Source organism: Cryobacterium sp. M23, from assembly GCF_002929655.1.
GTDB lineage: Bacteria > Actinomycetota > Actinomycetes > Actinomycetales > Microbacteriaceae > Cryobacterium > Cryobacterium sandaracinum.
This window is the reverse complement of the sequence record NZ_PJJV01000052.1, coordinates 1-45,462: the sequence shown is the minus strand read 5'-3', so window position 1 is coordinate 45,462 and position 45,462 is coordinate 1. Positions and strand designations below refer to the sequence as shown.

At 68.2% G+C, this 45,462-nt stretch carries 34 protein-coding genes; 17 read left to right on the top strand and 17 right to left on the bottom strand.

The window, feature by feature from the left end; translation table 11 throughout:
- Positions 1 to 494: 494 nt before the first annotated feature.
- Positions 495 to 2,174 carry an MFS transporter gene (locus tag CXY82_RS03295; RefSeq protein ID WP_233199187.1) on the bottom strand — a complete coding sequence of 560 codons (1,680 nt, stop codon included), beginning with the start codon at positions 2,172 to 2,174 and terminating at the stop codon, positions 495 to 497.
- Entirely contained in the window at positions 2,171 to 2,977 is an 807-nt protein-coding gene (locus tag CXY82_RS03290; RefSeq protein WP_104169669.1) for a tryptophan-rich sensory protein, read from the bottom strand. The genes CXY82_RS03295 and CXY82_RS03290 overlap by 4 nt, the downstream gene beginning before the upstream one ends.
- Before the next feature lie 85 nt (positions 2,978 to 3,062).
- Between CXY82_RS03290 and CXY82_RS03285 the strand changes: the two genes are divergently transcribed.
- On the top strand, positions 3,063 to 3,449 hold the full coding sequence (locus CXY82_RS03285) for a VOC family protein (protein ID WP_104169668.1): 387 nt from the start codon (positions 3,063 to 3,065) through the stop codon (positions 3,447 to 3,449).
- A 25-nt stretch (positions 3,450 to 3,474) separates the two neighbouring features.
- On the opposite strand, the gene CXY82_RS03280 is transcribed toward CXY82_RS03285, so the two are convergent.
- Positions 3,475 to 4,173 (bottom strand): HAD-IA family hydrolase, encoded by a 699-nt coding sequence (locus tag CXY82_RS03280; protein WP_104169667.1) that lies wholly within the window; start codon positions 4,171 to 4,173, stop codon positions 3,475 to 3,477.
- 68 nt (positions 4,174 to 4,241) lie between these two features.
- Here CXY82_RS03280 and CXY82_RS03275 point away from each other — a divergent pair, with 68 nt between their 5' ends.
- Positions 4,242 to 6,410, top strand: a complete 2,169-nt coding sequence (locus tag CXY82_RS03275; RefSeq protein WP_104169666.1) for a S9 family peptidase — start codon at positions 4,242 to 4,244, stop codon at positions 6,408 to 6,410.
- 92 nt (positions 6,411 to 6,502) lie between these two features.
- On the top strand, positions 6,503 to 9,715 hold the full coding sequence (locus tag CXY82_RS03270) for a DEAD/DEAH box helicase (RefSeq protein ID WP_104169665.1): 3,213 nt from the start codon (positions 6,503 to 6,505) through the stop codon (positions 9,713 to 9,715).
- On the opposite strand, the gene CXY82_RS03265 is transcribed toward CXY82_RS03270, so the two are convergent.
- Complete coding sequence (locus tag CXY82_RS03265) at positions 9,712 to 10,236, bottom strand: flavodoxin domain-containing protein (protein WP_104169664.1); 525 nt, start codon at positions 10,234 to 10,236, stop codon at positions 9,712 to 9,714. The two genes, CXY82_RS03270 and CXY82_RS03265, sit on opposite strands and share 4 nt — an antisense overlap.
- Before the next feature lie 149 nt (positions 10,237 to 10,385).
- On the opposite strand from CXY82_RS03265, the gene CXY82_RS03260 reads away from it, so the two are divergent.
- The 3 genes from CXY82_RS03260 to CXY82_RS03250 all read left to right on the top strand — a co-directional run bounded on the left by CXY82_RS03260 (position 10,386) and on the right by CXY82_RS03250 (position 15,485).
- A complete protein-coding gene (locus CXY82_RS03260; RefSeq protein WP_146069041.1) occupies positions 10,386 to 12,689 on the top strand; it encodes a bifunctional diguanylate cyclase/phosphodiesterase in 2,304 nt (767 codons plus the stop codon).
- A 43-nt stretch (positions 12,690 to 12,732) separates the two neighbouring features.
- Positions 12,733 to 14,994, top strand: coding sequence for a bifunctional diguanylate cyclase/phosphodiesterase (locus tag CXY82_RS03255; RefSeq protein ID WP_104169662.1), 2,262 nt, complete (start codon positions 12,733 to 12,735; stop codon positions 14,992 to 14,994).
- Between the two features lie 95 nt (positions 14,995 to 15,089).
- Positions 15,090 to 15,485 carry a hypothetical protein gene (locus tag CXY82_RS03250; RefSeq protein WP_104169661.1) on the top strand — a complete coding sequence of 132 codons (396 nt, stop codon included), beginning with the start codon at positions 15,090 to 15,092 and terminating at the stop codon, positions 15,483 to 15,485.
- A 122-nt stretch (positions 15,486 to 15,607) separates the two neighbouring features.
- Here the strand turns inward: CXY82_RS03250 and CXY82_RS03245 are convergent, their stop codons facing one another.
- Positions 15,608 to 15,850, bottom strand: a complete 243-nt coding sequence (locus tag CXY82_RS03245; RefSeq protein ID WP_146069040.1) for a hypothetical protein — start codon at positions 15,848 to 15,850, stop codon at positions 15,608 to 15,610.
- A 130-nt stretch (positions 15,851 to 15,980) separates the two neighbouring features.
- Between CXY82_RS03245 and CXY82_RS03240 the strand changes: the two genes are divergently transcribed.
- Together CXY82_RS03240 and CXY82_RS03235 are read left to right on the top strand one after the other, a co-directional pair.
- Complete coding sequence (locus CXY82_RS03240) at positions 15,981 to 18,824, top strand: cation-translocating P-type ATPase (RefSeq protein ID WP_104169659.1); 2,844 nt, start codon at positions 15,981 to 15,983, stop codon at positions 18,822 to 18,824.
- 63 nt (positions 18,825 to 18,887) lie between these two features.
- A complete protein-coding gene (locus CXY82_RS03235) occupies positions 18,888 to 19,388 on the top strand; it encodes a DUF6328 family protein (protein ID WP_104169658.1) in 501 nt (166 codons plus the stop codon).
- 66 nt (positions 19,389 to 19,454) lie between these two features.
- On the opposite strand, the gene CXY82_RS03230 is transcribed toward CXY82_RS03235, so the two are convergent.
- Positions 19,455 to 20,108, bottom strand: coding sequence for a thermonuclease family protein (locus tag CXY82_RS03230; RefSeq protein ID WP_104169657.1), 654 nt, complete (start codon positions 20,106 to 20,108; stop codon positions 19,455 to 19,457).
- A 228-nt stretch (positions 20,109 to 20,336) separates the two neighbouring features.
- A complete protein-coding gene (locus CXY82_RS03225) occupies positions 20,337 to 21,284 on the bottom strand; it encodes a DarT ssDNA thymidine ADP-ribosyltransferase family protein (RefSeq protein ID WP_158252118.1) in 948 nt (315 codons plus the stop codon).
- A 187-nt stretch (positions 21,285 to 21,471) separates the two neighbouring features.
- Between CXY82_RS03225 and CXY82_RS03220 the strand changes: the two genes are divergently transcribed.
- On the top strand, positions 21,472 to 23,754 hold the full coding sequence (locus CXY82_RS03220; RefSeq protein WP_104169655.1) for an FdhF/YdeP family oxidoreductase: 2,283 nt from the start codon (positions 21,472 to 21,474) through the stop codon (positions 23,752 to 23,754).
- A gap of 138 nt (positions 23,755 to 23,892) precedes the next feature.
- On the opposite strand, the gene CXY82_RS03215 is transcribed toward CXY82_RS03220, so the two are convergent.
- Positions 23,893 to 24,312, bottom strand: coding sequence for a hypothetical protein (locus CXY82_RS03215; RefSeq protein ID WP_199180868.1), 420 nt, complete (start codon positions 24,310 to 24,312; stop codon positions 23,893 to 23,895).
- Between the two features lie 650 nt (positions 24,313 to 24,962).
- Between CXY82_RS03215 and CXY82_RS03210 the strand changes: the two genes are divergently transcribed.
- Positions 24,963 to 26,057, top strand: coding sequence for an S-(hydroxymethyl)mycothiol dehydrogenase (locus CXY82_RS03210; RefSeq protein WP_104169654.1), 1,095 nt, complete (start codon positions 24,963 to 24,965; stop codon positions 26,055 to 26,057).
- Positions 26,057 to 26,686 (top strand): MBL fold metallo-hydrolase, encoded by a 630-nt coding sequence (locus CXY82_RS03205; RefSeq protein ID WP_104169653.1) that lies wholly within the window; start codon positions 26,057 to 26,059, stop codon positions 26,684 to 26,686. The genes CXY82_RS03210 and CXY82_RS03205 overlap by 1 nt, the downstream gene beginning before the upstream one ends.
- A gap of 464 nt (positions 26,687 to 27,150) precedes the next feature.
- On the opposite strand, the gene CXY82_RS03200 is transcribed toward CXY82_RS03205, so the two are convergent.
- Positions 27,151 to 32,004 carry an NAD-glutamate dehydrogenase gene (locus CXY82_RS03200; protein ID WP_104169652.1) on the bottom strand — a complete coding sequence of 1,618 codons (4,854 nt, stop codon included), beginning with the start codon at positions 32,002 to 32,004 and terminating at the stop codon, positions 27,151 to 27,153.
- A 176-nt stretch (positions 32,005 to 32,180) separates the two neighbouring features.
- On the opposite strand from CXY82_RS03200, the gene CXY82_RS03195 reads away from it, so the two are divergent.
- The gene (locus CXY82_RS03195; RefSeq protein ID WP_104169651.1) at positions 32,181 to 33,161 is read left to right on the top strand and encodes an NAD(P)H-quinone oxidoreductase; all 981 of its coding nucleotides are present in this window, start codon (positions 32,181 to 32,183) and stop codon (positions 33,159 to 33,161) included.
- A gap of 536 nt (positions 33,162 to 33,697) precedes the next feature.
- The gene (locus CXY82_RS03190) at positions 33,698 to 33,898 is read left to right on the top strand and encodes a hypothetical protein (protein WP_104169650.1); all 201 of its coding nucleotides are present in this window, start codon (positions 33,698 to 33,700) and stop codon (positions 33,896 to 33,898) included.
- Between the two features lie 43 nt (positions 33,899 to 33,941).
- Here the strand turns inward: CXY82_RS03190 and CXY82_RS03185 are convergent, their stop codons facing one another.
- Complete coding sequence (locus CXY82_RS03185) at positions 33,942 to 34,688, bottom strand: endonuclease/exonuclease/phosphatase family protein (protein WP_104169649.1); 747 nt, start codon at positions 34,686 to 34,688, stop codon at positions 33,942 to 33,944.
- A gap of 118 nt (positions 34,689 to 34,806) precedes the next feature.
- Between CXY82_RS03185 and CXY82_RS03180 the strand changes: the two genes are divergently transcribed.
- Both CXY82_RS03180 and heR read left to right on the top strand, forming a co-directional pair.
- Complete coding sequence (locus CXY82_RS03180; protein ID WP_233193960.1) at positions 34,807 to 35,397, top strand: MOSC domain-containing protein; 591 nt, start codon at positions 34,807 to 34,809, stop codon at positions 35,395 to 35,397.
- Positions 35,398 to 35,463: 66 nt separating this feature from the next.
- Positions 35,464 to 36,264, top strand: coding sequence for a heliorhodopsin HeR (heR, locus tag CXY82_RS03175; protein ID WP_104169648.1), 801 nt, complete (start codon positions 35,464 to 35,466; stop codon positions 36,262 to 36,264).
- A 329-nt stretch (positions 36,265 to 36,593) separates the two neighbouring features.
- Here heR and CXY82_RS03165 read toward each other — a convergent pair whose 3' ends face one another.
- Entirely contained in the window at positions 36,594 to 37,460 is an 867-nt protein-coding gene (locus CXY82_RS03165) for an alpha/beta fold hydrolase (RefSeq protein ID WP_158252117.1), read from the bottom strand.
- Between the two features lie 441 nt (positions 37,461 to 37,901).
- Between CXY82_RS03165 and CXY82_RS03160 the strand changes: the two genes are divergently transcribed.
- Complete coding sequence (locus CXY82_RS03160) at positions 37,902 to 38,912, top strand: diacylglycerol kinase family protein (protein WP_104169645.1); 1,011 nt, start codon at positions 37,902 to 37,904, stop codon at positions 38,910 to 38,912.
- A gap of 156 nt (positions 38,913 to 39,068) precedes the next feature.
- Here the strand turns inward: CXY82_RS03160 and CXY82_RS17515 are convergent, their stop codons facing one another.
- From CXY82_RS17515 to CXY82_RS03145, 3 genes are all read right to left on the bottom strand, one after another.
- Complete coding sequence (locus CXY82_RS17515; RefSeq protein ID WP_199180867.1) at positions 39,069 to 41,051, bottom strand: DUF2207 domain-containing protein; 1,983 nt, start codon at positions 41,049 to 41,051, stop codon at positions 39,069 to 39,071.
- A 215-nt stretch (positions 41,052 to 41,266) separates the two neighbouring features.
- A complete protein-coding gene (locus tag CXY82_RS03150; protein WP_233199186.1) occupies positions 41,267 to 42,208 on the bottom strand; it encodes a hypothetical protein in 942 nt (313 codons plus the stop codon).
- 353 nt (positions 42,209 to 42,561) lie between these two features.
- Positions 42,562 to 42,792 (bottom strand): hypothetical protein, encoded by a 231-nt coding sequence (locus tag CXY82_RS03145; RefSeq protein WP_104169643.1) that lies wholly within the window; start codon positions 42,790 to 42,792, stop codon positions 42,562 to 42,564.
- Between the two features lie 291 nt (positions 42,793 to 43,083).
- On the opposite strand from CXY82_RS03145, the gene CXY82_RS03140 reads away from it, so the two are divergent.
- Positions 43,084 to 44,469, top strand: a complete 1,386-nt coding sequence (locus CXY82_RS03140) for an LLM class flavin-dependent oxidoreductase (protein WP_104169642.1) — start codon at positions 43,084 to 43,086, stop codon at positions 44,467 to 44,469.
- A gap of 22 nt (positions 44,470 to 44,491) precedes the next feature.
- Here the strand turns inward: CXY82_RS03140 and CXY82_RS16970 are convergent, their stop codons facing one another.
- From CXY82_RS16970 to CXY82_RS17820, 3 genes are all read right to left on the bottom strand, one after another.
- Entirely contained in the window at positions 44,492 to 44,683 is a 192-nt protein-coding gene (locus tag CXY82_RS16970; protein WP_146069038.1) for a hypothetical protein, read from the bottom strand.
- 174 nt (positions 44,684 to 44,857) lie between these two features.
- A complete protein-coding gene (locus CXY82_RS03135) occupies positions 44,858 to 45,271 on the bottom strand; it encodes a DUF2256 and DUF3253 domain-containing protein (protein ID WP_104169641.1) in 414 nt (137 codons plus the stop codon).
- The coding region (locus tag CXY82_RS17820) for a hypothetical protein (protein WP_233199184.1) at positions 45,237 to 45,462 on the bottom strand (226 nt) is incomplete at its 5' end. The genes CXY82_RS17820 and CXY82_RS03135, both read right to left, overlap by 35 nt.

Below are 45,462 nucleotides of genomic sequence, written 5' to 3'. Positions count from 1 at the left end.
GAACTCGCGGATCTCCTCCGTTGTGAACCCCGGGCTTATCGACATTGCCTTGCCTCCTACTGCTTGTGAAGTGACTCACAATCAGCTTGACGCAGAGGGTTGTGGGCAAAATCTCCGTCGAATTCATTCGGGCTGCGCGGTGGAGCACGGGGTGGCGGGTGGGGGGACGCACGGGTGACGCACGGGGTCGCGCACGGGGTCGCGGGTGGATGCAGAGCGCACCCGTGCGGCTGCAGATCCGGCGGGTGTTGTGGCCAACTCAGGAGATCCGTCCGGCCGGGACGGACATCCGCACCGGTTCCGCACTGGTCCGTGGGAGCCGGGCAATGCGGGCGACGGATGTCCTGAGTTGGCCACACGCGCAGGCTCGGCCGGGCCTGACCCGCGACGGGTGTCCTGCGTTGGCCACACGCGCAGGCTCGGCCGGGCCTGACCCGCGGCGGAGCCCGGGATCCCCACACCCGCGAAACCCCCTGGCCGTCAGGTACACGCAGCTAGACGGGCTCCCCCGCGGTCTCGGCCGCCGGGATGCTCTGGCCGGGGACGGCATCCTCGCGGCGCGACTCCGCGTGTGGCGCGGTGCCGGACAGCCGCAGCGTCGCCAGGAAGCCGAGCACGAGGAACCCGGCTGCGGCGTACGCCGAGTAGCGGGTGCCGTCGCTGAACGCCTCGCGGGCGGCATCCGCCAGCTCGGGGCTCCGCTCTTCGAACGACGGGATCACCGAGCCCGCACTGTCGACGACCGCGTCGACGATCTGACTCCGGGTCTCGGCAGTCAGCCCGGGCACCTCGGCCAGCTTCGCATCGAGCGACGTACCGACCGCAGTGAACAGCACGGTGCCCAGCACCGCGATGCCGAGCGCCGAGCCGATCTGCCGGGCGGTGCTGGACGTGCCGGAGCCCTGGCCGCTCTGCGCCACCGGCACATCCTTGAGCACGACGCCGGTGAGCTGGGCGGTGGCCAGCCCCACGCCGATGCCGTAGACGAACAGGAACGGCACCACGACGAGCCAGGTGGACTCGGCCGTGATGATCAGGCCGAGGCCGGCGACGCCGATGATCTCGGCGACGATCCCGAACCGCACGATCGTCTCGGGTGAGATCTTGTTGCCGAACGCCCCGGACACCCCGCTGGCCACGAATGAGCCCAGCGCGAGGGCGAGCAGCACGAATCCGGTCTGCAGGGCGTCGTAGCCGAGCACATTCTGCAGCCAGAGCGGCAGTGACAGGATGATGCCGAACTCACCGAGGGAGACGATCATGGCCGCGATGTTGCCGTTGCGGAACGACGGGATCGAGAACAGGGAGAAGGCGAGCAGGGTGGTCTTGCCGGCCCGCTGGCGGTAGAGCCCCCAGTAGATGAAGGCCACGCCGGACACGACGGTGATCAGGAACACGAATGGAATGATCGACAGCGAGTACGGCCAGGTCCAGTCTCCCGCAACCGGCGCTTTGTCGGTGAGCCACCAGCCGTAGGTGCGTCCCTCGATCAGCCCGAAGACGAGCGACGCGCTGGTGATCACCGAGAGCACGGCGCCGACGACGTCGATGCGGCGCGGCTCGCCGGCATCCTTCGATTCGAGCACGAAGACGAGTACGCCGATGACGATGACGATGCCCAGTGGCACGTTGATGCCGAATGCCCAGCGCCAGGAGAAGGAGGTGGTGAGCCAGCCGCCGAGCAGGGGGCCGACGGCCACCATGCCGCCGATGGTCGAGCCCCAGATCGCGAACGCAATGCCTCGGTCACGGCCGCGGAACGTGGCGTTGATGATCGAGAGCGTGGTGGGCAGCACCATCGCACCGCCGACGCCCTGGATCAGCCGACCCAGGATCAGGAGTTCGCCCGTCTGCGCGAGCGCCGCGAAGACGGATGATGTGGCGAAGACGATTACGCCGAGAATCAGGATGCGCCGTCGACCGAACCGGTCGGCAAGCGTTCCGAACACCAGCAGCAGGGCCGCGAAGACCAGGGTGTAGCTCTCCTGCACCCACTGCACCTGGGTCGAGGTGATCGCCAGGTCGTCGACGATCGAGGGGATGGCCACGTTGATGATTGTGGAATCGACGATGATCAGGGCGACGGCGACGCTGATGAAGACGAGACCGGCCCAGCGCCGGCGCGCCGAGGTGACGCCCGCCGGGGTGACGGGCAGGGTGGCCGGATCGCTCACGCGGTGACCGATCGGGACGTGGCGGACCTGGAGGTGCGCACGCGCACGGTGATGGTGACGATCAGGATGGCGGCCACGGCGACGATCGCCGCGATCGCCGTGGGAGTGGAGAGCAGGGTGCCGGCCAGCCGGGCCACGGCCACCCAGGCCAGGCCCCAGCACAGAGACGCGGCCGGGGCGAGACGGCCGTGGCCGTAGATCGCGAGGAACACGCCGACCAGCCCGGCGACGGCGATGACCAGCACCGCCCACAGGTCCGCGCTGAGGCCGAAGCCTTCGAAGCCGGAGGCGACGAGCACCGCGGTGACGTTGGCGGCGGTGGCGATGGCCACCCAGCCGAGGTACAGGCCCACGGTGCCGTCGGCGACGATCGTCTCAATCAGGTTTTTGGGCCGGGTGCGGAGCGTGAGCTGGAACGCCCGGATCAGCACGACCAGCAGAAGCACGATCACGGGCACACTGAGCCAGAGCAGGTCGAACTGGATGCTCAGGATCCAGGCGGCGTTCAGCACGAGCGACGCGGCGATCGGGTAGCCCAGGGCGCGTTGGCGGTCATCCGATTTCTGCGCCGGCAGGAGCTGCCACAGGGCGTAGGCGATGAGGCCGAGGTAGATCGCGGTCCAGATGCCGAAGGCCGGCCCGTCGGGGGCGATCGGGGTGGCGTCGGCGGCGAGCGCACCGCCTGACGCGTTCTGGATCGGGGTTCCGCCGGCGGCGCCGGACCCGATGAACGATCCGACGACGGCCAGGATCGCGCTCGCCAGCACCACCGTTTGACGCAGTGGATCGCTGCTCTTATTCATCTCGGTCTCCCAACGATCAGCCAGCTTAATAGTCGACGGTTTCATCCTGACCTCTTCCGCCCCCTGGAGTATGCGAAACTGCCGCATGCGCATCAACGGAGTGCACCACATCGCCATTATCGCCAGCGACTACGACGTGTCCAAGGCCTTCTACCTCGACGTTCTCGGCTGCACGCTCGAAGCGGAATACTTCCGGGCCGCGCGCCGGTCGTGGATGGGCAAGCTTGCCCTGAACGGCCACTACCTGATCGAACTGTTCTCTTTTCCCGACACCCCGCCCCGGAAGAGCGGCCCGGAAGCGCTCGGACTGCGCCACCTCGCGTTCGAGGTCGACGACGTACCGGCCGCGCGCGACGAGCTGATCGGCAAGCACGTCGAGGTTGAGGAACTGAGGGTGGACCCGAACACCGGCAAAGCGATGTTCTTCTTCCGCGACCCCGACGGGCTGCCGCTGGAAATCTACGAGCGCTGAGTCCGGACGCTATTGCTCCGGGCTGCTACTGCTCGGTCACCAGGTGGAAGACCACTCCGTCATCCTGCACGGACACGCGCAGACGGTCGAGACCGGAGACCACCAGGTCGGCCTCCAGGTCGGCGGCCCGATGGGTGCCGACGACGCCGATCGTGGCGCAGCCGGCGGCGCGGGCGGCGGCAAGGCCGGCTGGGGCATCCTCGACCACGACGCAGCGGGCCGGGTCGACGCCGAGGCGTTCGGCCGCCAGCAGGAACGGCTCGGGGAACGGCTTGCCGCGGCTGGTGTCGTCGATGGTCACCACCGTGAGCGGTGCGGGGAAGCCGGCGGCGTCCAGGCGCACCAGGCACAGCTGCCGGGCACAGGACGTGACGATCGCCCGGCGGGCCTCGGGGATGCTCGCCATGAGTTCCGCCGCGCCGGCCAGGATCCTGACGCCATCCGTGTCGGCCAGTTCGAACTCGGTCAGCCGGGTGACGGATGTCTCGACCAGCTCCTCCGCCACCAGAGTCGCGATCATCTGACGCGCCGGCACCCCGTGCTCGGGGCCGGTGAACGACGGGCCGAGGCCGGCCTCGGCACCCCAGCGCAGCCAGGACCGGGTGACCGCCTGAGTGGAGTCGACCAGGGTGCCGTCCATGTCGAAGAGCACCGCCTGGAAGACCTGCCCCTGCAGGGCCTCCTCCCGGGAGGTTTCGAGCGGGGCGATTCCGGGTTGCGTCATTGTGGTTCCATTCGTCTCTGGGCTGGTACCCCTCAAGTCTGCGCCCTCACGGAACTACGCTATGACTCATGACCACTCCTCCCCGCGCGGTGCAGAAGCCGCAGCAGCGCAGTTTCCATGACGACGTGTTCACCGACAACTACGAGTGGCTGCGCGACAAGGACAGCCCCGAGGTGATCGCGCACCTCGACGCCGAGAACACCTTCACGGATGCCCGCACCGCCCACCTGGCCCTGCTGCAGGAGCAGGTCTTCGAGGAGATCAGGGGCCGCACCCAGGAGACCGACCTCAGCGTTCCGGTGCGACAGGGCCACTGGTGGTACTACACCCGCACGGTGGAGGGGAAGGAATACGGCATCCACTGCCGTGCGCCGATCTCCGCGCCGGACGACTGGACCCCGCCGGTGCTTCCCGAGCCGATCCCCGAACACACCAGCGGGCAGGCGAGCGGGACCGCCGGTCTCCCGGGCGAGCAGATCGTGCTCGACGACAACGCCGAGGCGGCCGGCCACGAATTCTACTCGCTCGGCAGCACCGACGTGAGCGGCGACGAGAACCGGCTGCTCTACGCCGTAGACACCGAGGGCGACGAGCGGTACACCCTGCGCGTGCGCGACATCGCGACCGGCGAGAACCTCGCGGACGAGATCCCGAACACCGGCGAGGGGGCACTGTTCGACCCGAGCGGCCGCTACATCTTCTATACGACCGTGGACGACGCCTGGCGGCCCGACACCGTGTGGCGACACGAGGTGGGAACCGCGGCCGCCGCCGACGTGTCGGTCTTCCACGAACCCGACGAGCGCTTCTGGGTGGGCATCGGCCTCACCCGCAGCCGCAGGTTCCTGCTGATCGAGGCCGGCTCGAGCGTGACCACCGAGACCCGGCTGCTCGACGCCGCCGACCCGACCGGCGAGTTCGCCCTGGTCTGGCCGCGGCTGGACGGCGTCGAGTACGACGTGGAGCACGCCGTGCTGGGCGGCGAGGACCGCCTGCTGATCGTGCACAACCACCACGCGGTCAACTTCGAGCTGGTCAGTGTCTCCGTCGCCGACCCGCGGGGTGAGAAACGGATTCTACTGCCCCACGATACGGCCGTGCGCCTCGAGAGCGTCGACGCATTCCGCGACTTCGTGGTGGCCGAATACCGGCGGGACGGACTCACCCGCGTTGCCGTGAGCGCCGAGGCAGCCGACGAGGAACTCGATTTCGTCGAGCTCGGCTTCGAGGAACCGCTGTATTCCGTGGGCACGTCGGCCAATCCCGAGTGGGACACGCCGACCATCCGTCTCGGTTACACCAGCTTCGTCACGCCGTCGACGGTCTACGACCACGTGGTCGCCACCGGCGAGCGCCGGCTGCGGAAGCAGCAGCCCGTGCTCGGCCGCTACGACCCGACCCTGTTCGAGCAGCGCCGCGAGTGGGCTACCGCCGCCGACGGCACGCGCATCCCGATCTCCCTCGTCTACCGGCGTGACCTCGTCGCTCCGGGAACTCCCGCCCCGACCCTGCTCTACGGCTACGGCTCCTACGAGATCAGCATCGACCCGTCGTTCAGCATCGCCCGGCTCAGCCTGCTCGACCGCGGCATGATCTTCGCGATCGCCCACGTGCGCGGCGGCGGCGAGCTGGGTCGACTCTGGTACGAGAACGGCAAGAAGCTGCACAAGCGCAACAGCTTCACGGACTTCATCGACAGCGCCCGGCACCTGATCGACCAGGGCTACACCAGTCCCGACCGGCTCGTCGCCGAGGGCCGCAGCGCCGGCGGCCTGCTGATGGGCGCCGTGGCGAACCTGGCCCCGGAACTGTTCGCGGGCATCCTCGCCGGGGTGCCGTTCGTGGACGCGCTGACGTCGATCCTGGACCCGTCGCTGCCGCTGACCGTGATCGAGTGGGACGAGTGGGGCGACCCGCTGCACGACCCTGAGGTGTACGCCTATATGCGCGGCTACTCCCCCGTGGAGAACGTGCGCGACACGCACTACCCGCGGATACTCGCCGTGACCAGTCTCAACGACACCCGAGTGCTCTACGTCGAGCCGGCCAAGTGGGTGGCCCGGCTGCGCGAGGTGGGAGCGGATGTTCTGCTGAAGACCGAGATGTCGGCCGGCCATGGTGGGGTGTCCGGCCGGTACAGCCGGTGGCGTGAGACGGCGTTCGACTTCGCCTGGATCATCGATGCCGCCAGGGCGCATCCGTCGAGGGAAGCGGCGGTCACCGCGGTAGTTGTGTGAGCCTCAGCAGTTTTCCGGCAAATTCTCCGTCGAATTGGTTCAACCGCGGTCACTGCGCTCCGACCGCGCTGCCCACATGAGAGCATGGAGCCATGTCTGACGCCGGGTCTCCCCCGGCGCGGGCGGACTGGAAGCGGATCGCGGGACCCGTGCCCGGCGAACCGGGTGGGACCACCGATCCGCCCGTTCCGATGGGTCTCCAATTCGAGCTGCGCGAGCAGACGCCCCGCACGGACGACCGCTGGCGTGGTGCGACGGCCCGGCCGGTCACGAACGTGCGCCCCGGGCAGGGCGAGATCCGGCTCGGGGTGCGCCCGGTCATCCGAAGCGCCCGTGGCAACTGGGTACGCACGGACGTGGCGTGGAACCAACTGGGCTTTTACCGCTCCCGCCTCAACCTCAACCGCGAGCACCACCGCTGGATGAGCCAGATCCTGGCCCTGCACCGGGCCGTGCGCGGCGTCTACACCAGCCAGGAGACGGACTGGATCTACCTCGATGACTTCGTCAGCCCGCTGCTCTGGACCCTCTTCGACGAGGCCGAGACCCTGGGGCTGCGTCTCGTGGGCAGCACGAAGGATGCCACGGTCAGCGTGGGCCGCGCGGCCCACGTGAGCCTCGACGCAAGCCGGAACGCCGCCGGCGCGTTCAGCAGCACAGGCGCCGCCGGCGCGTTCAGCAGCACAGGCGCCGCCGGCGCGTTCAGCAGCACAGGCGCCGCCGGCACCCAGGGTCTGCTCCTGACCACCCGGCTCCTGTTTGACGGCACCCCGCATCCCCCCGAGCGTTCCGGGGCGATCGGCGGCCACGGGATCTACGGCTATGCCCTCGGGCCGCGCCCGGTATTCACCCTGGCCCCGACCGTCGACGGTCCGCTCACCGCCGAGCAGCGCCGGCTGCTCGGTGCGCCCGGCACGGTTCTCGTGCCTGCCGACGAGACGGCCGAGTTCCTGAGCGACTTCTATCCGGCGCTGCGGCGCACCCTGCCGGTGATCAGCACGGATGGCTCCGTGCGCTTCCCCCAGGCCGACCCACCTCTGCTCGTGCTCACCGCCTGGTTCCGGCCGAGGCAGGCGCTGGAGCTGGCCTGGCATTGGGAGTACCGCGAGGGTTCCCTGCTGAAGAAGCTGCCCATGCTGTCGTCCACGTTCACATCCACATCCACGCCCACGTCTCCCTCGAACGGAAGCCGCGACGAGCCCACCGAACGGGTCATCCACGAGCGGGCCAGGCGTCTCCTCGAGGAGGCCGGCCACCCCGACGCAGGCCCGGCCGCGACATCCGTCACCCTGCGCGGCATCGATGCGGCCGAGGTGGCCGAACGTGCGCTCCCGCGGCTGGAAACGCTGCCCGGCGTGCGCGTGGACATCCGCGGCACCCGGCCCGACTACCGCGAACTGACCGAGACTCCTGAGCTAACAATCAGCACGGTCGAGACGGACCAGCGGGACTGGTTCGACCTGGGCGTGATCGTCACGATCAATGGTCGGAGCGTGCCGTTCAGCCCGCTGTTTAAAGCTTTGGCGAAGGGGCAGGCGAAGCTCCTGCTGGTCGACAACAGCTACCTGTCGCTGCGGCAGCCGGCTTTCGAGCGCCTGCACGAACTGATCACCGAGGCCCGCGCCCTGCAGGAATGGGACACCGGCCTGCGCATCAGCCGCTACCAGGCTGCCCTCTGGAGCGACTTCGAGGACCTCGCCGACGACACCGAGCAGGCCGTGGCGTGGCGGGCGGCCGTGTCCGGGCTGATCGGCTTGTCCAAGGGCGCCGACGACGCCGAGCACGCCCCGCCCACCCCGCTGCCGGCCGCCGTGCACGCCACCCTGCGCCCATACCAGGCGCAGGGCTTCACCTGGCTGACCTTCCTCTGGCAGCACCAGCTGGGCGGAATCCTCGCCGACGACATGGGCCTCGGCAAGACCCTGCAGACGCTCGCACTCCTGGCGCACGCGACCGCGCAGCCGGCCGGGCAGGCCCACCCAGCCGGGCACGCCCACCCGGCCGGGCACGCCCACCCGGCCGGGCACGCCCACCCGGCCGACCCGGCCCAGCGGCGGCCGTTCCTGGTCGTCGCCCCGACATCCGTCGTCGCCACCTGGCGCTCCGAGGCCGCCCGCTTCACGCCCGGCCTCGACGTTCGGGTGATCACAGCCACCGAGGCGGCCGGTGGCATCCCGCTGACGGATGCCGCGGCCGGCGCCGACGTCGTCCTCACCTCCTACACGCTGTTCCGTCTCGACTTCGAGGCCTACCAGGCGCACGGCTGGGCCGGGCTGATCCTGGACGAGGCACAATTCGTGAAGAATCGTGCCACCCGGGTGCACCTGTGCGCCCGCGACCTGACGACGCCGTTCAAGCTCGCGCTCACGGGCACGCCGATGGAGAACAGCCTGCTCGAGCTGCATGCCCTGTTCGCGATCGTGGCACCGGGCCTGTTCCCCTCCCTTCGGCGGTTCAGGGAGGAGTATGTGCGCCCGATCGACCGCGGCGACACCCCCGAGGTGCTCACGCGGCTGCGCCGGCGCATCCGCCCACTGTTGCTGCGTCGCACCAAGGCGGTCGTCGCCCCCGAGCTGCCGCCCAAACAGGAGCAGGTGCTTGAGATCGAACTGAACCCCCGGCACCGCGCGCTCTACGACACGTTCCTGCAGCGGGAACGGCAGAAGCTGTTCGGCCTGATCGACGACCTCGACAAAAACCGGTTCATCGTGTTCCGCTCGCTGACCCTGCTGCGGCTGCTCAGCCTGGACCCGTCCCTGGTCGACGAGAAGTACGCCGGAGTGTCGTCCAGCAAACTCGACGCCCTCTTCGAACAGCTGGATGACGTCGTCGCCGAAGGTCACCGCGCGCTCGTCTTCAGCCAGTTCACGTCGTTCCTGAAGAAGGCGGCCGCGCGGCTCGAGGCCCGGGGCATCCCCTACTGCTACCTCGACGGGTCCACCCTGCGCCGCTCCGAGGTGATCGACCGGTTCAAGACCGGCAGTGAGCCAGTGTTCCTGATCAGTCTGAAGGCCGGCGGGTTCGGCCTCACCCTGACCGAGGCGGACTACGTCTTCCTGCTCGACCCGTGGTGGAACCCGGCCACCGAGACGCAGGCCATCGACCGCACCCACCGCATCGGCCAGACGAAGAACGTGATGGTCTACCGAATGGTCGCCACCGGCACCATCGAGGAGAAGGTCATGGCCCTGCAGAAACAGAAGGCCGAGCTCTTCGACCAGGTGCTGGGCGACGCCCCAGCGGATGCGCCGGGGTTCAGTGGAAACCTCACGGCCGACGACATCCGCAGCCTGCTGGAGAGTTAGACGGACAGCTCCCGGGCGATCTCCGCCGCCCATTCGTCGATCGCGACCCAGTTGCGGAAGTCGCCCTCGGGCAGCAGCTCGCGCCCACTCGGGATGCGCCGCACAAGTTTGTCCCGGCGGCCGAGCACGGTCGGGTCGAGCGCACCGAAGAACACCCGCATTCCGCGCGGCTGGAGCGACTGGCCGAACTCCTCGAACTGCTTCGGCTCACTCTCCTTGAGCAGATCTCGCCCCTGGGCGTCCTTCCCCGCGGTGCCGAGCGGCCCGCTGCTGAACAGCCACACCGGATGCGCCGTGATCAGTTCCTGGTGGCGCCGCACGAACTCCGTCGCGCCCTTGCGCCACGACCCCATGTAGGCGGAACTGCCGATCACGAAGGCGTCGTACTCGTCCACCTGGTCAACGGATGCGACCGGCCGGGCCACGGCATCCTGCCCGGCCTCCCGCAGTTTGCGAGCGATGCGCTCGGCGATTCCCTCGGTGGCTCCGTACTTGCTCGAAAACCCCACCAGTGTCGTCATGATTGCCTCCAGCTCGTCGGTCGTTCACTCAATCGTAGGGCGGTGCGCCGCCGCGCCCCGTCCACGATTCCCCACCCCCAATCGAGCGGGTCGGTTGGTTCTCCGTCTCCCGCCGCTGCTAATCTGAGATTAGATAACGTGGGGGTTCCGTGCAGTTGGATTCAGGGGCGCCCTACGGCCGCCTAGTTCGAGGTTTCTTTGCCAGGAGCGCCTCCTGGCCCGCCTGGCTGATGGCCGTGTTCCTGGGCAGCTACGTCATCGGCCTGCTGATGCCCGACGACGGATTCCACCTCTTCGTCGACGGCTGGCTGGCGTCCCTCCTGAAGTTGTCCATGGTCGTCGTGTGCTGGGCCGCCGTGATGCGCAAGCGCTCGCGGAGCCGAGTGCGGATCGCGGCCAGCGGTCTGGAGCGATTCCGGCATCCCGAACTCCCGCTCACGGCCGCGGCGGTCACCATCATCGCGATCGTCGATTCCTATTCCCTGTGGATGCTGATCTGGGGCGCCGAGATGTTCCCCCGCGTGAGCGAGGTCGGCTACCTCCTGTTCTTCGCCCTCATGCTGGTCGTGCTGGTCGTGCTGGTGCGCCGCCAGCTGCGCGGCATGGTCTGGTCGGTGGTGCTGGACAGCGCCATCGGTGCACTCGGCGCGGCCTCGGTGCTGGCCGTGCTGCTCGGCCCGATGGCGAACTCAGTCGACGCGGCCGGGGCGAACAAGGCCATCGCCGCCGCCGTCGCCTACCCACTGTTCGACCTGCTGCTGGTTGCCGTCGTCGTCGCACTCACCACCTCGCAGGGCCCGGTTGCCGGCCGCCGCTGGATCCTCCTCGTCTTCGGCCTGCTGATGTTCACGTCCACCGGTCTCGTCTTCGCGTTACTCGAAACCAGGTACGTTCTCGGCACTCCTCTGGACGCCGGCTGGGCCGTGGGTCTGGCCCTGATCGCGGTGTGGGCGGATGCCTCGTCGCGACCCGATCTGGTTCGGAACAACTCCTCCAACGGCGTAGCGGCCCTGGCGCTGCCGGCGGTGTCGACCGCGGCCGGCCTGGGTGTGCTGCTCCTCGCCAGCCAGACGCCGGTTCCCCACATCGCGATCGGGCTGGCGGCGGCGACCCTGGCCCTCGCAGCCGTTCCCCTGGTCTCCCGGCAGGTGGCCCTGCGTCGCCAGTCCAAGACCGACGAGCTGACCGGTCTGCCGAACCGGCGTGCGCTGTACGCCGAGGTCTCGTCGAGACTGGCCGACGACAGGAGCCGGAACCGGGCGCTGCTACTGCTGGACCTGGACCGCTTTAAAGAGGTCAACGACAGCCTCGGGCATGACGCCGGCGACCGGCTGCTCGTGCAGGTCGGCCGTCGTCTGCTGGATGGACTGCGGTCCGGTGACCTGCTCGCGCGGTTGGGCGGCGACGAGTTCGCCATCCTGCTCGAGCACACCGACCAGGTGGAGGCCGAGGCGGTGGCCAACAAACTCCGGGCCACCCTGGCCCAGCCGTTCACCCTGGAAGGCATTTCCCTGCAGACCAGCGCGAGCATCGGAATCGCGCTCTACCCCGACCAGGGCGATGACCTGACCGCACTGCTGCGCAAGGCCGACATGGCGATGTACAAGGCGAAGGCGACCCACAGCGGCCACCACGTCTACCGCAGCGCGGACAACCGCCACGGTGACGCCCGGCTGCGCACCCTGCAGGAGTTGCGCCTCGCCCTGACCGAGGACCAGCTGGTTTTGCACTACCAGCCGAAGATCTGCCTGAAGACCGGGTTCGTCTCCGGCGTCGAGGCCCTCGTGCGCTGGAACCACCCCGAGCGCGGTCTGCTGTTTCCCGACCAGTTCCTGACCTTGGTCGAAGAGGCCGGTCTCATGCACGCGCTGACCCAGGAGGTTCTGCGGAAGGCGTTGGACCAGTCCGTGCTCTGGTCGGCCCAGGCCCGTACCCTGACGGTTGCGGTGAACCTGTCCGCCAGCTCACTGATCGACGCCGATCTGCCCGAACGGGTGGGCACCATGCTGTCGGCCCGCGGTCTTCTGCCCACCGCGCTGATGCTCGAGATCACCGAGGACTTCCTGATGGCCGACCGCGACCGAGCCCGGGACATCCTGACCCGGTTGCGCGCCAGTGGTATCCGGATCTCCGTCGACGACTTCGGCACCGGTTACAGTTCGCTCGCCTATCTTCGTGACCTGCCCATCGACGAGCTCAAGCTGGACCAGTCCTTCATCTTCCCGATGGCCGACGACGCCCGGGCCGCCGCGCTGGTGGCCTCCACGATCGACCTCGCGCACGGCCTCGGCCTGAAAATGGTCGCCGAGGGCGTGGAGAACAGCGTCGCCTACGACGAGTTGGTGCGCTACGGATGCGACTTCGCCCAGGGATACTTCATGTCACGCCCCATCTCCGCCGCGGCACTCGACGAGTGGCTGACCGCAAGGCAGAGCGCGGCGGCCCTGCCATGACCGGCGGCACCGTGAGCGGTTCCGCTTCGGCGCGCTGACGCTCATGCTGGTACTGGTCATCGCCTACACCCTCGGCCTGGCCCTGAAGGGCGACGACTTCAGCCCCCTGGTCGACGGCTGGCTCGCCATGCTCTCGGTGTGGGCACCCGTGCTCGTGGGCTGCGCCGCCGTCTACCGGGTCGGGCGCGGGCAGATCGAGGTGGGCCTCGCCACCGCCGCTCTGACCATGAACGCCCTGGCGGACACCTACTACCTCGTCAGCGCGGATGCCGACGGTGCGTCACCGTTTCCCTCGCCGGCCGACATCGGCTATCTGCTGTTCTACCTGCTCCTGCTCTGGGCGCTGGCGGTGCTCGTGAACCGGCAACTGCGCGGATCGGCCTGGTCCGTCTTCCTGGACACCGCCGTGGGTTCCCTGGGTGCCGCCGCAGTGCTGGCCGTCATCCTCAGCCCCGTCTTCGATTCCGCCGCCGCGGACCCGCTCAGCCTCGGTGCCGTCATCGCGGCCGCCTATCCGGCGCTCGACCTGCTGGTGGTGGCGGCGCTCGCCGGGATCGTGGCGTCGCACGGCTTGGATGCCGGGAAGCGCTGGATGCTCCTCGTCGCCGGCCTGGTGGTCTTCGCCGGCGCCGATACCGTCTTCGCACTGCAGGGTGACCTGTACACGGTGGGCACCCCGCTCGACGCGACCTGGAACATCGGGGTCGTACTGATTGCGCTCTGGGTGGACAGCACCTCCCTCCCGCGCCCGGTTCGGGATCGCAGGGCCGCGGCCACGGCCACAACCGTGTCCGCTCTGGCCGTGCCGATGGTGTCGACGATCCCCGGACTCGGGGTTCTGATCCTCGCCAGCCAGGTCACGGTGTCAAACCTCGCCGTGGCCTTGGCCGGGGCAACCATGGCGCTGGCGGTGGTGCCGCTGGTCGGCCGGCAACGGGTTCTGAACCTACTGGCGCGAACGGACGACCTCACCGGTCTGCGCAACCGCCGCGCATTCAATGCGGACGTGCCCACCCGCCTGGCAGCGGTCGAGGGCCGGACGAGTGCCCTGCTGCTGCTGGACCTTAACCGGTTCAAGGAGGTCAACGACAGCCTCGGTCATGACGTGGGTGACCGGCTGCTGATCCAGGTCGGCATCCGTTTGAACCGGCAGCTGCGTGCCGGAGACCTCCTGGCCCGCCTCGGCGGCGACGAGTTCGCGATCCTGCTCACGGACTCCGCGCGGGAGGATGCCCTGACGGTGGCCGTCAAACTGCGTGCCGCGCTGGCCGAGCCGTTCATTCTGGACGGCATCACGCTGCAGACCAGCGCCAGTGTCGGAATCTCCCTCTATCCCGACCGGGGCAAAGACCTGACGGCGCTGCTCCGCAAGGCCGACATGGCCATGTACGAGGCGAAAACGAGCCGCGGTGGCCACCACGTATACGACAGCGACGACGACAGCCACGGCGAGACCCGGCTGCGCACCCTGGCCGAACTGCGCCTCGCTCTCACCGATGAGCAGCTGGTGCTGCACTATCAGCCCAAGGTCGACCTCGGCAGCGGGGCGGTGCGGGACGTCGAGGCCCTTGTGCGCTGGAACCACCCCGAGCGCGGCCTGCTGCTGCCCGATCAGTTCGTGCCGATCATCGAGGAGGCCGGGCTGATGCACACCCTGACGCAGGTCGTGCTGCGGCAGGCGCTGGACCAGGCCGTGCTCTGGCAGGCGCAGGGGCATCCGCTGACCATCGCCGTGAACCTGTCGGCCAGCTCACTGGTCGACACGGAACTGCCGGACCGGATCGGTGCCATGATCGCCGCCCGCGGTCTGCCCTCGTCGATCCTGGCCCTGGAGATCACCGAGGAATTCCTGCTCAATGACCGGGGCCGGGCCCGAGGCATCCTCACCCGGCTACGAGAGCAGGGCATCCGCATCTCCGTCGACGACTTCGGCACCGGCTACAGTTCGCTCGCCTACCTGCGCGATCTGCCCATCGACGAGCTCAAGCTCGACCGATCCTTCGTCTTCCCGATGGCCGGCGATGCCCGAGCCGCGACCCTGGTTTCCTCGACGATTGCGCTGGCCCACAGTCTGGGGCTGCGCATGGTGGCCGAGGGTGTGGACAGCGGCGGCGCCTACGACCAGCTGGTCGGCTTCGGCTGCGACTTCGCGCAGGGCGTCCACCTGTCGCAGCCGGTTTCCGCCGCCGAGCTGGACACCTGGCTCGCCGACCGACGAGTCGCAGATACCGCGTCGGCGCACGCGCGTGAGCTCGCACCCGCCGTGCCGCCCGGTGACCTTGTCGCGGAGCCGGCCGAGGTGTAGACCCCCCCTGCAAAGCGCGCCCTGTTCCCGTGGGGAGACCACCGGGACGCGGATTGGGGATCATCATGACGCGGCGACGTTCACCACTGCGACGGATGCTGGTGGTCCCTCTTCTCCTGATTACCACCCTGGCTGCGACGGCGTGTGCTCCCTGGGACCCCGATTTCGGCGGTGGCGCCTCGCCATCGGCCACGGGTTCGGCCACAGGTTCGGCCACCGGTTCCGCACCGGCCTCGCCTGCGCCGACGCTGATTTCCCGGGGGGGGGCTTCCCCCGGCACCGCGCCGCCGGAAGTCCTCGGTTACGGCGCGATCACCCGCTACGCTCCGGCGGGAGATTTCGAGGGCTACGTCACCTACGGGATAGGCGTCGGACGACCGATGGACACCGTGCCGCAGACACCCGTGCGCGTCTACGAGGTCGAGAAGATCGAGCAAGGTCAGCATCTCTCTGTGGTGGCCATCCAGATCGACTCCACCCTCTGGCGCTGAGCCGCCAATCCCCCGAAACAAGGACGGCAAGGACGGCAATCAAGCCTGCGCCCTGATTACGGGTTCGCCCGCTTGCTGGGGAGTGCGATCAGGGTCTGGTCCGGATTGACTTCGACTGGTGGTCAAAGCCAGTAGTCCGTTTCGGTTCGGATGATGCTCCATTGCTGGTTGTGCAGGAGCAGGTGGTGTGGGTGGCAGAGCAGCACTCCGTCGACAAGGTCGGTGTAGCCGTTGTCGTTCAGCCAGTCGTTGATGTGGTGGGCTTCGCTCCAGGCGGGATCTGTCGCAGTCGACCCAGCAGCATCCGCCGTCGCGAACCCCCATTGTGGAAGGTACGCCGGGACGGACGGGATGTCGAAAGGCACCGAAAGGCACCGAAAGGCACCGACGGGCACCGACGGGCACCGACGCAGCGCCGGCCGCGGCCCGGTTCTACACTGGGTGGAGCCGCGGGCCAGACCGACCCGGCACTCCCGGAAACGAGGAACCCACCCGATGGACGCGTCTGCTCAATCGGAGAAATCAGCTCAATCGGAAATATCGGACCCGATCGACCGTCTCGCAGTCGATCCCGCCGTTACCGATGCCGCCGAGATCGCCCGCCGGCTCGAGACCGACGCCGCCCGGGGCCTCACCGGCGCCGAAGCCGCGCGTCGCCTCGCGGCCGAGGGCCCGAACAAGCTGCGCAGCGTGCGCCCGGTGCCGTTCTGGCGCCGGATCCTGGCCCAGTTCAACGACCCTCTGATCTACCTGCTGCTGGTCGCCACCGCGGTGTCGCTCGGCGCCTGGCTGATCGAGGGGGCACCCGGCCTGCCCGTGGACGCCATCGTGATCGCCGTGATCTTAGTGCTCAACGCCGTGCTCGGCCTGGTGCAGGAGGCGCGCGCCGACAACGCCGTGGCCGCCCTGTCCACCATGACAGCGGCATCCTCGACCGTCATGCGCGACGGCCTGCTCGCCACCGTGCCCAGCACCGAGCTGGTGCGCGGCGACCTGCTGGTTCTGGGTGAGGGCGACAGCGTGGGGGCGGATGCCCGCCTCACCGAGGCGAGTTCGCTGCGGATCGCGGAGGCCTCCCTCACCGGCGAAAGCGAGGCCGTCACCAAGAACCCGCGCACCCTTCCCGCCGCGGCCGCCCTCGGCGATCGCCTGAACTTGGTCTTCAAGGGCACCGCCGTCAGCCAGGGCGTCGGCCGCTGCATCGTCACCGGAACCGGCATGAACACCGAGGTCGGCGCCATCGCCACGATGCTTGACCGCACCGAGGCGCACCCCACCCCGCTGCAAACCGAGATCGGCCACATCGGCAAGCTGCTCAGCGTCGTCGTGATCGCGATCGCCACGGTCGTGATGCTCACCATCGTGCTCGTGCAGGGCGTGTCCACGCCCGCCGACTTCGTGACCGTGTTCCTGCTCGGGGTATCCCTCGCGGTCGCAGCCGTTCCCGAGGGGCTGCCGGCAATCCTGTCGGTGATCCTCTCCATCGGGATACAACGGATGGCGCGGCAGAACGCCGTTGTCAAGAACCTGAAATCCGTGGAGACCCTGGGCTCCGCATCCGTGATCTGCTGCGATAAGACCGGCACGCTAACCCGCAACGAGATGACGATCCAGCAGTTGCTGACCGCCTCCGGCCGGGTGGACGTGACCGGGGTGGGCTACCGCCCCGAGGGCGAACTGCGCCAGGGCGACGAACCGCTCACAGACCCGGCACTCCGCTTTGAGGCCCAGCTGGTGCTGGGCGTCGGTTCCCTCGCCGGCAACGCCCAGCTGACCGAGCACGACGGCGAGTGGGAGATCCAGGGTGACCCCACGGAGGCCGCGTTCCTGGTGGCCGCGGCCAAACTCGAGGGCACCACCGGGCACATGGCCCGGTTCGAACGTCGGGGTGAGATGCCCTTCACCTCGGAACGCAAGATGATGTCCACCCTGCACCAGGAGACCGGCGACGACAGCCTGCGCATCTTCAGCAAGGGCGCGCCCGACGTGCTCCTCGAGCGCTGCGCCTACGTGCAAGTCGGCGAGACGGTCGTACCTCTGACCGCCGAGCAGCGGCCACGGATGCTTGCCGACATCCAGGCGCTCTCGGCCCAGGCCTTCCGCACCCTGGGTGTCGCCTACCGAGTCGCCGACGAGAACACGGCGCCGCTGGACGAGGCCGACGAGCAGGACCTGATCTACGCCGGGGTGGTCGGCATCATCGACCCGCCCCGCGCCGAGGTGACGTCAGCCGTCCAGGAAGCCCACCGGGCGGGCGTGCGCGTGATCATGATCACGGGCGATCACCCCGCCACGGCCGCGCGGATCGCGAGCGACCTGGGGATCGTCGAACCGGGGTCGACGACGCTGGCGGGAGCAGACCTCGACCACCTCGACGAGCCGGGGCTACGGGAGGCGGTGCGCGGCACATCCGTGTTCGCCCGCGTCTCCCCGCGGCACAAGCTGCGGATCGTCGACGCCCTGCAGGCCAACGGCGACATCGTGGCGATGACCGGCGACGGCGTCAACGACGCCCCGGCCCTGAAGTCCGCCGACATCGGCGTGGCCATGGGCATCACGGGCACCGAGGTGACCAAGGAGGCCGCGAAGATGATCCTGGTCGACGACAACTTCGCCACCATCGTCGCCGCGGTGCGGGCCGGCCGGGTCGTCCTCGACAACATCAAGAAGTTCCTGCGGTACCTGCTGTCCTCGAACATGGGCGAGGTGCTCACCGTGTTCCTCGGCGTGCTCCTCGCCGGGGTGCTGGGCCTGACCGGCGCCGGCAGCGAGACCGTGGTGCTGCCCCTGCTGGTCACCCAGATCCTCTGGATCAACCTGATCACCGACTCCGGCCCGGCCCTGGCGATGGGCGTCGACCCGGAGATCGACGACGTGATGGCCCGCCCCCCGCGCGGGATCAACGACCGTATGATCGACCTGCGCATGTGGGTGGGCATCATGTCGACCGGCCTGGTGATGGCGGTGGTCACCCTCGCCACGATCGACCTGTTCCTGCCCGGCGGGCTGCTGCCGGCGCTGGAACCCGGCACGGACGGCCTCACCGTGGCCCGCACCGCGGGGTTCACCACCCTGGTCTTCGCCCAGCTGTTCAACACACTCAACGCGCGCTCCGAGCTGACCACCGCGTTCCACCGGCTGTTCGTGAACCCGTGGCTGTGGGGGGCGATCCTGCTCGCGATCCTGTTGCAGGTGGCCGTGGTCGAACTCCCGCTCCTGCAGACCGCGTTCGGCACCACCTCGATGGATCCTCTGCACTGGGCCGTCTGCGTGGGCATGGCATCCGTCGTGCTGTGGGTCGAGGAACTGCGCAAGTGGATCCTGAGGGTGCGCGCCTGACCTCTCCCGTATCGTGCTCGACGCGTGCGATCTCGTTTCCGCAAAGCGCATTACGATCGGGGCATGAGCCTGTCAGGACCACCGGAACCCACGGCGACGGAGCCGGCATCCGCGCCCCGCCGCAACGAAACGGATGTCCAGCGCCTCGACCGCAATTGGCTCTCGCTGTTGCAGGAGCTCAGAGTCACCCAGACGGGCACCCAGATCGTGGGTGGTTTTCTGCTCGCCCTCGCCTTCCAACCGCGGTTCACCGAACTCGACCTGTACCAACTGACCGTGTATCTGATTCTTGTCGGCACGGCCACCACCACCACCGTTCTGGCGCTCGGGCCGGTCAGCCTTCACCGGCTGCTCTTCGGGAAGCATGCGATGAAGCAGATCGTGCGGGTCGCCGACGTGCTCGTGCGGGCCACACTGGTCGGTGTCGCCGTGATCCTCGCCGGCACCACCCTGCTGGTCTTCGACGTGGTGCTGGGCCGAACGGCCGGTCAGGTGGCCGGGGCCGCGGTACTACTGGTCATCGTGGCGGTCTGGCTGGTCCTGCCGCGCCGGGCGAAGCGCTGAGGACGACTGGCGGCGGACGACTGGCGGCGGACGACGCGGGGATATCGGTGGGACGGCTCCGCCGCATCAGCAGGCGCCCCACTGGCCCGCCCCTGCCGTCGTTGCGGCGTCCTCGGCCGTACGCAGCAGCGGGTAGTGCGCGTCGTTCGGCGGGATCATCAGCGACTCGGCGGCGCCGCCGGCGACGAGCTCGTAGTTGACGAATCGCCCGTCCCCGGTCCAGAGATAGAACAGGCTACGGCCGTATCGGTCAGTCGGGTCCTGGTCGGCGGTGACCCAGGTGCGGCTGCCATCGGGGAGGAGTGCCCGCAACTGCTCCGCAGCCTGATCGCCGAAGCATTCGGCGCTGTCCCCCACCTCCGGCGTATCGATTCCGAGCAGTCGTACCTTGACGGCATCCGTCGTCGCCACCAGGGCGTTCGGCTGGTCCGTTCGCAGAAAGAGCGTGTCGCCATCATGCACATGCTCCACGGTCATCGGGACGGCTCCGCTCGGTCGTGCGGGGATGCCGCCGACCGCTGTCTCGACGGTGCCGTCCGCGGCGGTCGCCACCGGGCCGGTGCTCTCGCCGGAGCTCTGGCCGGAGCCTTGGCTCACCGAGCTCAGCATGCTCTCGAACTCGGTCGCCAGGAATTCTGACTGCTGGACCCAGGCGAAGCCGAGTACTCCGAGAACGAGAACACCGATCGGCACGCGCGAGCGGCCCTGTCGTCTACCCATTCCCCGAGACTAGGGCAGAGCCAGGCAGGCACACGCCACCCGCCGTGTCTGACGAGTCCGAGGCCCGGGAGCACCTCCGTCCCGAACGAATTCGACGGAGATTTTGCCGGAATCGGCCCCGAAAACTCCGAAAAAGCTGTTTTTCACGAGAATCTCCGTCGAATTGGTTCGACGCCGGACAGGGCAGGCCGGGCACGTGGCGAGAGGGCGCTCCGGACGTCTGACCGGCTAGGGCGCTGCGGTTTCCTCCACGGCGTGGAACCACGGCGGGTACACGACGACCTTGGGCTTGTGCGCCTCGGCGGCGAAAATGCTGCGCACCGCGTCGCGCACCTTGTCGTTGGCGACGCCGACGAGCGTGACCAACTCGAACGGGAACGACTCGGTGACGAGCAGTTCCGCCTCCCGGATCTTCTGTGATTCCTGATCGGCGCGCAGCGAACGCAGCATGCGGTCGGCAGTCTCGGGAGCAGAGCCGAACCTGGTCAGGGCCCCCGCGGCATCCCCGTTGGTCACCGCGACGCTCGCTGCGACGGTTTCCTCGGCGCCGGCCTGGGCGTCGAGGAGCTTCTTGACCGTGCTGACCAGAATGACGAAGTCGTACGTCGGGGAGCGGTGCGCCTCCGACGACAGGCGCGGGTCGTTGGATTCGGTGAGGAGGCTGTCCCACAGGCGCGCATTGGGCGAGAGGAAGAACGGCACGTAGCAGGCGACGCTCGCGCTGTCGTCTCCGGCGACGAGCGCGGCACGCCGAGCCGCGCGCTGAGGTGCCGACGACAGGTCGACGACCGGCCGGGCGGTCCAGGCGTCGCTCGCGTCGGCAAGCAGGCGCCCGCTGTTCAGGATGCCGGCGAGGTTGCGGATGTGGGTGACGTGGTAGATCCGCTGCTCACCGACGTTGTCGTGGGAGGATTTCGTGCTCCTGACGGGCTTCACGGTGCTGGCGGCCTTGGCGGTGGCCGGCTTCGCGGTAGCGGTCTTCGCGCTCAGGGTGGGATTGGGTCCGCCCAGGGTGACGGTGCGCGGTGACGGCGAACTGCGAAGCGACGGTGCGCGGCCCGTCGACTTGCTCCGGCTGGCGCGGGTGGCCACGCCGGGAACGATTTCGGGAGCGGCCTTCGGGAAGCAGCTGGCGCAGAGGCCGCCCTCGAGTCCATGGATGCATTCGTCGCTCAAGCTAGAAAAACCTTTCGTGTGCGTGGCCCCCACACTCTTCAAGTCCGATGCTTGAAGACCACATATCAACGGTACGGTCATTTCTGACCTCGTGGTGACCGATGGCGGGATCCGTTCGGCCCATTTCGGCCTGAGGGTGAGTCGCACATGCCTTGTCGCTCCCGGCGAAGGGTGCTACTACCGACGTATGAGCAGCGTTGACGATATCGACGAGGACAAGATCGAGGTCGGCAAGCCCAGGGAATGGGCGGCGGGGGTGCCAGGCGTCACCCATGCAATGGGGCCGGCCTTCCGGCAGATGGGTGTGCCCCGCAGCCTGAAGGCACTGACTGCGATGAACCAGCGGGACGGCTTCGACTGCATGAGCTGCGCCTGGCCGGATCCCGATCGGCGCAAGACGTTCGAGTTCTGCGAGAACGGCGCCAAGGCGGTGACCTGGGAGGCAACGCCGATCACGATCCCGGCCGAATTCTGGGCCGAGAACCCGATCAGAGAGCTGCTCACGAAGTCGGAGTACTGGCTCGGCATGCAAGGCCGCCTCGTGCAGCCGGTGCACAAGCCGGCCGGGTCCGAGCACTACCGGCCGATCACCTGGGACGACGCGTTCAAGCTGATCGGGGACACCCTCCGCGGACTGGACTCGCCCGACCAGGCGACGTTCTATACGAGCGGTCGCACCTCCAACGAGGCGGCCTTCCTCTACCAGCTGTTCGTGCGCGCGCTCGGCACGAACAACCTGCCGGACTGCTCGAACATGTGCCACGAGTCGACCAGCCACGCGATGGCGGAGACCGTCGGGATCGGCAAAAGCACCGTCACCTACGCCGACTTCGCCCGTGCGGACCTGATCATCATCATGGGGCAGAACCCGGGCAGCAACCATCCGCGGATGCTCACGGCGCTGGAAGAGGCGAAGGAGGCGGGCGCCGCCATCGTCGCCATCAACCCGCTCTTGGAGGCCGGGCTGATGCGCTACAAGAACCCGCAGAAGGTGCGGGGCGTCGTCGGGGCCGGAACCGTGATGGCCGACCAGTACCTGCAGATCCGGCTCGGCGGCGACATGGCCCTCATGCAGGCCCTCTCGCGACGGGTGCTCGACGCCGAGGCCGCCCGGCCCGGAACCGTGCTCGACCATGCGTTCCTGCGCGAGAACTGTGTCGGGCTGGAGGAGTTGCGCGAACACCTCGCCCACCAGGATGACGGTGCGGTCCTGGCGGCCACGGGGTTGCGCGCGGCCGAGATCGACGAGCTGGCCGACCGGTATCTGCGGGCGGACCGGGTCATCATCACCTGGGCGATGGGCATCACCCAGCACAAGAAGGCCGTTCCGACAATCCGGGAGATCATCAATCTGCTCCTGCTGCGCGGCAACATCGGCAAGCCCGGCGCGGGGGCGTCCCCGATCCGCGGGCACAGCAATGTGCAGGGCGACCGCACCATGGGCATCTGGGAGAAGATGCCACCGGCGTTCCTGGACGCCCTGGAACGAGAATTCGGGTTCGACCCGCCCCGCGTGGACGGCCTGGACAGCGTCGACTCCATTCGCGCCATGCGCGACGGCCTGGTCACGGTCTGGATCGCCCTGGGCGGCAACCTGGTCGGCGCGATCTCCGACACCGTCGTCGCCGAGGCCGCAATCCAGAAGACGGTGCTGAGCGTGCAGATCTCCACCAAACTGAACCGGTCCCACGCTGTGGTCGGCGACCAGGCGCTCATCCTGCCGACCCTGGGCCGCACCGAGATCGACCTGCAGGCCACCGGCGCGCAGTTCGTGTCGGTTGAGGACACGGTCTCCGCGGTGCACTCGTCCACCGGCCTGCTCCCACCGGTGTCGGATCAGCTGCTCTCCGAGGTGGCCATCGTGTCGCGCCTCGCCCGGGCCGCCCTCGACGGCACCGCCTCGATCGACTGGGCCGGTTTCGAGAGCGACTACGACAGCATCCGTGACCACATCTCGCACGTCATTCCGGGCTTCGCCGACTTCAACCAGCGCATCCGCCAGCAGGAAGGTTTCTCCCTCCCCCATGCGCCGCGCGACCTGCGCACGTTCCCGACCCCCAGCGGCAAGGCCCTGCTTACGGTCAACGAACTCGAGCCCCTCGAACGGCCGCCGGGGCGTCTGCTCCTGCAGACGCTGCGCTCGCACGACCAGTTCAACACCACGATCTACAGCCCCAACGACCGCTACCGGGGCATCAAGAACGGCCGCCAGGTCATCTTCGTCAACCCGGAGGATGTCGCGGAGCTGGGTTTGATCAGCGGCATGCTCGTCGATGTGCACAGCGAGTTCAGCGACAACGTCGACCGGGTGCTGCGGCGGTTCCGGCTCGTCGCCTACCCGAGCGCCCGCGGCTGCGCCGCCGCCTACTTCCCCGAGGCCAACGTGCTGGTGCCCTTGGATTCCACCGCTGAGGGCAGCAACACCCCCGTCTCCAAGGCGGTGCTGGTGCGGCTGGAACCCTCGCGCTGACCAGATACACGCCCTGACCAGAACGAAAGCGGGGCGCCCGATCCGCTGCGGCCCGGCGGCGGAGGGCCGCACGTCGAAATCGAAGATTGCCGTGGGATGTACACGATAGAGCAGGAGTTTCGGGCTGGTCGTCGAGGCTCACCTCGAGTCCCGAAACGAGGCGGATGTCGACGCGAGGCGGATGGCGACGCCGCGGGGCGCCGACAGGTGCGTGACGCTCACGGTGAGCGCCATCATCACCGCGCGCAGCACGAGCGACTGCCAGGTGAAGATCGTGGCACCGAAGTCGAGCACGCCGCTGACCTTGAGCAGCTCCGGCGGCAGGGAGGCGGCCGTGGCCTGCAGCAGAGCCGCGGACGACGACAGCACGAGCGCCCACACCGCGCCGAGCCCCCTGAAGGCCGCGGCGCCGAGGACCCGGTAGTCCACGCGCAGGTCGCCCCGGCGGGCGATCGCCCGGGCCAGGAGCCCGGCGAAGACCAGGCTGAGCCCCCCCCGTTGAGAAACGACACCGACATTGACAGCAGGACCACGAAGCTCACGGCTGTCGCGGCGCACGTCGGCACCATCGCCAGCCGGCCGATAGTGGTGCGTGCTTGCCTGAACGCAGACCGGGTCCGCAACCCGGCCGACGCAATGTGCCCCGAGCGGGGGTGTCAACCCACCGATCCGGTGCCGGAGCGAGTGCTGCCGCGCCGAGCGCATCCGTTGTCGTACTTGAAAGTTCGTAGTCAGAATTGTCAATTGTCCTAGACATCCGGGTCGCGGTCTGCCTACACTCAAAACTCGCGAATGCCTTTCTCTGGGCTGGGGAACTCGTTTTCAGAATCGAAACTGAACTCCGAATGAACGACGATAACGTGCTCCCCACACCGACCTGCGCTCTCTGCTACGACCCGATGGCGCCGGTCGGCGGCGGCTGGTGGTGCGACCACTGCCAGGAGTTCGCGTAACCGGTCGCGCCTCGGCCGGTCGCGTTCTCGGCCGGTCGCGCTCTCGGCCGGTCACGTGGCTCCGCGCGCGGCATCCGCACCCTGAACCCCTAACGAATTCGACGGAGATTTTGCCTCTACGAGCCTGTTTCGGGCCGAAACGGGTTCTCTCTGACAAAATCTCCGTCGAATTGGTTGGATAGGGCAGGGCAGGAGGTTGGGTAGTGTGGTTGGGTTCCACCACCGCCTGTCCGGGCACCAACCCAGAGGAGTCCCATGTCGATCACCGTTAAAGGCGTCATCGCTCGATCGAAGGGCGCGCCGGTGGAGCTTGTCGACATCGTCATCCCCGACCCTGCACCCGGTGAGGTCGTCGTCGACATCGAGACCTGCGGCGTCTGCCACACCGACGTGCACTACCGTGAGGGCGGCATCAACGACGAGTTCCCATTCCTGCTCGGCCACGAGGCCGCCGGCCGGGTCAGCGTCGTCGGCGAGGGTGTCACCCACGTCGCCGTGGGCGACTTCGTCGTGCTGAACTGGCGCGCCGTCTGCGGCGACTGCCGCGCCTGCAAGCGCGCCGAGCCCTGGTACTGTTTCAACACCTTCAACGCCACCCAGAAAATGACCCTCACCGACGGCACCGAGCTCAGCCCCGCCCTCGGCATCGGCGCCTTCGCCGAAAAGACTCTTGTGCACGAGAAACAGTGCACCAGGGTCAACCCTGCCGCCGACCCCGCGGTCGTCGGACTGCTCGGCTGCGGCATCATGGCCGGCATCGGGGCCGCCATGAACACGGGCAACGTGACCAGGGGCGACTCGGTCGCCGTGATCGGATGTGGCGGCGTGGGCAACGCGGCGGTCGTCGGGGCCCGGCTCGCCGGGGCATCCGTCATCATCGCGATCGACCGCGACGCGAAGAAGCTCGCGACCGCCCAGACGCTGGGCGCCACCCACACCATCGACTCAGCCGGCCTCGACGAGGACGGCGTGGTCGCGGCCGTGCAGGCACTGACCGGCGGGTTCGGCGCGGATGTCGTGATCGACGCCGTAGGGCGTCCCGAAACCTGGCGGCAGGCGTTCTACGCCCGCGACCTGGCTGGCACCGTCGTGCTGGTGGGCGTGCCGACCCCCGAGATGATGCTGGAGATCCCGCTGCTCGACGTGTTCGGCCGGGGCGGTGCTCTGAAGTCGTCCTGGTACGGCGACTGCCTGCCGGAGCGCGACTTCCCGATGCTCACCGACCTCTACCTGCAGGGCCGCCTGCCGCTGGACGGGTTCGTCAGTGAACGAATCGGAATCGGGCATATCGAGGAGGCCTTCGCGAAGATGGCCCGCGGCGACGTGCTGCGCTCCGTGGTCGTGCTCTGATGACGGCGCGGATCGAACACCTCGTCACCTCGGGCAGCTTCAGCCTCGACGGCGGCACCTGGGACGTGGACAACAACGTCTGGATCGTCGGCGACGACGACGAGTGCGTTGTGGTCGACGCGGCCCACGACGTCGACGCCATCCTCGCCGCGGTCGGCGACCGCAAGCTGGTGGGCATCCTCTGCACGCACGCGCACGACGACCACATCGGTGCCGTCGCCGGGGTGCAGGCCGCGCACACCGCGCCGACCTACCTCCACCCCGACGACATGATGCTGTGGGACCGGGTCTACCCGGATGCCCCGCCGAGCCGTCCGCTCGAGAACGGCCAGCGCATCCGGGTGGCCGGTATTGAACTCGAGGTGCTGCACACGCCGGGGCACTCCCCCGGCGCCGTCTGCTTCTATGCGCCCGCGCTCGGCACGGTCTTTAGCGGCGACACTTTGTTCCAAGGCGGACCCGGCGCGACCGGCCGGTCGTTCAGCGACTTCCCCACGATCCTCGCCTCGATCAAAGGCAAGCTGCTGATGCTCCCGGCGAGCACCGTCGTGCTCACCGGCCATGGCGAGTCGACGACAATCGGCGCCGAGGCCGGGCACCTGGATGAATGGATCGCCCGCGGCCACTAGAGCGTGACCCCGGAAGACTGCCCCGGAAATCCGTCGAGCGGCGCCGCCGATGTGGTCAGAATCCGTTTTTGGCAGCACGGACTGTGGCTAACTCAGGAGATCCCCACGCGCCGGCGACGCCCACCGCGTGATTCCGCGGCACATGTGCGGCCAAGAGGCATTGCGTTGTCAGATCTCCTGAGTCAGCCACACTGCAGCGAAGGCTGGTTCGGGACACCGGCTGCCCGCGGGCGACCCCGACCGGGCTCAGGCATCCGTCGGTTCGGGCCATCCACTGTGGCTAATTCAGGAGATCCCCGTGCCCGGCCGGCACCCGCCTCGTGATTCCGCGGCCGATGCCGGCCCACACTCATCAGGCTCGCCATTCTCCTGAGTTAGCCCCAAACGGCCGGTGGCAGCAGGCAGTAACAGTGCGCGAGCAGCGCGCGAGCAGCGCGCAGCGACGGATGTCCGCAGCCGGCAGGTCAGCGGCGCACGATCGAGCGCAGCAGCCGCACAACCACGGACAGGGACGCCATGTCGTCCTGACCGAGGGCGTTGACCTCCTCGAACACGCTGCGAGCCCGTCCCAACTGTTCCGCGTTGAGCGCCTCCCAGGCGAGCAGTCGGGCGTCGGCGTGGCCGGCATGCGTTTCCTTCAGCACCGCCCGCGTCATATCGGCGACCGTCGAGTACAGGTCGTCGCGGAGGGCGGCGCGGGCCAGGGCCTGCCAGCGGTCCTTGCGCGGCAGCACGGTGATGCGCTCCAGCAGGTTGTCCACCCGGAACCGGTCGTAGACCGTGTAGTAGACGCCGGCGACGTCGGCCAGAGGCTCATCGACCTGGGCGGAGATCTGCGCCACGTCCAGCAGGGCGAAGGCCTCGAAGAGTTCGGCCCACCGGCGACCGAGGTTCTCCGGTACGCCCCACTCCTGGGCGGTCTCCAGCAGGGACTGCACGCGTTTGAGGTCGCCGCCCTTGAGGTAATCCTCCAGGTGGGCGCGCATCAGGTCCATTTGCGGTTTGTACTGGGCCACCACCTCGCCCACCGGTCGCGACGCCCCCTGGTTGACCTGCCAGCGCACGGCCCTGTCGAGCAGGCGACGGATGTCCAGGTGGATCGACGTCCAGTGCTTGGTCGGGAACGACGACGGCAGGGCGTTGACCTCGGCCACGAGCACGTCGATTTCGAAGATCTCCCGCAGCGCGACGAAGGCTTTCGCGACCGTGGCCTGGTTCGCCGAGGTCTCCTCCATAGCCCGGAACGCGAAGGTCACGCCGCCGAGGTTGATCATGTCGTTCGCGACGACGGTGGCGATGATCTCGCGGCGCAGCGGATGCGTGTCGAGCTCGGCGTCGAAGCGCTCGGACAGCTGCACCGGAAAGTACCGGCGCAGGGTTCGGCCGAACCAGGGGTCGTCGGGCAGGTCACTGTCCCGCAGCGTGGTCGCCAGATCGATCTTGGCGTAGGCCGCCAGCACGGACAGCTCGGGTGAGGTCAGGCCCTGGCCCGTTTCAAGGCGCTCCCGCAGCGTCGCCGTGGTGGGCAGCGCCTCCAACTCGCGCTTGAGGTCGCCCGAGGCCTCCTGCCAGTCCATCAGCCGTTCGTAGCTGGGGCTCCAGGTGGTCACCTTCGCCCGGTCGTTGAGCAGCAGGATGTTCTGGTCGACGTTGTCTTCCAGCACCAGCCGCGCCACCTCGTCGGACATGGAGGCGAGGAACTCCGACCGCTCCGACTCGGCCAGCTTGCCGGCGGCCACCATCCGGTCGACGAAGATCTTGATGTTGACCTCGTGGTCGGAGCAGTCCACCCCGGCGGAGTTGTCGATCGCGTCGGTGTTCAGGATCACGCCGGTGAGGGCCGCCTCGATGCGCCCGAGCTGGGTCATCCCGAGGTTGCCGCCCTCGCCGACGACCTTGACCCGCAGATCCCGGCCGTCGACCCGGATGGCGTCGTTCGCTTTGTCGCCGACCTGCGCGGCCGTCTCGCTGCTGGCCTTCACATAGGTGCCGATGCCGCCGTTATAGAGCAGGTCGGCCGGGGCGGTCAGGATGGCGCGGAGCAGTTCCGGCGGGCTCAGCCGCACCGTCCCGTCCGGCAGCCCGAGTGCGGCGCGCACCTCGGCGGAGATCGTCACCACCTTGGCCTGGCGCGGGAAGACCCCGCCGCCGGCACTGATTAGGCTGGTGTCGTAGTCCGCCCACGACGACCGCGGCAGGGCGAAGAGGCGCGCTCGTTCCTGGAAGGAGCGCGCGGCATCCGGATTCGGGTCCAGGAAAATGTGCCGGTGGTCGAAGGCCGCCAGCAGACGGATGTGCTCCGAGAGCAGCATGCCGTTGCCGAAGACGTCGCCGGACATGTCGCCCACGCCGACGACCGTGAAGTCCTCGGCCTGCGTGTCGAGGCCCAGTTCGCTGAAGTGGCGCTTGACCGACTCCCATGCGCCGCGGGCGGTGATGCCCATTGCCTTGTGGTCGTAGCCGATCGAGCCGCCGGAGGCGAACGCGTCGCCCATCCAGAAACCGTATTCGGCGGCGACGCCGTTGGCGATGTCGGAGAAGGTGGCCGTGCCCTTGTCGGCCGCGACGACCAGGTAGGAATCGTCGTCGTCGTGGCGCACCACCCGGGCGGGCGGCACGAGCTGCTCCCCCTCCGCCGTGGTCACCAGGTTATCGGTGAGGTCGAGCAGCCCCCGGATGAAGGTCTTGTAGCTCCCGATGCCCTCGGCCATCCAGGCCGCGCGGTCCAGCGCCGGATCGGGCAGCTGCTTGGCGAAGAACCCGCCCTTGGCGCCGGTCGGCACGATCACCGCGTTCTTGACCGTCTGCGCCTTGACCAGGCCGAGCACCTCCGTGCGGAAGTCCTCCCGCCGGTCCGACCAGCGCAGCCCGCCGCGGGCCACCTTGCCGAAGCGGAGGTGTACGCCCTCCACCCGCGGGGAGTACACCCAGATCTCGTACTTCGGCCGCGGGAACGGCAACAGCTCGATCGTGGTCGGGTCGAGCTTGATGCTCAGGTAGGGCTTGTCCTGGAAGAAGTTCGTGCGCAGCGACGACTCGATCAGGTTGATCAGGGTGCGCAGCAGCCGGTCGGCGTCGAGCGTGGTGACCGCTTCCATGGCTGCCGTCAGCTCATCCTTGACCTGCAGGCTGCGACGGATGCGCTCCGGCTCGGCCAATTCCGGATCGAACCGGGCCTCGAAGAGCGCCACCAGCCCTCGGGTGACGGCCGGATTGGCCAGCAGGGTATCGGCGATGAAGCCGTAGGAGTTGGTGTTTCCAGCCTGGCGCAGGTACTTGGCGTAGCTGCGCAGGATGACGACCCGGTGCCAGGGCATGCCCTCCCGCAGCACCAGTCGGTCGAGGCCGTCCGATTCGATGGCCCCGCTGACGGCGGCGCCGAAGGAGTCGGCCAGGAGTGCGCCGGTCGCGACCGGGTCCACGCCCTCGGGGTAGCTCAAGCCCAGGTCGTAGAGGTAGAACGCGCGGCCGTCGGCGGTCTCGATCTCGAAGGGCACCTCGTCGAGCACCTCGATGCCGAGGTTCTGCAGGAACGGCAGGATCTGGCTCAGGCTCTTGGGCTCCATCATGTAGAGCTTGATCCGGGCATCCTCCGCCGTGACGCCGCGTCCCGCGGTGCTTCCGTCGTCGGCGTCGATGACCGTGTCACCGGCGCCCGTGCCGGTCGGAAGATACACGTTCAGCGCCGGCCGGATCGGCCCGGTCCCGGCGGCCGCCGCCGCGGCGCCGGCCTCGAATCGCCCGATGTCCTGCACGGCCTCCTCGAGCTCGTAATCCACCCGGTAGCTGGCGGGGAACGCCTCCGACCAGAGTTCGGAGAGGCGCTCCGCCTCGTCCAGCGGGTGGCTCTCGCGCAGTTTCTCGCCGATCCCCTCGGGCCAGGACCGCACCGCCATCACCAGCCGGTGCTCCAGCGCGATGGCGTCGACGACGCCGACCGTGTCGTTCTTCTGCAACCGGATGCGGAAGAACAGCCGGGCCAGCGCGGACTCGGTCATCCGGGCCTCGAAGTCGACGGACTCGGCGTGGAAGGTGTCCCGCAGCTCCTTCTCGATCCGCAGCCGCACGGCCGTGGTGTACCGGTCGCGGGGGAAGTAGACCAGCGCGGTCATGAACCGGCCGTAGACATCCGGGCGGAGGAAAAGCCGGGTGCGCCGCCGCTCCTGCAGACGCTGGATGGCCAGCGTGGTGGTGAACAGGGTGGGCACGTCGATCTGGAACAGCTCGTCGCGGGGGTAGGTTTCCAGGATGCCGAGCAGCTCCTTGCCGCTGTGCGACCCTGGCGGGAACCCGGCCTGGTCCATCACAGCGTCGACCTTTTCGCGCAGGATCGGCACGTCCCGCACCGAGCTCGTATACGCCGTGGCGGCGAACAGGCCGATGAAGCGCTGCTCCCCCCGCACGTTGCCGTCCGCATCGAAACTCTTGATCCCGATGTAATCGAAGTACGCCGGGCGGTGCACGCTGGAACGCGAGTTCGCCTTGGTGATCACCAGGGCGCTGCGCTCGCGCGCCTTGAGCCGGCCGGCATCCGTCAGGTGCTGAATCTGGTGCCCGTCTTCGGTGGAGCGCAGCAGCCCCAGGCCGCTGCGGTCACGGATGCTCAGCACGTCCTCTCCGTCGACGGTCTCCAGGTCGTACTCCCGGTAGCCGAGGAAGGTGAAGTTGTCGCGGTCGAGCCAGCGCAGCAATTCCTGCGCCTGCTTGATCTCCTGGATGCCCTCGGCGTGGGCGACGTCGCCGAGCGCGTCGGCGATCTCCACGGCCTTCGTTCGCATGGCCTGCCAGTCCTCGTTGGCGGCGCGAACGTCGCCGAGGACCGTGGCCAGCCCGGTGACCAGAGCAGCCCGCGCCTCGTCATTGGCGGTTTCGATCTCGATCGCGATCCACGACTCGACCTGGGTGACGGTCTCGTCGACGTCACCGGGCCGAGCGCCGTCGCCGCCGTGCACGCGGGTGACGCCGAGAAGCTCGTTGGTGTTCCGGTCGCGGGTCACGACGAGGAGCGGGTGCACTTCGAGGTGGATGGCCGAGTGCTGGCGCACCAGCTCGGCGGTCACCGAGTCAACCAGGAAAGGCATGTCGTCGGTGACGATGTAGACGATGCTGCGGCCGGCTTCGTTCCGGATCTCGATGTTCGGGGTGCTGGGGGTGCGGCTCTGGGCGACCTGCCAATGGTGGACGGCCCGCTCGCGGAGGGTTCCCACATCGGAGTTCTGCCGGTCTTCCCCGGCCAGGTGCTCGTAGTAGTCGCCCAGGAAAGCGTCGAGTGTGCTGCCTGCCGGTGATTTCCCGGTGCGGGTGGACTCAGACGTCATTGAAATAAGCCTCCATCAGAAAATCTCCGCGTCATTGCGGATCACGTGCGTACGACCCAAGGCATGCAACAGCCACGCCCCTGTCTACCATCGTAGATTCCGTGGCCGGGTTCCACAGACCGAACCACCGCGCAGTCGTGGATCCGTCGCAAAGTGCACGCGCGTAGGCTGACCCGATGCGCGCGATCATCGTAGACACCCCCGGCGGCCCCGATGCCCTCACCCTCACGACGGTGAGCGACCTGCCCATCGGGGCCCGGGACATCCGGATTCGAGTGGCCGCCGCGGGCGTGAACCGGGCGGATGTCGCGCAGCGGCTGGGCAGCTACCCGTCGCCGGCCGGGGCGCCGCAGTGGCCCGGGCTGGAGGTGTCCGGAGTCGTCAGTGAAGTCGGCGCCGAGGCAAAGCGGTTCGCGGTCGGCGACCGGGTGTGCGCCCTGCTGGCCGGCGGCGGCTACGCCACCGAGGCCGTGGTGCACGAGGACCTGGCCCTGCCCGTGCCCGAATCCGTGGACCTCGTCGAGGCCGCGGGCCTGCCGGAGGCGCTGGCCACCGTGTGGTCGAACGTGTTCCTGAGTGCGGGGCTGGCCGCCGGGGAGACGCTGCTCGTGCACGGCGGCGCCAGCGGCATCGGCACCACCGCGATCCAGCTGGGCGTGCTCGCCGGCGCGCGGGTGGCCGCGACGGCCGGCTCAGCCGAGAAGCTGGCGGTGTGCCGCAGCCTGGGCGCGGAGATCCTGATCAACTATCGCGAGCAGGATTTCCCCACCGAAATCCAGGCCGCCACAGAGGGGCGCGGCGCCGACGTGATCCTCGACATCATCGGTGGCTCCTACGCGGCCCGCAACGTGGCGGCACTGGCGGTCGACGGCCGGATCATGGTGATCGCCAACCAGAGCGGCGAGAACGCCGACTTCAATCCGTTCCATCTGATGCAGAAGCGCGGCCGGTACTGGGGTACCACCCTCCGCTCCCGCCCGTTCGAGGAGAAGGCGGCCATCATGCAGGCCCTCAGGACGGATGTCTGGCCCTGGCTCGAATCCGGCCGCTTCCGCCCGGTGATCGACAGCATTTTCCCGTTCGAGAAGGCCGCCGAGGCACACCGGCGGCTGGAGGCATCCGTTCACGTGGGCAAGATTCTGCTGGTCGGTGATTGAGCCCGTCGGGACTCGGGACAGAAACATGCGCTGGAAAAACAATCTGAAGAGGGGACAAGTTTTGAACAGCATCAGTCTGTTCGTGCCGATCCTGCCCGGCAAGCTCGACGCCTGAAAGCAGTTCACCAGGGAGTCGAACGCGCGCATGGGCGAGCACACGGAGTCGCGCCGGCGGGCCGGCATCACCTGAGAAACTGGCACACCGAGAGCCGGCGGCAGGCCACGGCTAGTTCCGACACCGAGTGAGGATGCCGCCGTGGATCCAGAGCTGCTCCACGTTGGTCGGCTTCCACTCTGTAGGCGACCTCCGGCGACACGAGGTCGGCCAGCCATCCGTCCCGAACGAATTCGACGCCGAACCCGGCGCTCGCCCGTGCTGAACAGCGTCCGCGCGGTGCAGTCAGCTCTGCCAATCCGGGAGCGATGCAACCAACCGATTCGGACTCACTCGTCCTGGGCAGGCGAGGCACGGTAAGCGCCCCGCGGGCCTGCTACCGTAAACGCTGTCGAATCCCCACCCGATTGGAACCACCCGCATGAAGAACTGGTCCTTCACCACCTGCGCCGTCGCCGGGTTCAGTTTCAGTGCCTTCGGGGTGGCCCTGATCATTCTCAACGCCGTGACGGCCAACGCGTTCCTCACCGTCCTGCTCTGGATGGCGGGCGTGGCCCTCCTGATCGGCGCATCCCTGTCGGTGCGTGCCCACCTGCTCTGGACGCGCGGCGACACCCAGTAGACGAGGCCCCGCCCTCGACGCTCAGTAGTCGAGGCCCCGCCCCTTAGATCGCGAATTCGCCGCCCGGAGCGCGCTCCGTCTCGGCGAGGCTGGCCGGCACATTCGTGGCGTTCACCGACTCGTCGCTGTAGGTGGAGGTGACCAGGATGGGCAGGTGGTCGGAGGTGCCGAGGGGCAGCGTCTCGACACTGTCGATGGACAGCCCGATGGAGGTTGCCAGGTCGAAATGCCCGCGGAAGAACTTGTAGCGCGTGTACGTTCGGGTGTCGCTCAGGGTGAGGTCGTAGCCGGACTGAGTTATGTGGTCGCCGAGGCGCCCCTTGAAGATCGGGTAGTTGTAGTCGCCCACCATCAGGGTCGGCAGGCCCGGCCCGAGCACGTGCAGTTCTTCGTGCGCGGTGCGGATCTGGTTGCGCCGCAGGGAGTTGAGCGCGGTGAGCGGCGCGGCGTGGAACGAAGCGACGACGATTTCGCGGTGGGCGACGAGGTCGGTCAGTCGGGTGCCGATCAGGCGCTCATGCGCGGGGGTCAGCACGCGGTCGTGCAGTGACTTCTTGAGCGCGAAGGTCTGGGTGCGCTCGTTGGTGAACCGGTCCATGCGATAGTAGATCGCCAGGCCGAGTCGGTTGCGCACAGTGGAGTCGGCGAGGTGCAGGAGACCGATCTCCTCGGGGAGCTCGAGGGTGTCGCATTCCTGCAGACACAGGACGTCGGGATCGTAGTTCTCGGCCAAGGCGATGAGCTCACCACTGGCACGATTCTTGCGGAGGTTATAGCTGATGACTTTCACGACTGACCTTTTTCGACTCGACTCGACTCGCTGAACACCCACCTAGCCTACGTTTGCGACGCCGAAATGCTATAACGGCTGGGTGAATTCTCGGCGGCCCTCATGCGAGACTCGGGGCATGATGCAGGATGCGACGGCCACAGTGGCGGCAACGGTGACGGCCACAGTGACGGCAACGGTGCAGTCGGTCAGCCGAGACGAACGGCACGCGTTCAGCAAGCCGACGGTCCCGGACATCCGTTTGATCGCGGGATTCGGGGTGGAGGGCGACGCTCACGCCGGAGCCACGACGCAGCACCGCTACCTGATCGTGAAGGATCCGACCAGGGCGAACCTCACCCAGGTGCACTTCATGCCCGCCGAGCTCTTCGACGAGCTGCGGGGGGCCGGCTTCGAGGTCTCCCCCGGCGAGCTGGGCGAGAATATCACGACCCGCGGGCTGGATCTGTCCGGCCTTCCGCGGGGTGCCCGGCTGCGGCTCGGCAGCGACGCGGTCGTGGAGATCACCGGGATGCGCAACCCCTGCTCACTGATCAACGGGTACCAGAAGGGGCTGATGAAGACGCTGATCGACACGGATGATGCCGGTCAGGTGATCCGCAAGGCGGGGATCATGGGAATCGTCGTCACCGGGGGAAGCGTCGCTCCCGGGGACCCGATTCGGGTGCGGCTGCCGGCCGGGGAACACCTGCCGCTCGGCGTGGTCTGACGCTTGGGTAACGGCAGTCGGCGACCCTGCTAGTCTCGGCCTCACCTGACCTGTGGAGGAGTCCCGATGGCACGCAAGAACTACACCCCCGATCAGAAAATTTCCCGCCTCCGCGTCTACAACATCGTGGCCGGCTCACTGCACCTCGTGCAGGCCCTGGGCTTCGCATACGTGCTCACCCTGCTCAGTACCCAGGTCACCTTTGCCGTCACCGCCGACTATCTGTCGGGTCCTCCCGGCGTGCCGCTGCCGCCCGAGCGGGTGACCCTGTTCGACGTCAACGTGGGCATCGGCGTCGTCTCCTTCCTGGCGCTCTCGGCCTTCTTCCATTTCCTGATCTCGTCGCCGAAATTCTTCCCTCGCTACGCGGCGGGGCTCAAAGCCAACCGAAACTACTTCCGCTGGGTCGAATATTCCCTGAGCTCCTCGATCATGATCTGGCTGATCGCCCAGATCACCGGCATCACCGACATCGCGGCCCTGTTCTCGATTTTCGCCGCCAACGCCGCCATGATCATGTTCGGGGCACTGCAGGAGAAGTACGAGACACCCGGCAACGGCAAGTTCCTGCCCTTCATCTTCGGGTCGATGGTGGGCGTGGTGCCGTGGGTCGTCATCCTGATCTACTTCATCGCCCCCGGCTCGAACACCGAGGCCGCACCGCCGGCCTTCGTTTATGGCATCATCATTTCCCTCTTCCTGTTCTTCAACACGTTCGCCGTCAACCAGGTGCTGCAGTACCGTCAGGTCGGCGGCTGGCGCGACTACCTCCGCGGCGAGCGCGCCTACATCACGCTGAGCCTGGTCGCCAAGACCGCGCTGGCCTGGCAGGTGTTCTCTGGCGCGATCATCCCGGCACTCACCTAGGGCAATCGTCTAGCCGACCAGCTCGGACTGGCGGCCTTCACCCAGACCTATGCCGAGCTCACCATTCGGCTCGCGGAGCAGAAGCTCACTCCCTCCCCCGATATGGGGGAGGAATACGTGGTCGGCCCCGACACCGAACCCGACCCGGCGAAAGGGCAGCCCCGGATCATGCTCCCACTGAACTGAGCTGGTGCCGGGCACGGCAGAAGCACCACCCCCGTGCTTCGAAGCTGGTCCGCAGCGCCACCTCGTAATCGTCCCGGGCGAAGCCAGGGACAGCTGTCGTCTCACCGACCTTCCGGGTCAACAACGACCCCGCGAGGCGACGGCTACAGCGTCGACGGACGAGTGCCCGCAGAGCGCGCACTCGGGGAGTGGGCACCCGTAGCGCGGCCGCCCGCGTCGGAGCCGTCGAGGAACTCGAGGATGTCCGGCAGGAGGCGTGGGTCTGAGATCGCGGCCATGTGCCCCTTGCCGGGGAAGAGGATGAGGCGGGCGTTGGGGATGCGCGCCACCGTCTCGCGGAACAGCTCGGGCGTGTAGAAACCGTCCCGGTCACCACCGATCAGCAGGGTGGGCGCTTCGATCTCGCCGAGCCGGTCGCGCAGGTTGAAGGCGTCTTCGGCGCGAATGGTGGTGATCAGGTCGGGGCTGGCCTTGCCGAACGTGCGGGGTCCGAGCATCCAGCCCATGCCGGCTGCCAGCCGACTCGGGGGCTTGTCGCTGAGGACACTGAACATCTTCCGGCCGGCCTGCCGCGGGCGCCCGGCAAGAACCTCTTCAGCGACCCGACGCTGCACCTTCTTGCCGTTTGGCCCCAGGGTGTAGGCCGCGCAGACCACGACGAGACGCTGCACCACATCGGGATGGTCGGCGGCGAGTTGCAGGGCGATGCTCCCGCCGGTCGACGTGCCGATCACGTCGATGGGCCCCGGAAACTCCAGGCGCAGAGCGTCGGCGTAGTCCCGGGCGATGTCGGCCATGCTGGCGTTCGGGTCGAGGCCCGGGCGCGGGGTCAGCCTGAGCACGCTGTGCCGGGCCGCCACCGGAGCCAGCATCCGGGTCACGAGCATGCGCTCGACGCCGACCGTCGGTTGAAAGTTCTGGGTGAGGCCCGGGATGGCCACCAGCGGCGAGCCCGTGCCGAACCTCAAATAGGGCATCCCTCCGAGGAGGGTGCCCGTTCGCCGAGCCATGGTGCGCGCATCGGTGACATTCTGTGTTTGTGTCGCGGGGGGCATTGAATTGACCCTTTCGTTTCATTGACGGTTCCGGATGCCGTCAGCCGGCTCCGCGGAGAGCGGTGCGGCAGCGAGCGGTGCAGCAGCGATCGGCCCGGCAGCAACCGGCTCTGGCGTGGCCGGCTGCGCAGAACCGTTGGTGACAGTACCCGCGCCGCGGGACCCCCGAAAGCGTCCCAGCAGATTCGGCCGGGGTTCAGGAGAGTCTTCCCACCCTGAAGCGAACGAGAGGAACGTGATTTTCGAGCGAAGTGGTGCCAGCATAAGGAGTGGGTCTGCGCCTGGGAAGGGGCGCCCGACTGCGGGGTCGCGTGACAAATGGGCAGCGGCATCCGTCTAGATGAGTGAGAACCCATTTACGGAAGGCACCAGCTTCCACCATCGAACGGACCCCACATGACGAGCACCGATCTGCACCACGACGACCTGACCGATGACGTGAGCGCACCCCGGCTCGCCGCGGTCGTCTACAACCCCATAAAGGTTGACGTCGACGTTCTTCGGGACGCCGTCGAGGCCCAGCAATCGGCCGCCGGCTGGCCGGAGACGCTGTGGTTCGAGACGTCAGCTGAGGACCCGGGGCAGGGACCGGCCCGGAAGGCGATCGAAGCCGGGGCCACCATGATCATCGTGGCCGGCGGCGACGGCACCGTGCGCGCCGTCGCGGAAGCCGTGCACGGCACGGAGTGCGCACTGGCGCTGCTGCCGTCGGGCACCGGCAACCTGCTCGCCCGCAACCTGCAGCTGCCCCTCGCCGACACCGGGCTGGCCCTGCAAGCCGCGTTCGCCGGCCAGAACAAGGTGATCGACGTGTGCCTGATCGACATCGAGCGGGCCGACCGGTCGGTCGACCGGCACGCCTACCTGGTGATGGCCGGGCTCGGCCTCGATGCCAAGATGCTCGCGAACACCGACGACGACCTCAAGGCGAAGGCCGGCTGGCTGGCCTACGTGAAAGCCATGATCGCCGTCGGCAAGGACGACAGCGATCTACGGTTCCGGTACCGGCTCGACGCGAAGCCCGAGCAGGCGATGCGCGCGCACACCATCATGGTCGGCAACTGCGGGTCGCTTCCGGCCAGCATCGAGCTGATTCCCGACGCCGCCCTCGACGACGGACTCTTCGACGTGGTCGTACTGAAGCCGGAGGGCTTCGGCGGCTGGCTGCAAATTCTGTCGAAGGTGCTGTGGGAGAACGGCGTGCTCAGCCGAACGGCATTGGGCCGCAAACTGCGCACCAATGATGTCGACGCGCTCAACTACGCCACCGGCACGAAGCTCGTGCTGCGGCTCAACCGTCCGGAAGAGATCGAACTCGACGGCGACGGGTTCGGCACCGCCGTGGCCTTCAAGACCTGGGTGGATGCCGGTAGCCTCACCCTGCGCGTGCCGAGCGACGCCGCGTAGGCGGCGCGGGGCATCCGTCGCCCCTCTCCCGTTCCACTCTGCTCGACGCGCGGGAGGTGCGCCGCTCTGCGGATGGCATGCCACCAGCGAAGCGGCGCGGCACCCGCGCCGGCACGACGGGCCACGGATGCGTGACGGCTGCACACCCGGCAGCCGTCAACGGCCGCCGCCACCGCCTCCGCCACCGCCACCGCCGGAGAACCCGCCGCCGCCGGAGCCGCCGGAGAAACTTCCTCCGCCGCCGGAGTATCCGCCGCCGCTGCTGGAGCTGACGGGAACCGTGGCAGAGGTGAGGACCGAGGCGACCCAACCGTTCATGGCGACGCCGAAGCCGCTCGCGGTGAAGCCTCCCTGCGACACGATCCAGCCCGGCGCCGGCGCCCCGTGCTCGTAGAGCACGACGAGCTCCTTCGCCCAGTCCCGTTCGACACGCCAGAGCACCGCGAAGGGGAGCAGCTCCTCATAGAGCTTGACCAGTTCGACGGTGTCGGGTGTTCCGGCGGCATCCGTCACCGGGCTCGGCAGCGCCCCCGATGCGACACCCGGCGTGGCAGGCATCGTGACCCGCAGCGCGCCGTCCGGGCCCTGCAGCAGGCGGAAACGCTCCTCCTCGGCGAGCTCTAGATAGACCTTCAGTCCCTTGAGGTAGTCGCGCTGATCGGCCCCGGAATCGGTGAGCTGCACCGTGCCCTGGGCGAGGTAGAGGGCCAGGTAGAGGAACAGCGCTGCGATGACGGCGACCGTCATCACCTCGCCGAACTTCGGGGAGCCGTCGATCAGCGCCACCGCACCGAGGACGGCCAGGGCCGGCAGCAGCACGACGGCCATTCCGATGGCGATCCACCTGCCGCCGCGGCCGGCCACCTTGGCCCGCCAGCCGCGCTGAATGACCGACGCTGTCGCGGCGGGGAGGAACGCGCTCAGTTTGGCGGCGAGCGTGCTGTCGGCGACCCCCAGTTCCCGCGTCGCTCCGATCGTCAGGCGGGGGAACAGCGTCTCCAGCAGCTTTCGCTCCTGAGCGTCCACGCCTTCCACGGTCAGCAGCTGCAGCGTGTAGTCGCCGCCGCCTGCGCTGACCGGATAGTCGAGGATGCGCACCGTGCCGCGCACCGCCAGGCTCACGAGCTGCGCGGCGATAGCCGTCTTCGACCGATTCGCAAGGTCCCCCGCCTCCAGCAGGTTGTAACCCTTCGGCACGCTGTACTGGGCGATGATGGTGCCTCGACCGCGCGCGTCGCGCTGGCCGAGTCGGCGACGGATGAAGGCGAGCACGACCCCGAGGAAGCCGACAGCCGCCACCAGGAACAGCAGCCCGGTCGCCGGTTCTCCCCCGCCGTTGTCCGAATCGCTCGCACTGTAGCTGGCCGAGGCCGGCACCGACACGAAGGTGCCGGGTGCAAAGCCGATGGCCACGGTCAGGTTCTGCCGCGGACCGAGACCCTGCACGGACGAGGTGAACAGCTGGCCCGTGCATCCGGGCACTGCGGCATCCGTCGTCTGGCTGATCTCGCACCGGGCGCCGTCGTCCTGGGCCCCGGAATAGCAGGCGGTGTCGCCGGTGAGGAACTCGGCGACGCTCGGGTCGACGTGCACGCGCGCGGTGACGGAGCCGAACGACTGGTCGAACCCGGTGCCGTTGGTGTCCCAGTAGAGCTCGTCGTCGTCGGTGTCGGCGAACGCGCGCACCACGTTCTGCTGCGTGTAGGTGATCGTGTAGGTCTGCTGGCCGCGCACGAACTCATCGGTGCCGAGCGGCACCTCGGTGACGGAGCCCTGGTCATAGGTCTCGAAGTAGACGGGGGCTCCGGTGGCGTCGGTGACCGATTCGACGGTGGTGTTCAGCGGCACCCCGTTGTAGTCGTTGGGGAGGAGGCGCACCATGCCTCGGTTCTGGTCGAAGTTCGGGAACTGCGCCACGAACGTCTCGACCGTGCGCAGGGTGGAGTGCCCGGCGTCGTCACGGGAGAGGTAGTAGTCGGCCTCGAAGGAGGTGAATGTGAAGTCACCGGTGTCTGCCGACGCGGCCAGGGGCATTTCGACGGCCGGCATCCCGAGCGCGAGCGCCGCCGAGACCGCGAGCGCGGCGATGACCTGCACGAATCGACGTAACGGATGTCTGGCCGGTGCGATCCCGTGCATGTTGCCGCTCCCTGTTTCTGCCGGAGCCGGGAGCCTCGATGCGGCGTCGACCGCGCCGAGCCGTGCTGTCCCCACAACATCCGCCCTTCGAAGGCTAGTGCAGCACGGGTCCCTTCGGTGCATGCGAACCGACAGCTGAGAGCCCGGCAACGAGAAAACCGGTCGGCCCCTTCACGAGGGGACGACCGGCCTTGGTGCTGCGGGTAGTCAGGGCATCAGTACCAGTTGTTGGCCTGCGAGTGAGACCAGGCGGCGCACGGGGTGCCGTAGGAGGAGGCCTTGATGTAGCCGAGGCCCCATGCGATCTGCGTGGTCGCGTTGGTGGCCCAGTCGCTGCCGGCCGTCGCCATCTTGTTGCCGGGCAACGCCTGCGGGATGCCGGTGGCACCGCCGTTGGAGTTCACGGCGTCGTACTTCCACTCCGATTCCTTCTGCCACAGCTGGTTCAGGCAGGAGAACTGGTCGGCGCCCCAGCCGTACTGGGACGCGGCCATGGCCTGAGCCGTGGCGCGCGCTCCGGCAGGAGTGTTGCCGGAGGCCAGCGACTGGGCACGGGAGGACTCGGCGGCGGCCTGCGCGGCGGCCTGCGCTTCTGCCTCGGCTGCGGCCTGGGCTGCGGCCGCGGCGGCAGCCTCGGAGGCAGCCTCGGCGGCGACGCGGTCGGCTTCGATCGACGCCGCGGTGACGGCGGCGGTCTCGGCCTTGGTCTGGGCGGTCAGCGAGGTGACCTCGTCGAGAGGGAGGATCTCGTAGCTGGCGAGCGAGCTGGCGACCGCGGCGAGGCTGGAGGCATCCACCTTGTCCTGGGTGGCGGCGATGACCTGATTGGCCTCGTTCAGGGTGATGGAGGCCGAGTTGTCGCCGTGCGCCTTGGCGACCGCGCTGTAGGCGCCGAGCTGTTCACGGTGCAGGCCCGTGCTGTCGGCGAGTGCGGTTGTGGCCGAGACGCGGTCCTGGGTGGCGGAGGCGGACTGACCGGCGAAGCCGGCGCCGACTGCGAGGCCGGTGATGGCGAGCACACTGCCGGCGATGAGCGCGATGCGGTACGGGCGGTTGATCTTGGTGGGGCCGGTGGTGCTGTTGCTGCTGGGAATGCTGTTGCTTCGCTTATTTTGGGCAGCGAATCGGATGCGGATTTCTTCGGGTGTTTCGGGCATGTATGTGCGCTTGACTTCCGTGTTACGCAAGCTCGCACGCGTGCGCGCGCCGGCTCACTGAGCATCGGGCCTGCGCTTTCGGGGGACGGCGCAGACGAAACTTATACTCTGTCTCATGTTTCTGAACAAACGCTCAGTATTCTGTAAAAGTCATGGGTAGCAGGGGATTGACACGAGATTCGGCAGGCCGCGCACCTCGATCAGGCGTGCCGCAGCGGGGGAGCCGCGTCAGCAGAGCCGACGGGCAACTCGCCCTGGTTCGCCGCGGCCGCCGGGCGGCGAATGAAGAACGCCGCGGGGATCGCGAACAGCGAGATCACGGCGCCGCACAGGAACGCGGCTGGAGCCCGTGATCAGCAGACGGGTGGGCCCGGAGCGGTCGGCAGCCAGCCCGCAACCGGGCCGATGCCGCCGGATTCCGCATTCAGGTTGCTGAGGCCGTAGACGAGCTTGCCGAAGCCGGGCGCTGAGAGGATGACCAAGACCACGTCGATCGGCGTCTTGCGCGAAGTGGTGACGTTCTTCAGCCCCAAGCCGCCCACGACGAGCGCGCTGAGGGCGATCGGGAGCACGAGGTTGAACATTTAGCGCCAGCCGAGCACGCTGAGAATGGCGCCCGAACTGCTGGAGCCGATGCAAGGGCGACCGAGAAGACGATGGTCAACAGCAGCGCGAATATGGTCGTCGTGCCGGTGGCCCGCACGACCCAGGCGGCCAGCAGCGTCGGCGGCAGTGTGGCGGTCTCGTGCGCGGCGAGGGATTCAAACCGCGCCGCTCCGGGCGGATCTGCGAGAGTCAGCCCGTCGCTCCCCGTGTGTTACGCCAAATGGCGAGTGCTGTGGCGCCGTCAACGACCGCGCCGCAGGATGGGTGGCATGCCCAGACAAATTCGCTTCAACGCTTTTGACATGAACTGCGTCGCGCACCAGTCCTCAGGAATGTGGCGGCATCCGCTTGACCAGTCCTGGCGATACAAGGACCTCTCCTATTGGACCGACCTGGCCAGGCTGCTCGAGCGAGGCACTTTCGATGGCATTTTCATCGCCGATGTGCTCGGAACGTACGACGTCTATGGCGGTTCGAACGAAGCAGCGATCCGGCACGGGGCCCAGGTTCCCGTGAACGACCCGATTCTGCTCGTCTCCGCCATGGCGGCGGTGACCGAGAACCTCGGGTTCGGCGTGACCGCGGGTACAGCGTACGAGCATCCGTACCCGTTCGCACGAAGGATGTCGACGCTCGACCATTTGACGAAGGGTCGCGTCGGCTGGAACGTCGTCACCGGTTATCTGCCGAGCGCCGCCCGCAACATGGGGCATGAAGACCAGTTGGAGCATGACGACCGCTACGACGTCGCCGACGAGTATCTCGAGGTGCTGTACAAGTTGTGGGAGGGCTCGTGGGAAGACGATGCCGTCATCCGCGACCGGGAGACCGGGGTGTTCACCGATCCGAGCAAGGTGCATGAGATCGGGCATTACGGCAAGAACTTCACCGTGCCGGGGATCCACCTGTCCGAGCCGTCGTTGCAGCGCACGCCGGTGATCTATCAGGCCGGGGCATCGCGGCGCGGTATCGCCTTCGCCGCCGGCAACGCCGAGGCGATCTTCGTGGCCGCTTCGACCAAGTCCGGCCTCACCGCGACCGTGAGCAAGATCCGGGATGCGCTCGAGCAGGCCGGTCGAGACCGGTACTCCGCGAAGATCTACACGCTGCTGACAATCATCACCGACGAGACCAGCGAGAAGGCGCACGCAAAACATCAGGACTACCTCTCCTACGCGAGCGAAGAAGGCGCCCTGGTGTTCATGTCGGGCTGGATGGGCATCGATCTCTCGCGGTATGACCTCGACGAGCCGATCGGCAACGTGAAGAGCAACGCGATCCAGTCGGCGGTGGCAAATTTTCAGGCGGCGAATGATGACGGCTCCGAGTGGACCGTGCGTGACATCGCGAAGCTCGGCGCAATCGGCGGCCTGGGGCCGTTCATCGTCGGCTCACCGGAAGAGGTTGCCGATCACCTGCAGGAGTGGGTCGCCGATACCGATGTTGACGGGTTCAACCTCGCCTACGCGATCACACCCGGAACGTTCGAAGACGTGGTCGAGTTCGTGATTCCCGAGCTGCGTCGTCGCGGGGCCTACCCGGAGGAGTACGTCGAGGGCACTCTACGCAACAAGTTGCACGGGCGCGGCGACCGTCTGCCCGAGGAGCACCACGGAGCCGATTATCGGCTCGGGGTGAACCAATCCGTTAGGTGACGAGCGGCGACCGCCGCTCGCCCTATGCAATCCCCGACTGCACCAGCAGCCGGGGGAAATCCGTGCGGCGGCGCCCGGCCAGTTTGAGCACCTGCTCACGCTCGCGCCGCAGCACGACCGACGGCCGCGCGGTGGCGGCGGCCAGAATGCGGGCAAGGGTCTCGGGCCACGGCACCCGCGCGTGGCCACTACCGGTCCCGAGACTCACAGGCAACCGGGACAATTCACCTTCAGTCGCGGCGAACAGGTCAGTTGCCGCTGCCGACCCTCATCGCATAACTCCTGCAATCCGGTGAGACTTCCCGCACGATCCGCGTGATTACGCGGGTGGACAAATCGGCAGGCAGAATTTGCAGGAGTTATGCTCGCCCCGCACGGGTCACCGCGTCTATGCCCGCACCCGCCGCAACCGGATCGGACCCTTCGCCGTCGACGGATCGACCACGGCCCCGCCCTGCGTGATCTGCAGGTTACCGCGGGCGACCATGCGGCGTGCGGCGCGTCGGGCCGGCTCCGTGAGGTCGTTCCAGCCGTCACCGCCGACCACTTTCGCCGCCTCGGACGGGCAGATCGTGGCATCCGTCGCCCGCGCACTGAGCAGTGTCGCGATAGCCTCTTCCAGCTTGAGGTCGGTCGCCGTGACCCCATGTGCGCGGCAAGCGGTCGAGCAGTACTTCACCGACTCCCAGTTGTCGGCCCACTTCATGCGCCACTCGATGCGCCGCCCACACGAGGCGCACGTCTTGTCCGCCCGGTCACGGGCGGGGTCAGAATCGGCGGGCTTTCGTTGACGGTGGGCCATGCCTTCTATCCTGCGGGATGGCGCGGGTCGCCGAAAGCCGCCGAGAGTCGCCGTTTGCGCCGAGCGTCGCCGTTCCAGCGGCGATTCTCGGCAGAATCGGCGACTCTCGGGGCTGCAGGGCGCCGGGCAGGCCGCCGGGCAGGCCGCCGGGCAGGGCGCCGGGCAGGCCGCCGGGCAGGCCGCCGGGCAGG

What these genes read in the sequence shown, in the direction of transcription:
- CXY82_RS03290 (WP_104169669.1), bottom strand. Translation starts at nt 2,977, where the DNA reads ATGAATAAGAGCAGCGATCCACTGCGTCAAACGGTGGTGCTGGCGAGC.
- CXY82_RS03285 (WP_104169668.1), top strand. Translation starts at nt 3,063, where the DNA reads ATGCGCATCAACGGAGTGCACCACATCGCCATTATCGCCAGCGACTAC.
- CXY82_RS03280 (WP_104169667.1), bottom strand. Translation starts at nt 4,173, where the DNA reads ATGACGCAACCCGGAATCGCCCCGCTCGAAACCTCCCGGGAGGAGGCC.
- CXY82_RS03275 (WP_104169666.1), top strand. Translation starts at nt 4,242, where the DNA reads ATGACCACTCCTCCCCGCGCGGTGCAGAAGCCGCAGCAGCGCAGTTTC.
- CXY82_RS03270 (WP_104169665.1), top strand. Translation starts at nt 6,503, where the DNA reads ATGTCTGACGCCGGGTCTCCCCCGGCGCGGGCGGACTGGAAGCGGATC.
- CXY82_RS03265 (WP_104169664.1), bottom strand. Translation starts at nt 10,236, where the DNA reads ATGACGACACTGGTGGGGTTTTCGAGCAAGTACGGAGCCACCGAGGGA.
- CXY82_RS03255 (WP_104169662.1), top strand. Translation starts at nt 12,733, where the DNA reads ATGCTGGTACTGGTCATCGCCTACACCCTCGGCCTGGCCCTGAAGGGC.
- CXY82_RS03250 (WP_104169661.1), top strand. Translation starts at nt 15,090, where the DNA reads ATGCTGGTGGTCCCTCTTCTCCTGATTACCACCCTGGCTGCGACGGCG.
- CXY82_RS03240 (WP_104169659.1), top strand. Translation starts at nt 15,981, where the DNA reads ATGGACGCGTCTGCTCAATCGGAGAAATCAGCTCAATCGGAAATATCG.
- CXY82_RS03235 (WP_104169658.1), top strand. Translation starts at nt 18,888, where the DNA reads ATGAGCCTGTCAGGACCACCGGAACCCACGGCGACGGAGCCGGCATCC.
- CXY82_RS03230 (WP_104169657.1), bottom strand. Translation starts at nt 20,108, where the DNA reads ATGGGTAGACGACAGGGCCGCTCGCGCGTGCCGATCGGTGTTCTCGTT.
- CXY82_RS03220 (WP_104169655.1), top strand. Translation starts at nt 21,472, where the DNA reads ATGAGCAGCGTTGACGATATCGACGAGGACAAGATCGAGGTCGGCAAG.
- CXY82_RS03210 (WP_104169654.1), top strand. Translation starts at nt 24,963, where the DNA reads ATGTCGATCACCGTTAAAGGCGTCATCGCTCGATCGAAGGGCGCGCCG.
- CXY82_RS03205 (WP_104169653.1), top strand. Translation starts at nt 26,057, where the DNA reads ATGACGGCGCGGATCGAACACCTCGTCACCTCGGGCAGCTTCAGCCTC.
- CXY82_RS03200 (WP_104169652.1), bottom strand. Translation starts at nt 32,004, where the DNA reads ATGACGTCTGAGTCCACCCGCACCGGGAAATCACCGGCAGGCAGCACA.
- CXY82_RS03195 (WP_104169651.1), top strand. Translation starts at nt 32,181, where the DNA reads ATGCGCGCGATCATCGTAGACACCCCCGGCGGCCCCGATGCCCTCACC.
- CXY82_RS03190 (WP_104169650.1), top strand. Translation starts at nt 33,698, where the DNA reads ATGAAGAACTGGTCCTTCACCACCTGCGCCGTCGCCGGGTTCAGTTTC.
- CXY82_RS03180 (WP_233193960.1), top strand. Translation starts at nt 34,807, where the DNA reads ATGATGCAGGATGCGACGGCCACAGTGGCGGCAACGGTGACGGCCACA.
- heR (WP_104169648.1), top strand. Translation starts at nt 35,464, where the DNA reads ATGGCACGCAAGAACTACACCCCCGATCAGAAAATTTCCCGCCTCCGC.
- CXY82_RS03165 (WP_158252117.1), bottom strand. Translation starts at nt 37,460, where the DNA reads ATGGCTCGGCGAACGGGCACCCTCCTCGGAGGGATGCCCTATTTGAGG.
- CXY82_RS03160 (WP_104169645.1), top strand. Translation starts at nt 37,902, where the DNA reads ATGACGAGCACCGATCTGCACCACGACGACCTGACCGATGACGTGAGC.
- CXY82_RS17515 (WP_199180867.1), bottom strand. Translation starts at nt 41,051, where the DNA reads ATGCACGGGATCGCACCGGCCAGACATCCGTTACGTCGATTCGTGCAG.
- CXY82_RS03150 (WP_233199186.1), bottom strand. Translation starts at nt 42,208, where the DNA reads ATGCCCGAAACACCCGAAGAAATCCGCATCCGATTCGCTGCCCAAAAT.
- CXY82_RS03145 (WP_104169643.1), bottom strand. Translation starts at nt 42,792, where the DNA reads ATGTTCAACCTCGTGCTCCCGATCGCCCTCAGCGCGCTCGTCGTGGGC.
- CXY82_RS03140 (WP_104169642.1), top strand. Translation starts at nt 43,084, where the DNA reads ATGCCCAGACAAATTCGCTTCAACGCTTTTGACATGAACTGCGTCGCG.
- CXY82_RS03135 (WP_104169641.1), bottom strand. Translation starts at nt 45,271, where the DNA reads ATGGCCCACCGTCAACGAAAGCCCGCCGATTCTGACCCCGCCCGTGAC.